General features: G+C 73.4%; 35 protein-coding genes (1 of these 35 only partly in view). 6 read left to right on the forward strand and 29 right to left on the reverse strand.

Annotated features, from left to right (window positions below; genetic code table 11):
• Together P3T41_RS30175 and nrdR are read right to left on the reverse strand one after the other, a co-directional pair.
• Nucleotides 1–1072, reverse strand: the 5' end (the start) of a protein-coding gene (locus P3T41_RS30175) for a vitamin B12-dependent ribonucleotide reductase (protein ID WP_280693737.1). It extends 1799 nt beyond the left edge of the window; the window shows 1072 of its 2871 coding nt (coding positions 1–1072); the start codon lies at nt 1070–1072; its stop codon lies beyond the left edge, outside the window.
• 200 nt (nt 1073–1272) lie between these two features.
• Complete coding sequence (gene nrdR, locus P3T41_RS30180) at nt 1273–1779, reverse strand: transcriptional regulator NrdR (protein ID WP_280693738.1); 507 nt, start codon at nt 1777–1779, stop codon at nt 1273–1275.
• A gap of 709 nt (nt 1780–2488) precedes the next feature.
• Here nrdR and lexA point away from each other — a divergent pair.
• Entirely contained in the window at nt 2489–3211 is a 723-nt protein-coding gene (gene lexA, locus P3T41_RS30185; RefSeq protein WP_280693769.1) for a transcriptional repressor LexA, read from the forward strand.
• A 103-nt stretch (nt 3212–3314) separates the two neighbouring features.
• On the opposite strand, the gene P3T41_RS30190 is transcribed toward lexA, so the two are convergent.
• From P3T41_RS30190 to P3T41_RS30210, 5 genes are read right to left on the reverse strand one after another with little or no spacing between them, the layout of a single operon-like run.
• Nucleotides 3315–5420 (reverse strand): ATP-dependent DNA helicase, encoded by a 2106-nt coding sequence (locus P3T41_RS30190; RefSeq protein WP_280693739.1) that lies wholly within the window; start codon nt 5418–5420, stop codon nt 3315–3317.
• Nucleotides 5421–5432: 12 nt separating this feature from the next.
• The gene (locus P3T41_RS30195; protein WP_280693770.1) at nt 5433–7250 is read right to left on the reverse strand and encodes an IucA/IucC family siderophore biosynthesis protein; all 1818 of its coding nucleotides are present in this window, start codon (nt 7248–7250) and stop codon (nt 5433–5435) included.
• Between the two features lie 4 nt (nt 7251–7254).
• Nucleotides 7255–8637, reverse strand: coding sequence for a SidA/IucD/PvdA family monooxygenase (locus P3T41_RS30200; RefSeq protein ID WP_280693740.1), 1383 nt, complete (start codon nt 8635–8637; stop codon nt 7255–7257).
• Nucleotides 8637–9263: a GNAT family N-acetyltransferase gene (locus P3T41_RS30205; RefSeq protein ID WP_280693741.1), complete on the reverse strand. Its 627-nt coding sequence runs from the start codon at nt 9261–9263 to the stop codon at nt 8637–8639. Before P3T41_RS30205 ends, P3T41_RS30200 begins: the two co-directional genes overlap by 1 nt.
• Nucleotides 9155–11038 carry an IucA/IucC family protein gene (locus tag P3T41_RS30210; protein WP_280693742.1) on the reverse strand — a complete coding sequence of 628 codons (1884 nt, stop codon included), beginning with the start codon at nt 11036–11038 and terminating at the stop codon, nt 9155–9157. The genes P3T41_RS30205 and P3T41_RS30210 overlap by 109 nt, the downstream gene beginning before the upstream one ends.
• 202 nt (nt 11039–11240) lie before the next feature.
• Between P3T41_RS30210 and P3T41_RS30215 the strand changes: the two genes are divergently transcribed.
• Nucleotides 11241–12377 (forward strand): hypothetical protein, encoded by a 1137-nt coding sequence (locus P3T41_RS30215; RefSeq protein WP_280693743.1) that lies wholly within the window; start codon nt 11241–11243, stop codon nt 12375–12377.
• Between the two features lie 85 nt (nt 12378–12462).
• Here the strand turns inward: P3T41_RS30215 and hflX are convergent, their stop codons facing one another.
• The 5 genes from hflX to miaA all read right to left on the reverse strand — a co-directional run bounded on the left by hflX (nt 12463) and on the right by miaA (nt 19466).
• Complete coding sequence (hflX, locus tag P3T41_RS30220; protein WP_280693744.1) at nt 12463–13890, reverse strand: GTPase HflX; 1428 nt, start codon at nt 13888–13890, stop codon at nt 12463–12465.
• Nucleotides 13891–14010: 120 nt separating this feature from the next.
• Nucleotides 14011–16362, reverse strand: a complete 2352-nt coding sequence (locus P3T41_RS30225) for an HD domain-containing protein (RefSeq protein ID WP_280693771.1) — start codon at nt 16360–16362, stop codon at nt 14011–14013.
• Nucleotides 16363–16745: 383 nt separating this feature from the next.
• Complete coding sequence (dapF, locus tag P3T41_RS30230; RefSeq protein ID WP_280693745.1) at nt 16746–17633, reverse strand: diaminopimelate epimerase; 888 nt, start codon at nt 17631–17633, stop codon at nt 16746–16748.
• Between the two features lie 33 nt (nt 17634–17666).
• Nucleotides 17667–18278 carry a hypothetical protein gene (locus P3T41_RS30235; RefSeq protein WP_280693746.1) on the reverse strand — a complete coding sequence of 204 codons (612 nt, stop codon included), beginning with the start codon at nt 18276–18278 and terminating at the stop codon, nt 17667–17669.
• Between the two features lie 252 nt (nt 18279–18530).
• Nucleotides 18531–19466: a tRNA (adenosine(37)-N6)-dimethylallyltransferase MiaA gene (miaA, locus tag P3T41_RS30240; RefSeq protein WP_280693747.1), complete on the reverse strand. Its 936-nt coding sequence runs from the start codon at nt 19464–19466 to the stop codon at nt 18531–18533.
• A 152-nt stretch (nt 19467–19618) separates the two neighbouring features.
• On the opposite strand from miaA, the gene P3T41_RS30245 reads away from it, so the two are divergent.
• Nucleotides 19619–20263, forward strand: a complete 645-nt coding sequence (locus P3T41_RS30245) for an antitoxin (RefSeq protein ID WP_280693748.1) — start codon at nt 19619–19621, stop codon at nt 20261–20263.
• 276 nt (nt 20264–20539) lie between these two features.
• On the opposite strand, the gene P3T41_RS30250 is transcribed toward P3T41_RS30245, so the two are convergent.
• Together P3T41_RS30250 and miaB are read right to left on the reverse strand one after the other, a co-directional pair.
• On the reverse strand, nt 20540–21238 hold the full coding sequence (locus P3T41_RS30250; RefSeq protein ID WP_280693749.1) for a hypothetical protein: 699 nt from the start codon (nt 21236–21238) through the stop codon (nt 20540–20542).
• Between the two features lie 58 nt (nt 21239–21296).
• A complete protein-coding gene (gene miaB / locus P3T41_RS30255; RefSeq protein WP_280693772.1) occupies nt 21297–22787 on the reverse strand; it encodes a tRNA (N6-isopentenyl adenosine(37)-C2)-methylthiotransferase MiaB in 1491 nt (496 codons plus the stop codon).
• 109 nt (nt 22788–22896) lie between these two features.
• On the opposite strand from miaB, the gene P3T41_RS30260 reads away from it, so the two are divergent.
• Nucleotides 22897–23892, forward strand: a complete 996-nt coding sequence (locus P3T41_RS30260; RefSeq protein ID WP_280693750.1) for a TAXI family TRAP transporter solute-binding subunit — start codon at nt 22897–22899, stop codon at nt 23890–23892.
• A gap of 17 nt (nt 23893–23909) precedes the next feature.
• On the opposite strand, the gene P3T41_RS30265 is transcribed toward P3T41_RS30260, so the two are convergent.
• Together P3T41_RS30265 and P3T41_RS30270 are read right to left on the reverse strand one after the other, a co-directional pair.
• Nucleotides 23910–25337 carry a sensor histidine kinase gene (locus tag P3T41_RS30265; RefSeq protein ID WP_280693751.1) on the reverse strand — a complete coding sequence of 476 codons (1428 nt, stop codon included), beginning with the start codon at nt 25335–25337 and terminating at the stop codon, nt 23910–23912.
• A gap of 3 nt (nt 25338–25340) precedes the next feature.
• Nucleotides 25341–26087: a response regulator transcription factor gene (locus tag P3T41_RS30270; protein ID WP_280693752.1), complete on the reverse strand. Its 747-nt coding sequence runs from the start codon at nt 26085–26087 to the stop codon at nt 25341–25343.
• A 532-nt stretch (nt 26088–26619) separates the two neighbouring features.
• Between P3T41_RS30270 and P3T41_RS30275 the strand changes: the two genes are divergently transcribed.
• Complete coding sequence (locus P3T41_RS30275; protein WP_280693753.1) at nt 26620–28317, forward strand: FAD-dependent monooxygenase; 1698 nt, start codon at nt 26620–26622, stop codon at nt 28315–28317.
• Between the two features lie 39 nt (nt 28318–28356).
• Here the strand turns inward: P3T41_RS30275 and recX are convergent, their stop codons facing one another.
• The 4 genes from recX to P3T41_RS30295 form a co-directional block, all read right to left on the reverse strand.
• Nucleotides 28357–29361 carry a recombination regulator RecX gene (gene recX, locus P3T41_RS30280; RefSeq protein WP_280693754.1) on the reverse strand — a complete coding sequence of 335 codons (1005 nt, stop codon included), beginning with the start codon at nt 29359–29361 and terminating at the stop codon, nt 28357–28359.
• A 7-nt stretch (nt 29362–29368) separates the two neighbouring features.
• Nucleotides 29369–30499 carry a recombinase RecA gene (recA, locus tag P3T41_RS30285; RefSeq protein WP_280693755.1) on the reverse strand — a complete coding sequence of 377 codons (1131 nt, stop codon included), beginning with the start codon at nt 30497–30499 and terminating at the stop codon, nt 29369–29371.
• 181 nt (nt 30500–30680) lie between these two features.
• Entirely contained in the window at nt 30681–30875 is a 195-nt protein-coding gene (locus P3T41_RS30290; RefSeq protein ID WP_280693756.1) for a DUF3046 domain-containing protein, read from the reverse strand.
• A gap of 33 nt (nt 30876–30908) precedes the next feature.
• Nucleotides 30909–32477 (reverse strand): S8 family serine peptidase, encoded by a 1569-nt coding sequence (locus P3T41_RS30295; protein WP_280693757.1) that lies wholly within the window; start codon nt 32475–32477, stop codon nt 30909–30911.
• A 160-nt stretch (nt 32478–32637) separates the two neighbouring features.
• Here P3T41_RS30295 and P3T41_RS30300 point away from each other — a divergent pair, with 160 nt between their 5' ends.
• Nucleotides 32638–37302, forward strand: a complete 4665-nt coding sequence (locus P3T41_RS30300; RefSeq protein ID WP_280693758.1) for an ATP-dependent helicase — start codon at nt 32638–32640, stop codon at nt 37300–37302.
• On the opposite strand, the gene P3T41_RS30305 is transcribed toward P3T41_RS30300, so the two are convergent.
• The 9 genes from P3T41_RS30305 to P3T41_RS30345 all read right to left on the reverse strand — a co-directional run.
• Nucleotides 37231–37479 carry a hypothetical protein gene (locus tag P3T41_RS30305; RefSeq protein ID WP_280693759.1) on the reverse strand — a complete coding sequence of 83 codons (249 nt, stop codon included), beginning with the start codon at nt 37477–37479 and terminating at the stop codon, nt 37231–37233. The genes P3T41_RS30300 and P3T41_RS30305 overlap by 72 nt on opposite strands.
• 126 nt (nt 37480–37605) lie before the next feature.
• The gene (locus tag P3T41_RS30310) at nt 37606–37974 is read right to left on the reverse strand and encodes a helix-turn-helix transcriptional regulator (protein WP_280693760.1); all 369 of its coding nucleotides are present in this window, start codon (nt 37972–37974) and stop codon (nt 37606–37608) included.
• A gap of 194 nt (nt 37975–38168) precedes the next feature.
• Nucleotides 38169–38669: a CinA family protein gene (locus P3T41_RS30315; RefSeq protein WP_280693773.1), complete on the reverse strand. Its 501-nt coding sequence runs from the start codon at nt 38667–38669 to the stop codon at nt 38169–38171.
• 8 nt (nt 38670–38677) lie between these two features.
• Nucleotides 38678–39322 (reverse strand): CDP-diacylglycerol--glycerol-3-phosphate 3-phosphatidyltransferase, encoded by a 645-nt coding sequence (gene pgsA / locus P3T41_RS30320; protein WP_280693761.1) that lies wholly within the window; start codon nt 39320–39322, stop codon nt 38678–38680.
• A complete protein-coding gene (rimO, locus tag P3T41_RS30325; RefSeq protein WP_280693762.1) occupies nt 39319–40809 on the reverse strand; it encodes a 30S ribosomal protein S12 methylthiotransferase RimO in 1491 nt (496 codons plus the stop codon). The genes pgsA and rimO overlap by 4 nt, the downstream gene beginning before the upstream one ends.
• 86 nt (nt 40810–40895) lie before the next feature.
• Nucleotides 40896–41762, reverse strand: coding sequence for a helix-turn-helix domain-containing protein (locus P3T41_RS30330; RefSeq protein WP_280693763.1), 867 nt, complete (start codon nt 41760–41762; stop codon nt 40896–40898).
• Between the two features lie 150 nt (nt 41763–41912).
• The gene (locus P3T41_RS30335; protein ID WP_280693764.1) at nt 41913–44672 is read right to left on the reverse strand and encodes a DNA translocase FtsK; all 2760 of its coding nucleotides are present in this window, start codon (nt 44670–44672) and stop codon (nt 41913–41915) included.
• Nucleotides 44673–44790: 118 nt separating this feature from the next.
• Entirely contained in the window at nt 44791–45447 is a 657-nt protein-coding gene (locus P3T41_RS30340) for a response regulator (RefSeq protein WP_280693765.1), read from the reverse strand.
• 263 nt (nt 45448–45710) lie between these two features.
• On the reverse strand, nt 45711–49487 hold a 3777-nt coding region (locus P3T41_RS30345; RefSeq protein WP_280693766.1), incomplete at its 5' end, for a HAMP domain-containing protein.

Genomic DNA, 49487 nt, shown 5'->3' on the forward strand with positions numbered 1-49487 from the left:
GCCAGTGGTTGATGGTCGAGTCGTACTGGATGCCCGGGTCGGCGCAGGCCCAGGCGGCCTCGGCCATCTTGCGGAACAGCTTCTTGGCGTCGACGGTCTCGATGACCTCACCGGTCATCCGGGCCCGCAGGCCGAACTCGCCGCCGTTCTCGACCGCCGTCATGAACTCGTCGGAGACCCGGACCGAGTTGTTGGCGTTCTGGTACTGGACGGAGGTGATGTCGTCCCCGCCGAGGTCCATGTCGAAGCCCGCGTCGCGCAGGGCGCGGATCTTCTCCTCCTCCTTCACCTTGGTCTCGATGAAGGCCTGGACGTCGGGGTGGTCGACGTCCAGCACGACCATCTTGGCCGCACGACGGGTGGCGCCACCGGACTTGATGGTGCCGGCCGAGGCGTCGGCGCCGCGCATGAAGGAGACCGGTCCAGAGGCGTTGCCGCCGGAGGAGAGCAGTTCCTTGGAGGAGCGGATCCGGGAGAGGTTCAGGCCGGCGCCGGAGCCGCCCTTGAAGATCATGCCCTCTTCCTTGTACCAGTCGAGGATCGAGTCCATCGAGTCGTCGACGGCCAGGATGAAGCAGGCGCTGACCTGCTGCGGCTGCTTGGTGCCGACGTTGAACCAGACCGGCGAGTTGAAGCTGAACACCTGGTGGAGGAGGGCGTGGGTCAGCTCGTGCTCGAAGACCTCGGCGTCGGCCGGGGAGGCGAAGTAGCCGTGCTTCTCGCCGGCCGCGCGGTAGGTGAGCACCACGCGGTCGATGATCTGCTTGAGGCTCCACTCGCGCTGCGGGGTGCCGACGGCGCCGCGGAAGTACTTGGAGGTGACGATGTTCACCGCGTTGACCGACCAGAAGTCGGGGAACTCGACACCGCGCTGCTCGAAGTTGATCGAGCCGTCACGCCAGTTGGTCATGACGACGTCGCGCCGCTCCCAGCTGACCTGGTCGTAGGGGTGCACCCCAGGAGTGGTGTAGATGCGCTCGATCCGCAGACCGCCCTTGGGGGCCTTGCCGGACCCCTTCGCCGCCTTCTCGGACTTCGACCCGCGTGCGGAACCGCTCGTCGTGTCTGTCACTGCTTCTCCTCCTCCTGGGCTTGCGCCCCGAATACCCCAATTGTCGCCTCTCGGCGCGATGGGGTATCGCTGCTTCTTCGCTTCTCCTGGCGTGCGGGCAGGCCGGGGACGCCGACCGGTTCGCACTGTGTGTATGGGTTCGCGCACCGTTTCCGGGCGCGCCGGAGCCCTTCCGGGCTGCCGTTCTGCTGCTTTGCCGCCTAGGGCGCCGCGGCGGGGACGGCGACCGTGGCGCCGTCGTCGCCCGGGGCGGGCACCGGCTGCTCGGCGCCACGCAACTCGGCGATGGCGGCCTCGAAATCGGACAGGCCGTCGTAGGCCTGGTAGACCGACGCGAACCGCAGGAACGCGACGACGTCCAGGTCCTTCAGCGGGCCGAGTATGGCCAGCCCCACGTCATGGGTGGAGAGCTCGGCCGAGCCGGAGGCCCGCACGCACTCCTCGACCCGCTGGCCGAGCTGGGCGAGGGCGTCCTCGGTGACCGGTCGGCCCTGGCAGGCCTTGCGGACTCCGGAGATCACCTTCTCCCGGCTGAACGGCTCGGTCACCCCGCTGCGCTTGATCACCATCAGCGCGGCCGTCTCCACCGTGGTGAAGCGGCGACCGCAGTCGGGGCACTGCCGACGGCGACGGATCGAACTGCCGTCGTCGGCGGCGCGGCTGTCGACCACGCGGCTGTCGGAGTGCCGGCAGAAGGGACAGTGCACGGAACCGGCTCCCTTCTGGGGTCTGGCTGGCGGGCGAGCAGCGCTCAGTCTAGGTGACGCCCACCATGATCAAGTACCGGGGGACCACAACCTGTGGGCTGCGAGCACCTATGTAACCACTAGATCTAGGCCACTGTCCCGAGTAACACGCCCGACTCGCGCCCGATTCCGGTATCGCCCGGATCACCCGGCGCAATCGATGCTGGTCAGTCGCCGGTCGGTCGGGGAGGCGTCCGTTTCGACTCCACCCGGACGGCCGAGCGGCGGTTTCCGGTCGACTGTCGACGACTTCACCCCCATGCCGCACCGGCCCCTGGCACGCCCTCTAGAATCGACTGGATCGAACATTTAATCGACATACACCGAATGCCTTGATCAAGTCAGCCGACTCCTCGATAATTCACTCGAACGTGTGTTTGGCGCAACCTTTCGATAGGTGCTGCCGTTGGGCTGGGCAGGCAAGGGAGAACGCCCGACGAGAGGGGCCGCCGTGAGCACCGTACAGAGCAGCACCAGCAGTTCCACCGCCATCCAGAACCTCCCGACAACCGTCGCCGACGGCCGCGGCATCCCGCTGCAGGACCGCGCCCAGCACCACGCGGGCCGGGGCGCCACGGACCAGCAGAGCTTGGACCAGAGCATGGATCGCAGCGACAGCCGCCCTCAGACCCCGTCCGGGGGAGCCCCGGGCTACCTCCCCGACCCGAGCATCGAGCACGCCTCGGTGCAGGACGTGCCGATCGGCCTGCCGAACGGCCAGGTCCGCTCGCTGCCGGGCCGCCCGCCGGGCATCCGCACGGACGAGGCCGGGCTGACCGAGCGCCAGCGCCGGGTGATCGACGTGATCCGGGACTCCGTGCAGCGGCGCGGCTACCCGCCGAGCATGCGGGAGATCGGCCAGGCCGTCGGCCTCTCCTCCACCTCCTCGGTGGCGCACCAGCTGATGGCGCTGGAGCGCAAGGGCTTCCTGCGCCGCGACCCGCACCGCCCGCGGGCCTACGAGGTGCGCGGGGTCGAGGTGACCCGGCCGAACACCGCCGAGGCCGCCGGGCGCCCGTCCACCTCCTACGTCCCACTGGTCGGCCGGATCGCCGCCGGTGGCCCGATCCTGGCCGAGCAGACCGTCGAGGACGTCTTCCCGCTGCCCCGCCAGCTGGTCGGCGAGGGCGAGCTGTTCGCCCTGACCGTGCGCGGCGACTCGATGATCGAGGCCGCGATCTGCGACGGCGACTGGGTCACCGTGCGCCGCCAGCCGGTCGCCGAGAACGGCGACATCGTGGCCGCGATGATCGACGGCGAGGCCACCGTGAAGCGGCTCAAGCGCGAGGACGGCCGGATCTGGCTGATGCCGCACAACCCCGCCTACGAGCCCATCCCGGGCGACAACGCGACCATCCTGGGCAAGGTCGTGGCGGTGCTGCGGCGCCTGTGACCGTGCACCGTGCGCCCGGCGCCGCACGCACGACAACCGAGGGCCCCTACCGACACCCGGCAGGGGCCCTCGCGCTTGACCCGGCCCGGCTGCTCAGCCGGGCTCAGCCACGCTTGTCGACCGGCCTGGGCGGCGGCGCGGACGCCGCGATCGCCGCCAGCGAGCGCCGCACCTGGTTGCGGTCGGTGGTGTACCAGAAGTCCGGCATCGAGGACCGGAAGAAGCCGCCGTACCGGGCGGTGGCCAGTCGCGGATCGAGCACCGCGACCACCCCGCGGTCGTCCGCCGCGCGCACCAGCCGGCCCGCGCCCTGCGCCATCAGCAGCGCGGCATGGGTCGCCGCCACCGCCATGAAGCCGTTGCCGCCCGCCTCCTCGACCGCCTTCTGCCGGGCGCTCATCAGCGGATCGTCCGGGCGCGGGAACGGGATCCGGTCCATCACCACCAGCTGGCAGGCGGAACCCGGCACGTCCACCCCCTGCCAGAGCGACAGCGTGCCGAACAGGCAGGTCTCCGGATCCGCGGCGAAGGCCCTGATCAACTCGCCCAGGGTGTCCTCGCCCTGCAGCAGGATCGGGAAGTCCAGGCGCTCGCGCAGCTGCTCGGCGGCCGTCTGGGCGGCCCGCATCGAGGAGAAGAGGCCCAGCGTGCGCCCGCCGGCCGCGCCGATCAGCTCGGCCAACTCGTCCAGCATCTGCGGCCGGTCCGGCTCCCGCCCGGGCGGCGGCAGGTGCTTGGCGACGTAGAGGATGCCCTGCTTGGGGTAGGAGAAGGGCGAGCCGACGTCGAGTCCGCGCCAGTACGGTGGGGCGTCCTCGCCCTCGGCCCGCTCCGGCTCGTCGGCCGCCCGCTGGTCCGGCAACCGCCCCTCACCCGGCAGGCCGACCGAGGCGGCCACGCCGTTGAAGTCGCCGCCGAGCTTCAGGGTGGCCGAGGTGAGCACCACCGAGCGCTCCTTGTAGAGGTTCTCCCGCAGCAGCCCGGAGACGCTCATCGGCGCCACCCGCAGCGAGGCGGGGACCAGCCCGTAGCGGTCGTTGCGCTCGATCCAGACCACGTCGTAGGGCGATTCGGAGAGCAGCCGCTCGGTGGTGTCGTGCAGCGTCTCGGCGGCGGCCATCGCCTGCTTGCGCACCGCGTCCTCGTCGGAGAGCCCCTTGTCCCTGGTCTCGCCGAGCGAGGTGATCACCAGCCGGCTGGCGTCCCGGATCGCGGCCACCGCGTAGCCGAGGTACTCGGGCAACTCGTCGACCTTGCCGGGCTGAGCCGTCTCCATCAGACCGTGGTAGCTCTCGGCGGCGGCCTGCAGCGCGTCCACCGCCTTCTCGTTGGCGAGCCGGGCGGCCCGCTTGACGGCCCGGTTGACCGCGCCGACGGTCAGCTCCGCGGTGGCCGCGCCGGTCACCCGGTTCACCAGCTCGTGCGCCTCGTCGATGATCAGCAGCTCGTGCTCGGGCAGCACCGGGGCGCCCTCGATCGCGTCGATCGCCAGCAGCGCGTGGTTGGTGACCACCACGTCCGCGAGCTTGGCCCGCTCCCGGGCCTTCTCCGCGAAGCACTCCTGGCCGTAGGCGCAGCGGCTGGCGCCCAGGCACTCCCGGGAACTGACGGAGAGTTGGGCCCAGGCCTTGTCCGAGACGCCGGGACTCATGTCGTCGCGGTCACCGGTCTCGGTCTCGCCCGCCCAGTCGCGCAGCCGCAGCACGTCCTGGCCGAGCTTGCCGCTCGGGCCGCCGAGGGCCTCGACCGGGTCGAAGAGGCCCTCGCCCTCCTCGCTCGGGGTGCCCTCGTTGGCCCGGTGCAGGCAGAGGTAGTTGGAGCGGCCCTTGAGCATCGCGAAGAGCGGGCGGCGGCGCAGGATCGGCTGCAGCGCCTCCACCGTGCGCGGCAAGTCCCGCTCCACCAGCTGGCGTTGCAGCGCCAGGGTGGCGGTGGCCACCACCACCCGGTCGCCGTGGGCGAGCGCGGGGACCAGGTAGGCGAGGGACTTTCCGGTGCCGGTGCCGGCCTGCACCAGCAGGTGTTCGGCGTGGTCGGTGGCCTCGGCCACCGCCTGGGCCATCTGGATCTGGCCGGGGCGCTCGACTCCGCCGACCGCGGTGACCGCGGCGTGCAGGAGCTCGGGGATGCGGCCGGTGGGTACCGGGCCGGGGCCGGGGTCGTTCGAGCCCTCGGCGGGCAGCAGCTGGGGTGCGGAGTCGTTCGTCATGGCCCTTCCACCCTACGGGGCCGGACTGACAACGCCCTCGCGCGGACCGGGCAACCCGGCCCCGGCGGCCGCCAGCGGGTTGGCCACCCGCCCGTACACGGCCGCGTGCGGGCGCTCGGGCCGGTCCCGGTAGCCGTCCAGCAGCAGCCGGTTGCGGTTCAGGCAGAGCCGGTCGATGGTCGGGGTGAACAGGTCGAAGAGCGCGAACCGCTCGGCCAGCTCGGGAAAACGCGCCTGGTGGGCCAGCACCGCGGCCCGCAGCAGACCCCAGAACTCCGCCTCCGGCAGGGCGAGTCGGCGTTCCAGCAGCGGCGCCAGGTAGCGGTACACGCCGATGAACAGGCCCGCGTGCAGGAACTGGCACAGGCCCGCCGGCGCCTCGCGCAGCAGCACCTCGGCCACCTCGGGCGGCAGCTCGCGCAGTTCGGGCAGGTCCTGGTCGCTGAGGTTGACGTCGTCGACGAAGTCCTTGACCGCCAGCCGGACCGGGACGTCGCGCTCGTCGAAGAGCAGGATCGCGTTCTCGCCGTGCGGGGAGAAGACCGTGCCGTAGCGGTAGAGGAAGTGCAGCAGCGGCGGCAGCATCACGCCGAACAGCCGGGCCGTCCAGTCCCGCACGGAGAGCCCCGAGCGGGCGATCAGCTCCTCGACCAGGGCCCGGCCGTCCGTCCCGGTCTGCAGCAGCGCGGCCAGCGTGCGCCCGCGCTCCCCCGGTTCGAGGTACCCGCCCAACGGTTCGCGCCAGATCGCGCCGAGCAGTTCCTTGTACTGGTAGGGCGCCTCCGGCAGCCGCGCGTAGTAGGGGTGCTCGACGGTGACCGAGGCGACCTCGCCGAGCAGCACCACCCGGCACTCCTCGCGCAGGAAGGGGTCACCGTCGCGCAGCCCGTGGATCCACGCGGTGACCGCCGGCGCGGCCAGCGTGCGCTCGGTCGGCAGCCCGCGCCAGACCAGGGTGTTGAGCACCGAGAGCGGCAGCTTGACGGTGTGCCGCCGCGGACTGGTCACGTTGAAGAAGGAACGGATGGACTGCTGCGGCAGCCGCAGGTCGCGGTCGGCGGGCAGCAGCACGATCCGCCGGTCGGCGACCCAGGGCGCGAAGAGCGGCAGCACCGTCTCGTCCCACTGCCAGGGGTGCACCGGCAGCAGCAGGTAGGCGGCCGGGTCCAGGCCCTGGCCGTGCAGCCGCCCCCGGTAGTGCGCCAGCACCTCGGCGTCCAGCTCCAGCCGGTAGAGCGCCTCGGCCTCGGACAGCTCGCCGACGCCCCGGTACCGGGCCAGGTCGCGGTGGACGGCGAGCCAGCTCAGCGGCTGCAGGGTGCGCGCCTCGGGCGTCCAACGCGCCGCGTCGGCGGCGGAGAAGCCGAGCCGGCCCTTGTTGAGCACCAGCCACGGGTGGCCGCTCTGGCGCCCCTCCAGCCCGGCGTGGTCCAGCTCGGCCAGCTCGGCCGCGCTCAGCGCGCCGGCCGCCAGCCTGACGTCGGCGAGCAGGGTGGCGGTCAGCTCCCGGACCAGGTGACCGCTGGTGTCCCCGGAGAGCCCGAGTAAGGCACGGGCCGCCAGCACGAACTCGAACGGGTCGTCGGTCTTCCGCTCGTCGGCCTGGATCGACTCCGGGTCGACCTGCCAGCTGCCGTACGCCCCGCGCCGGGCCGCGAACCGGTACTCGGGCCCGTCGGGCAGCGCGAGCCGGTAGCCGCCCGGGACGGGCTCGGGGCGCAGCAGCTCCTCGTAGCTGAACTCGGCGAGCAGCTTGGCCAGCAGCGCCCGGCAGGCCGCGCGCCAGCGCGGCTCGGTGAGCGGGTCCTGGGCGAGCGGGTCCTGGGTCAACGGGTCAGCGGCGGGCGGACGGGGCACGGTTCCACTCCTCGGTGAAGGCGGCACCCTGGGCGGGCAGGGCGGCCGGGGCGAAGCTGGTCCAGGCGGTCCTGGCGGGCAGCCGGTGCACCGTGCGGCCGGTGAGCGCGTTGAGGATCACCGCCGCGCGATGGGCGCCGAGGCCGAGGTCCGGGGTCCCGACGCCGTGCGTGTGCAGCTCGGCGTTCTGCACGAACAGGCCGCCGGTCAGCTCCGGCGCGGTGGCCACCCGGTGGTCCAGGTCGACCCGGAACCGGCCCTGCTCGTCCCAGTCGATCAGCTCGGCCAGCGGTTCCAGGGCCGCCGGGCGCCCGGCCCGGTAGCCGGTGGCCAGCACCACGGCGTCGGTGCGGACCACCCGCCGCAGCCCGGAGTCCCGGTGCAGGCAGCGCAGCTCCAGGCCGCCGCAGGGTCCGGGCAGCGCCTCGGTCACCTCGGTGCCGGGGATGATCTCGGCACCGACGGCGCCGATCGGGCGGCCGATGGTCCGCTCGTAGAGCAGGTCGTGGATGTCGGCCAGGGTCTCGGCGCTGGCCGCCTTGTGCAGCTGCCACTGCTCGGTCACCAGCCGGTCGCGGACAGGGGCGGGCAGCGCGTGGAAGTAGCGGGTGTAGTCAGGGGTGAAGTGCTCCAGGCCGAGCTTGGAGTACTCCATCGGGGCCAGTGCCCTGGTCCGGGTGAGCCACCGCAGCCGGGTGCCGTCACCCTCCCGGTCGCGCAGCAGGTCCAGGAAGACCTCGGCGCCGGACTGTCCCGAGCCGACCACGGTGATGTCCCGGGCGCCCGCCAGCCCCGCCCGGCGTTCCAGGTACTCGTCGGAGTGGAAGACGGTGGACCGCCCCGACAGCGCGACGAAGGCCGCCGGCCGGACCGGCTCGGTGCCGACCCCGAGCACCAGGTTGCGGGCCCGCACCCGGCGCTCCCCCGCCGGCCCGCGCAGCGTGGCGGCGAAGGCGCCGTCCGCCCAGGTCACCGCCGTGACCTCGGTGCCGAACCGGCAGCCGGCCAGCCCCTGGGCGGCCCAGCGGCAGTAGTGGTCGTACTCGCGGCGCGGCAGCTGGAACCGCTCGGCGAAGTAGAACGGGAAGAGCCGGTCGTGGGCGCGCAGGTAGTTGAGGAACGACCACGGGTTGGTCGGATCGACCAGCGAGACCAGGTCGGCCAGGAACGGCACCTGCATCCTGGCCCCGTCCACCAGCATGCCGGGGTGCCAGCGGAACTCGGGGCTGCGGTCGCAGAACAGCGCCCGCAACTGCGGCTGCCGGTCGGCCAGCGCGGCCAGCGAGAGGTTGAACGGGCCGATGCCGACGCCCAGGACGTCGAGCGGCACTCCGGGCGGCGGGTCGAGCTGATCGTCCATCAGGCATCCCTCTCACGCATCATCAGCGCCGCGCGCTTCTCGGGCAGCTCGATCTCTCCCGCGCTGCTGAAGCCGGCCCGGCGAAAGGCCCGCACCGACGGGGTGTTGCGGACGTCGGGCTCGGCGACCACCCGGGGGCTGGTGCGCAGCAGGTGCTCGGCCATCGCGCTGAGCAGCGCGCCGCCCAGGCCCCGGCCGCGGCTCTCCGGCGGGCCCAGCAGCAGGTGCAGGCCGATGTCGCCGGGGTCGGCCCGGTAGTAGCCGGCCAGCCGGTCCTGCTCGACCCGGTAGACCTCCCAGTAGCTCATCGGCACGCCGTTCAGCAGGCCGAGCTGCGGAACGCTGCGGCCGTCCCCGTCCAGTTGGGCGCGCACGTGCCGCTCGGTGACCTCGGGCGGCCCGGCCAGCTCCCAGAAGGCGTCCACCACCGGGTCGTTCATCCACCCGGTGATCAGCGGCAGGTCCTCGGGCCGGACGATCCGCAGCCGGAAGGGCCCGGCCGAGGTGGTCAGCACGGTCATCCGGCCGCCACCGGATTGGGGATGGTGACGTAGACGGACTGCGTCTCCACCGGGCCGACCAGCTCGTCCAGCCCGTGCAGGCGGGTGAGCATGTTGGCCTTGCACCGCAGTTCGGCCGTCGCCAGCAGCTGGGCGGGCAGCGTGGAGCCGGTCGCCGTGGCGGCGGGGCCGGCCAGGAACCGGCGCAGCCCGGCCAGCAGCACCCGCTCGTCGGCCAGCCGCTGCGAGCCGAACGCGCCGATCAGGCCGAGGATGTGGTTGATGCCCAGGTAGTAGGCGAACCGCTCGTCGGCCACCGCGTCCTCGACGAAGGTGTCGCTGTGCCGGCCGAGGCCGGGCAGCCGGGCTTCGAGCCGCTCGGCCCGCGAGGCGCGGAAGTAGTAGCCCTGGTTGTCGCGGTACCGGCCGCCGCACGGCCAGCCGTCGGCGTCCAGCAGCACCAGGGTGTTCTGCTGGTGGGCCTCCAGCGCGATGCCGGCCCGCCCGTCCAGCCAGAGCACCGGCAGCACCACGGCGTCCAGGTAGCGCAGGAACCACTCGGCGGCCACGGTCGGCCGCGGACGGCCGCTGCGCCGGGCCAACGAGCGCAGCAGGTCGCCGAGTTCGGACGGCACGGCGCGGGCGGGCTCGCCGAGCGGGCGTTCGGCGACCAGCGCGGCCACGCAGATCGCCCGGTCGGTGTCGGCGAAGGGTTGCTGCCGCAGCACGGTGTCCAGGCCACTGGCACCCTGCTCGCCGATCCCCGGCAGGTCCACCCCGATCCAGGCCGGGTCGCGGACGATGTCGAACCCGGGGTGCGCGGCCCGCCACTCGGCACCCAGCCCGGCCGCCAGCAGCCGGTGCACCTCCAGGCCCCGGTGCAGCTCCTTGCGCAGGTTCTCCCGGCGGGAGTTGGTGATCCGCAGGCCGAGCGAGAGCTTGAGCATCCAGGGGGTGCCGGGACGGAAGACGGTGCGCACCGAGGAGGTCGGGTACCAGGGGGCGCCGTGCCGCCCGAGGTCGTGCAGCGCGCCCTCGGCCAGCAGCCGGGCGATCTGCGGGCGGCGCTCCAGCTCCTGGGCCTGCCACGGGTGCAGCGGCAGTGCGGCGGTGTTCGGCGGCAGCAGGCCAGGGGCGCCGAGCAGTTCGGCGGTCAGCTGCTCGGCGGTGACGTCCAGCGCCGAGCCCGCGGCGAGCAGATCGCGGTCGACGGCGTACCAGTGCAGTGCGAAGGAGCCGCGCAACTCGGGCGAGTACGCCGCGCTCTGGGCGGGCCCGAGGCCGTCGCGGCTCTTCGGATCGGGCTGCAGCGGGTGGCCGAGCAGCAGCGACTGCTCGGCCCGCAGGAAGGCGGAGTCCGGCCCCGGGCCCGGGTGTTCGCGCCGGTACCGCAGCACGTCGGTGGTCCGCCGGACCGAATCGGCCACCCGCCCGACCATGTCGGCGAGTTGCTCGGGGGCGGGGTGCGCGCCGGTGGAGCGGGCCAGCAGTGCGGCGGCGGTCACCGCGTCCAGCGCCGTGCCGTCGGGTTCGGCCTGATCGGGTGCCGGCACGGCTGCGGCCGGAGCCAGCGTGACCGGACCGAACCGGTGCCAGCCGCACGGCGACCAGTACCGCACCTGCGCCAGCAGCCGGGCCGCCCCGCCCAGCACCGGGATCCGCAGCAGGCCGTCCTGGTCCGGGCGGGCGCCGGTCTCCCGGCACCAGCAGCGCAGCAGCCCCTCGACGGCCGCCTGTTCGGCCGCGACCGAGGGATCCTGGTGCAGCAGCGGATCCGACTCGGCCCACTGGTCCAGCTGGCGGGGGACGGTGGCCGGGGCTCCGGTCAGGGCGGTGCTCAAGACTGCTCCTCGGTGCGCGTGGGAGGGCACCGCCGACGCGTACACCCCGGCGGAGGACATCCATCTGGTCCAACGAGCGGGGCGCCGGGGAATCACGCCCCAACCTTCCTGCGGTCACGAATCGATGACTCCCCCTCACCGGAAGCAACCGGGGTGCGGATCCTCCCGTCCTAGCCGCATGGCAGACTCCACAGATGCCCGGCGGCCCGCCCTGGAGCACCGCCGCGATATTCCACCTGGGGGAACTGAACAGATGTCACCGATGAACGGCGGAACCCGCCGACGCACCGCGGCCGCCGGCGCCGTGGCCGCCCTCACCCTCGTCGCGACGGCCGCCTGCGGGTCGAGCGCCACTCCGAAGTCGGCGCCGCCCGCCCCGGTCCGGAGCTCGGCCGCACCGTCCCCGTCGAACGCCCTCACGCTGCCCGGCGGCCTGGGTCTGCCCAGCCTCGACGACCTGAAGCACTGGAAGCTCTCGGACTGGGACACCTGGGCCAAGCAGCACGCGATCCCGCAGGCGGTCAAGGGCATCTGGAACCTGCAGAAGATGCTGCAGGCCAAGCCGAACGACCCGGTCGTCCAGCCGCAGCAGCCCACCAACGGCGGCACCGACCCGCTGCCCGCCCCGATCGCGGCCAAGGCGATGACCCACCCGTACACGCCGAACGCGGTGGACGGCAAGGTCTTCTTCGACGTCAGCGCCTCGGAGCACGCGGTCTGCTCGGCCACCGTGATCTCCGACCCGCAGCACCCGGGCAAGAGCAACCTGATCTGGACGGCCGGGCACTGCATCACCAGCGGGAAGAGCGGCCAGCAGTACAGCAACATCGCCTTCGTCCCGGCGTTCAACAGCTCCGGCGCGGTCAGCGGCGGCCAGCAGCCCACCAGCCAGAGCCAGTTCGCGCCGTTCGGCGTCTGGGACGCCACCGCGGCGATCTCCTCGCCGCAGTGGTACGCCGAGGGCTCCGAGACCGGCGGCCCGGCCAGCCAGTACGACTTCGCGATCATCCGCGTGCAGAACGAGAACAGCGACGGGAAGTCGCTGGAGGAGACGGTCGGCGGTTCGGTCCCGGTCTGGTTCAACGCCCCGCGCGACCAGCTGAAGATCACCGCAGTCGGCTACCCGGCCGCCCCGCCCTTCAACGGCATGGAGATGGAGCGCTGCGAGGGGGGCCAGGCCTCCCGGCTCTCCTTCGACCCCGCCCGCCCGGCGATGGACGTGATCGGCTGCGGCATGACCGCCGGCTCCAGTGGCGGCGGCTGGTTCGCCGTCCACAACGGCAAGCCGGCGCTGGTCAGCAACACCTCGATCGGCCCCGAGCAGAGCGGCTGGCTGGCCGGTCCCTACCTCGACGACGTGGCGCAGAGCGCGCTGGACTACATCAGCAAGAAGAACTGACGCCCCACAGCGAGTCTTGACATGCGAAGGGCCCCGGGAGACCCGGGGCCCTTCGCGTATCGCTCAGTGCTCATCGCGGCGTCGCTCAGTGCTGCACGGCCACCGCGTAGCGCTCCAGCTCGGCGGCCAGCTCGGCCGCCACCTTGGCCCGCAGCAGCGTGCCCTCGCCGGTGTGCTCGGTCTCCAGCAGCTCGCCCTCGGCGTGCACCCGGGAGACCAGGTCGCCCCGGGTGTACGGGACCAGCGCCTGGACCTCGACGGCCGGGCGCGGCAGCTCCTGGTCGATCAGCTTGAGCAGCTCGTCGATCCCCTGGCCGGAGCGGGCCGAGACCACGATGGCGTGCGGCTCGCGGCGCAGCAGCCGCTGCAGCACGTGCGGATCGGCGGCGTCGGCCTTGTTGATCACCACGATCTCCGGCACGTGCTGCGCCTCGACCGAGACGATCACCTCACGGACCGCCGCGAGCTGGGTCTCCGGCTCGGGGTGCGAGCCGTCCACCACGTGCAGGATCAGGTCGGCGTCGGCGACCTCCTCCATGGTCGAGCGGAAGGCCTCGACCAGGTGGTGCGGCAGGTGCCGGACGAAACCGACCGTGTCGGCCAGCGTGTAGAGCCGCCCGCCGGGGGTGGTGGCCCGGCGCACCGTCGGGTCCAGGGTGGCGAACAGCGCGTTCTCCACCAGGACGCCGGCGCCGGTGAGCCGGTTGAGCAGCGAGGACTTGCCGGCGTTGGTGTAACCGGCGATCGCGACCGAGGGCACCTGGTGGCGCTTGCGCTCCTGGCGCTTGGTGTCCCGGCCCTTCTTCATGTCGGCGATCTCCCGGCGGAGCTTCGCCATCTTCTCGCGGATCCGCCGCCGGTCGGTCTCGATCTTGGTCTCACCGGGACCACGGGTGGCCATTCCGCCGCCCGAGGAGCCGGCGCCACCGCCACCCATCTGCCGGGAGAGCGACTGACCCCAGCCGCGCAGGCGCGGCAGCATGTACTGCATCTGCGCCAGCGAGACCTGGGCCTTGCCCTCCCGGGACTTGGCGTGCTGGGCGAAGATGTCGAGGATCAGCGCGGTCCGGTCGACCACCTTGACCTTCACCACGTCCTCGAGGTGGATCAGCTGACCAGGCGTCAGCTCACCGTCGCAGACCACGGTGTCGGCGCCGGTGGCGGCGACGATGTCACGCAGCTCCTTGGCCTTGCCGGAGCCGATGTAGGTGGCGGCGTCCGGCTTGTCGCGGCGCTGGATCACCCCGTCGAGCACCTGGGAGCCGGCGGTCTCGGCGAGGGCGGCGAGCTCGGCGAGCGAGTTCTCGGCCTCCTCGGCGGTGCCGTCGGTCCAGACGCCCACCAGCACCACGCGCTCCAGGCGCAGCTGGCGGTACTCGACCTCGGTGACGTCCTCGAGCTCGGTGGACAGGCCCGCCACTCGACGGAGCGCTGCGCGCTCGCTGCGGTCGTACTGGTCACCGTCGTAGTTGTGGCCGAAGTCCTCGTCGATCACCGCGAGGTCTTCGTCCATCAGGGCTTCGGCCCGGAGGTCAGCGGGACGGCGAGCGCTGCGGCCGGCGGTCTCGCTGGAAAATTCGCGGTCTTCGAACGTGGAGGTCATCGTGTCCTTAGGGTATCGACAGGCTACGGATCAAGGTTTTTCGGGCTGCCCGTCCACTGCGCTCAACGCGGCGGACCGGTCCCGCATTCCCTTCGATGGTCGCACGGGCCCGGGGGCCTGGTCATCAGCATTTCCGGCCGCCCGGGAGTTCGGCCGCAACCGGGGCGGGCGCGGGGCCTCCAGCCCGGGGCGGCGGACGTCGTAGACCCCGGAGACCCGCAGCATGGCGCGCATCACCACGGGCAGCGTCGCGGCCCTGGGCAGCTCCACCGTGTAGGTGTGCCGGACCCGCAGCTCCTGGGGCGGTTCGACCACCGCGGAGACGATGTCGAGCCCGGTGGCCGACATCGCGGCGGTCAGGTCGGCGAGCAGCCCGGGCCGGTTCAGCGCCTCGGCCTGCAGCGTGACCCGGAACGGCGCCGGCGCCCCGGTGGCCGCCGCACCGGCCTCCGGCGACCAGTCCAGCTGCACCGGGCCGCGCCCCGAGCCGCGCATCCGCTCACCGGTGGGGCAGTCGGTGCGGTGCACCGCGATCGAGCCGCCGCGGATCTGGAAGCCGGTCACCCGGTCCGGCGGCACCGGGGTGCAGCAGCGGGCCAGCCGCACGGCCGCCCCGGGGTGGCCGGGAGCGACCACCAGCCGGCCGTGGCCGCCGGCCGGTCTCGCGGTCGCCGGGCGCTCGACCGCGCCGTGCGGCGCGGGCGGTGCCGACGGCGCGCCCTGGCCGGCCGGGGGCACCTGGGCGGCATCGACGACATGGGCTGCCTCGACGGAAGCGACGGAATCGACGGCATGGACCGCCTGGCCGGCCGGCTCAGGGCGGGCGTGACCGGCCAGCCAGCGCTCGATCGCGATCCGGGCCCCCGGCGTGTGCGCGAACTCCAGCCACTGCGGGCTCGGCCCGGTCGGCTCCGGGCCGCCGGGGCCACCGCCCGGCTCGGTCAGGATGCCCACCACATCGCCGTCCGCCAGCGCGGTGGCCAAGGCCACCAGCCGCCCGTTCACCCGGGCGCCGATACATCGGTGCCCGATCTCCTCGCCGAGCTGGTAGGCGGCGTCGACGCAGCTGGCCCCGACCGGCAGCACCAGGGTGGCGCCCTCCTCGGTGACGGCGGTGATCTCCCCGTCGTCGGACAGGTCGGCGGTCAGGGTCGACCAGAAGGCGTCCGGATCGGGGGTCTCCTGCTGCCACTCCAGCAGCCGGCTGAGCCAGCCGGGGCGGGCCGGGTCGGTGCCGTCCAGCTCGTCGCGCCCGGTCTGGTCCGCGCCGGCCTGGTGCGGACTGCCGAGCGCGACCACGCCGAACTCGGCGATCCGGTGCATCCGGGGCGTGCGGACCAGCACCTCGACCAGCGCGCCGTCCACCGAGACCGCGGTGTGCAGCGACTGGTACAGGTTGAACTTGGGCGCGGCCACGAAGTCCTTGAACTCGCCGGGCAGCGGGGTCCAGCAGGTGTGCAGCTCACCGAGGACCGCGTAGCAGTCGGCGGTCTCCTCGACCACGACCAGCAGCCGGGCCAGGTCGGCCGGGTGCGGGCGCCCCACCAGGCCGACCGGGCCGCTCGGGCCGCGGCGCAGCAGCGCCCGGTGCACCGAGACGCAGTGCCTGGGCCGCACGGTGACCTCGCCCGACACCCCGGACTCGGCCAGCTGCCGGCGCAGCGCGGCGGCGAACGGGCTGAGCAGCGCGTCCTGGGCGGCCTCCTGGGCAGCGATCAGCGCCCTGGTCCTGGCGTACTCCTCGGGGTGGAGGGTGGCGAAGACGATGTCCTCCAGCTCCGTCTTGACCACCTGGATGCCCAGCCGCTCGGCCAGCGGGATCAGCACGTCCCGGGTGACCTTGGCGATCCTGACCTGGCTGGCCGGCTTCATGTGACGGATCGTCCGCATGTTGTGCAGCCGGTCCGCCAGCTTGATCACCATGACCCGCACGTCGTCGCCGGTGGCGACCAGCATCTTGCGGAACGTTTCCGCCTCCGCCGCCGCACCGAAGTCCACCTTCTCCAGCTTGGTCACGCCGTCCACCAGGTAGGCGACCTCGGGACCGTAGGCGGCGGCGACCTGATCCAGCGTCACCTCGGTGTCCTCGACCGTGTCGTGCAGCAGCGAGGCGACCAGGGTGGTGGTCTCGGCGCCGAGCTGGGCCAGGATCATGGTGACGGCGAGCGGGTGGGTGATGTAGGGCTCGCCGCTCTTGCGCTTCTGGCCCCGGTGGCTCTCCTCGGCCGTCCGGTAGGCGCGGCTGAGCAGCGCGAGGTCGGCCTGCGGATGGTGGCGCCGGTGGGCCTGCACCAGCGGCTCGATCGCGTCCGGCACCGGGGGGCGCCCGGTGGCCAGCAGGGCGGCCCGCCCGGCCCGGCCGAGGGCGGCCCGCCCCAGCAGCCGCCGTCCGGGTGACGGCGACTCAGGTGACGTCGGCTCAGGCGGCGGCGGCACCGGCGAGGGCGCGGAATCGACGGGCGGCGATCCGACCGAGCGCCCCGCGAGGCGACCCGGACCTGTTGACGGAGCCTCAGATGTCACAGGTGACAGGGCCTGGCCGGTTGGCCGGCCGGTCTCGACAGTCATGGCAACCTCCGGCAGCGAGCACCGGAGCGGCGGCTGCCCCGGTGGTCCATGCTACCGAGCACAACACGTTCCGCGAGGCCCTGCTTCCGCTCTGTCAGGGAGATCACTCGAACGGGCGGATTGAGCTCCACCCGGAACGGGGAAAGGGGCCGCCCACCCCCACTACCCCACCCCATGCCCAGCCCCCTGACGGGACCTCAGAGCCAGCCGGGCTCGAGCACCCCGGCGGCCACGATCACCGCCGCCCCGGTCATCTCGACCCGTCCGTCCGGGTGTTCGGCGATCACCAGCCGCCCGCCGGGCAGGTCCACCGTGATGCTGACCGGCTCACCGGTGACCGCCGGGTCGATCCCGGCCCGCCGGGCCGCGGCCACCGCCACCGCGCAGGCGCCCGTCCCGCAGGAGCGGGTCTCGCCCGAGCCGCGCTCGTGCACCCGCATCGCGACGTGCCGCTCGCCCCGGTCCACCACGAACTCGACGTTGACGCCCTCCGGGTAGGCCCCGGCCGGGCTGACCTCGGGCGCGGTGAACAGGTTGCCGGCCTCGGCGAGATCGGCCACGAAGGCCACCGCGTGCGGGTTGCCCATGTTGACGTTGCGGGCCGGCCAGTGCCGCTCCCCCACCGCCACCTCGATGCCCTCGGTGCCCGGCAGCACCGCCCGGCCCATGTCCACGGTGACCTCACCGGGCGTGCCGTCCGGGCCGTCCTCGGCGATCAGCACCTGCCGCACCCCGGCCCGGGTGGCGACCGCGAGCGGTCCGGGCTTGGCCAGCCCGGCGTGCACCAGGTAGCGGGCGAAGACCCGGACCCCGTTGCCGCACATCTCGGCGATGCTGCCGTCAGCGTTGCGGTAGTCCATGAACCACTCGGCCTCCGCGGCCTGGGCCGCCGCGGCCTCGTCGCGGGCCGAACGGACCACCCGCAGCACACCGTCGGCGCCGATCCCGGCCCGGCGGTCGCAGAGTCGGGCCACCTCGGCCGGACCCAGGCGCAGCGCGCCGTCCAGGTCGGGGAGGATGACGAAGTCGTTCTCGGTGCCGTGGCCCTTGAGGAAGGGCAGGCCCTGCGGGGTCGGTGCGCTCATACTGCGATCGTACTGACCGGGCGCCGGCGGCGATCAGCCGCGCAGCTGAACGACCCGCCAGACGGCGAGGGCGAAGGCCACGCACGCGATCAGGGTGTAGGCGGCGATGGCCTGCCAGGCCGCCCGCCGTCCCGAGCCGCGCCGGGGCAGGCCGGGCCAGGCGTAACCGGCCTTGCGGGCCGCCATCGCGCCCCAGCCCATCGAGGCCGCGGTGAGCAGCAGGCCGAGCATGGCCACCATCGAGCCGCCGTCGCCGGACCCGAAGGCGAGCGGGAAGGCGAACATCAGCGAGCCGACCACCCCGATCAGCACGATCGGCAGCAACTGCCACCAGCGCAGCCGGCGGCGCGGGCGGATCTCGCGTTCGAGGACCGCCTGGTCGGCCGGCGGGCCGAGCGGGAGGTCCGGGTCGGCGGCCAGCAACAGGTCCTCGGCGGACGGCAACGCACCGGCCGTCAGCAGGTCCTCGGGCGCCAGCGCGGTGGGCGACAGCAGCTCGGGGCGCGGCATGGCGAACGCCTCCTCAGCCAGGTCGGTGACCGAGCCGTGGGCGGGCTCCGGCTCGTCGAGGCCGTGCGCCGCCCCGGACAGGTCCAGGGCATGGTGCGGGAACTGCTCGGTTTCGGGGCCGGGACCCGTGGACACGCGGCCTCCCCTGACAGTTCGACACGAGCCGGGACTCGCGAACGGATGGGTCCGGCCCGCGCGACCGGCCCCTCTTGCCTCGATAATGGCATGTCCCAACACGCTTACAGCGCGTAACCCGGGCCGCCGGGTGATCCGTGGCCATGACGTGATCCGGCCGTGATCCCGGCTTCCTCCTGCACCTGCACGTGCGAGCGCAGGTGCACCGGCAGATGGCCGGATCAGGCGGGCCGACCGGCCGGAATCCGCCGTTCAGGCCCCCTGCTCGACCAACTTCAGCGCGCGTTGCAGCAGGTCGGCCGGGTCCGCTCCGGCGGGCCGATCGAGCCAGTGGATCCGGTCGTCCCGGCGGAACCAGGACTCCTGACGGCGCGCGAACCGCTTGGTGGCGCGCGCCGTCTCGGCCCGCGCCTCCTCCTCGGTGCACTCGCCCGCGAAGTGCGCCAGCACCTGTTGGTAACCGAGCGCCCGACCCGCCGTCAGCCCCTCGCGCAACCCGCGCGCCTCCAACGCCCGTACCTCGTCCAGCAATCCGGCCTGCCACATCCGGTCCACCCGCAGGGTGATCCGCTCGTCCAGCTCCGGCCGGGGCACCGCGACACCGATCTGCACCGCGTCGTAGACCGCGGTGTTGCTGGGCAGGTTGGCGGTGAACGGACGGCCGGTCAGCTCGATCACCTCCAGCGCCCGCACGATCCGCCGCCCGTTGCCGACCAGGATGGCGGCCGCGGCCGCCGGGTCGAGCACGGCCAGCCGGGCGTGCAGCGCGGCCGGCCCGTGCTCCGCCAGCTCGTCCTCCAGCCGGCCGCGCACCGCCGGGTCGGTTCCCGGGAAGTCCATCTCGTCGATCGCCGCGCGCACGTACAACCCCGAGCCGCCGACCAGCACCGGGGGGCGCCCGGCGGCCAACAGCCGGTCGATCTCGGCCCGGGCCAGCCGCTGGTACTCGGCCACGCTGGCGGTCTCGGTGACCTCCCAGATGTCCAGCAGGTGGTGCGGGACTCCGGCGCGCTCGGCGAGGGTGAGCTTGGCGGTACCGATGTCCATGCCCCGGTAGAGCTGCATGGAGTCGGTGTTGATCACCTCGCCGCCGAGTGCCTGGGCCAGCGCGACGGCCAGGTCGGACTTGCCGGCCGCGGTCGCGCCGACCACCGAGACCACCGGGATACGGGAAAGAGAGCTGCTCACACCGTCAAGTCTCGCAAAGCGCGGGCCCCCACCCGAACGGGGGACGTGACCGGCCACCGGCCCGCTCGTTCCCCGGATGGGCGGCACCCTGCACCGGCTCGCCGCAGAACCGGCCCCGGGTCCGCCGCAGACCGCGTAGGTTGGGAGAAGATATGGGTGTTTTCAGCTGGTTCCGTCGCCGTACCGCCGAGGTTCCGCAGGCCGCGGACGGCGGATCGGTCGCCGTGCTGGCTCCGCCGGAGCAGGAGCCGGCGGAGCCCGGGGCGGCCGACGGCGAGCGGCAGGAGTCGCCGCCCGGCGTCCCGGCCGCCCGGACGGCCCCCGAGGCCGAGTCGGGCGGGCTGCTGACCGGGGCCGGCGCCGTCGATGCGGGCGGGGCGCTGCTCGACGCGGCGGCGCATCTCACGCCGGACGTCGCCGAGTTGCTGGCCGCGGCGCTCGCGGCGGCCGCGCAGAGCGTGGAACCGGCCGAGGACGCCCTTCCGCAGAGCCGACCCGAGCGGCCTGACACAGGAGACGACGCCATGGGCCTGATGGACAACCTCAAGGGCAGGGCTGAGGAGCTCAAGGACAAGGCCAGCCACCTGGCGGGCCAGCACAACGAGAAGATCGACGAGCTGGTCGACAAGGCCGGCGACGCGATCGACAAGGCCACCAAGGGGAAGTACAGCGACAAGATCGCCACCGGGACGGGGAAGGCCAAGGGCGCGGTGGACGGCTTCGCGGAGAAGGGCCCGCAGGACGAAGGCCGCACCGGCGACGAAGGCCCCGCCGACGAGGCGGGCCCGCAGGGCTGATCCAGGAGTTGATCCGCAGCTGATCAACAGTCGGGGGGGGGGGGCGGGGCCGCCCCCCCCCCCCCCCCCCGGGCCGGCCCCCCCCCCCGGGGGCCCCCCCCCCCCCCCCCCCCCGCCCGCGGGGGGGGGCCGGCCCCGCCCCCCCGCGCCCCCCCCGCCCCCGCCCCCCCCGCCGAGGCGGGGGCCCCGCGGGCGTCACCCTGGCGTTGACCCGCCGCTCACCACCCGGCGGGGGGGCCGCCCGCCGCCCCCGCCCCCCCCCCCCGACTGTGCCGATCAGCGCCAGGAGGCCACGAAGTAGCCGACCCCGTACGGGGCGTCCTGGTAGCGCAGCCGCCCGCCGAGCCCGGCCCCCTCACCCGCCCCGGCCAGCACCTGCCACGGGGCCCGGCCCGCGGCCAGCAGCTCGGCGCCGAGCCGTGGGTCCAGCGCGGCCAGCGCGGCGGTGTCCGCCGCACCGAGTGCGCGGGCCACCCCGGCGTCGAAGCCCTCGGCCCGCTCGTCCAGGTAGCCGGGCGCCTTGACGGAGCGTCGTGCGCTCCCGTCGCCGAGCACCAGCAGTCCGACCCGGTCGGCGAGCCCCGCCAGTCCCTGGCCGAGGCCGAGCATCCGGTCCACCGGCGCGTCACCGGGCACCGCGCAGGCGTGCGTGGGCAGCGCCGCGCCGGCCTGGTCCAGCAGCCAGGCGCCGACGGAGAGCGCGGGGCTGAGCTCGGGCCCGTCGACCCCGCCGGAGGGCAGCCGCACCCCGAGCGGGACGCCGAAGCGGTGGAAGGAGCCGGCCCCGCCCTCGGTCCACACCTCGGCCTGCGGACCGTCGCCGACCAGCACCAGCAGCTGCAGGTCGGCGGCCAGCAGCTCGCCGACCGCCTCGGCGCAGACCGACCGCAGGCCGTCCAGCTCCGGGGCGGCACCAGCGGCCACCTCGGGGACCAGCAGCGGGGGGCAGGGGCAGACGGCAGCGGCGACCAGCATGGTGATCACTCTAGGGCCTCACTGACGAGAGGCCGTGGCCGTCTGCCCGGCCGGCGGATCAGTCGCAGCCGCAGCCGTTGCCGGGCACGGCCGCCAGCGGCGCCGGAGCGCCGATGCCGGGCAGCCCCAGCATGACGCCGGCCGGCTTGGCGGCGGGGGCGGCGTTGCGCTTCTCCCAGGCGTCGCCGGCCCGGGTGCGCCGGACGCCCAGCGTCGGGCCCTCGGCCAGCAGGTGGTGCGGGGCCGCGTAGCTGATCTCGACGGTCACCACGTCACCCGGCCGCACCGGCTCGGCCGGCCTGGTGAAGTGGACCAGCCGGTTGTCGGGCGCGCGGCCGGAGAGCCGGTCGGTCTGGTCGTCCTTCTTGCCCTCGCCCTCGGCGACCAGGATCTCCAGACGGCGGCCGACCTGCTTCTTGTTCTCCGCCCAGGAGATCTCCTCCTGCAGCGCGATCAGCCGCTCGTAGCGCTCCTGGACCACGGCCTTGGGCACCTGGTCCGCCATCTCGGCGGCCGGGGTGCCGGGGCGCTTGGAGTACTGGAACGTGAAGGCGTTGGTGAACCGGGCCTCGCGCACCGTGTGCAGGGTCTGCTCGAAGTCCTCGTCGGTCTCCCCGGGGAAGCCGACGATGATGTCGGTGGAGATCGCGGCGTCCGGCATCGCCTCGCGGACCTTCTTGATGATGCCCAGGAACCGCTCCTGGCGGTACGAGCGCTTCATCGCGCGCAGCACGGTGTCCGAGCCGGACTGCAGCGGCATGTGCAGCTGGTGCATCACGTTCGGGGTCTCGGCCATCGCGGCGATCACGTCGTCGGTGAAGTCGCGCGGGTGCGGGGAGGTGAAGCGCACCCGCTCCAGGCCCTCGATCTGGCCGCAGGCCCGCAGCAGCTTGGAGAAGGCCTCGCGGTCGCCCAGGTCCGAGCCGTAGGCGTTGACGTTCTGGCCGAGCAGGGTCACCTCGATGACGCCCTCGCCGACCAGCGCCTCGACCTCGGCGAGCACGTCGCCGGGGCGGCGGTCCTCCTCCTTGCCGCGCAGCGCCGGGACGATGCAGAAGGTGCAGGTGTTGTTGCAGCCGACCGAGATCGCGACCCAGGCCGCGTAGGCGGACTCACGGCGGGTGGGCAGCGTGGAGGGGAAGGTCTCCAACGACTCCAGGATCTCCACCTGGGCCTTGCGCTCCACCCGGGCCCGCTCGAGCAGCGCGGGCAGGTGGCCGATGTTGTGGGTGCCGAAGACCACGTCGACCCAGGGCGCCCTGCGCACGATGGTGTCGCGGTCCTTCTGGGCCAGGCAGCCGCCGACGGCGATCTGCATGTCCCTGCGGCCGGCCTTGGCCGGGGCCAGCTGGCCGAGGTTGCCGTACAGCTTGTTGTCGGCGTTCTCCCGCACGGCACAGGTGTTGAAGACCACCAGGTCGGGCTCACCGCCCTGGTCGGCCTTCACGTATCCGGCGTCCTCGAGCAGCCCGGCCAGCCGCTCGGAGTCGTGGACGTTCATCTGACAGCCGTGCGTGACGACCTTGTAAGTTCGCAAGCTCTCTCCCATACCCACAGCAGCAAGGGTAAGGGCAGCGCGGCGCGCTCCCGGTGGCACGTGGTGGCGAGATGGGCCCTCCCCCTCCCGTCCGCGGGCTTCTCCTGGCAGGATCCCCCGCATGACCTCGACCACCGCCTGGCCGCGCCGGACCCGCCGACGCCGGCTCTGGCCGCTGCTGGCCGCCCTGTTGCTGCTGGTGGTGGGCGCGGTCGGCGGCTGGTGGCTGACCGCCGGCCGACCGGCCGGCTACCCCAAGGGGGTCGACGGCTTCGCGACAGGTGTGCCCGAGGGGGTCTACACCCAGTACGGCGAGCTGTTGCAGGGGTACCTGCACACCACGATGCCCGGCGTCGAGCTGCGGCTGGACGCCAGCCAGGGCTCGGTGGACAACCTGGAGCGGGTCGCCTCGGGGCAGGACTCCTTCGCGATAGCCACCGCCGACGCGGTGGCCGAGTTCCCCGGCCCGGGCAAGGGCAAGCTGCGGGCGATCGCCCGGCTCTACGACGACTACCTGCAGTTGGTGGTCCCGGCCGACTCCCCGGTGCAGTCGGTGGCCGACCTGAAGGGCAAGCGGGTCGGAGTGGGTGAGCCCAAGTCCGGGGTGAACCTGGTCACCCGCGAGCTGCTCATCGCCGCCGGCATCGACCCGGACACCGGCATCACCCCCGCCCCGCTCGGCGTCGGGGACGCGAGCACCCAGCTGGCGGACGGGCGGTTGGACGCCTTCTTCTGGTCCGGCGGGTTGCCGACCAGCGCGCTGACCAGCCTGGCGGCCAAGTTCCCGATCCGGATCGTGCCGCTGGGCGACCTCACCGACAAGCTGCACCAGGCGAGCAGCGACACCGACGCCTGGCGCACCGCCGTCCTGCCCGCCGGGGTCTATCCGAAGACCCAGGCCGTGCTCACCATGGCGGTGCCCAACCTGCTGATCACCCGCGACGACGTGGATCCCGGGCTGGTCGAGGGCCTGACCCGCGCGGTGATCGACAGCCGGGACCCGATCGGCACCCAGGTGCACGCGGCCCAGCTGGTGGACCTGCGCACCGCCGTCTACACCGACCCGCTGCCGCTGCACGACGGCGCCGAGCGCTACTACCGGTCCGTCAAACCCTGAGGGCGACCGACCGGGCGTCAGTGCTCGCGCGGGACGATCAGCGCGACGGCAAGCCCCCTGGGCTCGGCCGGGGCGAACTCCAGCGAGCCGCCGCCGGCCAGCAGCAGGGTGCGCGCGATGGACAGGCCCAGGCCCGAGCCGTCCACGTTCTGGTGCCGGGCGCTGCGCCAGAACCGGTCACCGACCCTGGCCAGCTCCTCCTCGGTGAGCCCGGGCCCGGAGTCCGTCACGGTGATCGCCACGTCGCGCTTGCGCACCTGCAGGGTGACCGCCACCGTGCCGTCGGCCGGGCTGAACTTGAGCGCGTTGTCGAGCACCGCGTCCAGCGCGCTGCCGACACCGATCGGGTCCGCCCAGCCGCTGGCCGGCGGCGGCGTGCCGCAGGCCAGCCGCACCCCGCGCTGGGTCGCCAGCGCCTGCCAGGCGTCCACCCGGGCCAGCACCAGCGCGGTCAGGTCCACCGGCTCCGCTTCGGGGCGGCCGCCCTCGGCGGTGGCCAGGCCCAGCAGGTCGTCCAGCACCCGGGCCAGCCGGACACCCTCCTCGCGCACCTGCGACAGCTCGGCCTCGTGCTGCTCGGGCAACTCCAGGCCGAGCAGCTCGACCCGGAGCAGCAGCGCCGCCAGCGGGTTGCGCAGCTGGTGCGAGGCGTCGGCGACGAAGGCCCGCTGCTGATCGAGGGCCAGCACCACGTGGTCGGCCATGTCGTTGAAGGAGGCGGCCAGTCGCCGCAACTCGGGCGGGCCGCCGGACGACGCGACCCGGGCGTTCATCCGCCCGGTGGCGATGTCGTGGGCCGCCCGGTCCAGGGTGCGCACCGGGCGCAGCATCCACTCGGTCAGCCGCACCGCGAGCAGCACGGCGGCGATCATCGCGATCGCCTCGCCGCCACCCAGCAGCAGCCAGCGGTGCAGGATCCGCGAACGCAGCGCGGCGGTCGGCGACTCGGTGACCACCAGGGCCACCACGTCGCCGTCCCGGACCACCGGGGAGGCGATGGTCAGGGTGCGGTCCGGGGTCCACGGCCAGACCTGCGGGGGGTTGTGGCTGCGCCGGCCGTCCCTGGCCTCCTGGACGGCCTCGGCGCCGCTGCCGCTGGTCGGCAGGTGCCAGTCGGCGGGAGCGATGGCGAGCTGGCGGCCGTCGGCCAGGAACAGGCCGATCCGCACCCCGTAGAGCTCCTGGTAGCGGGAGGCCTCCAGCTGCAGCTCGCGCAGCTGGATGGCGCTCGGGTCGGTCGGGACGGCCGGATCGGAGCCGACCGCGCCGCGCGCCGGCAGGCCCTGGGTGGGCAGTTCCTGGGCGAACCGGGCCACGTCGTCCATCCGGTCGACCACGGTCCGGCTCTGCTCGGCCGCGGCCATGTCGGCGGCCAACGGCACGCCGAGGGCCGCCAGGACGGCGACCATCAGGGCCAGCAGAATGCCGAGCAGGCGGGTGCGCATGGGCTAGCTCGCGCTCTCCGCTCCGGCCGCGCCGTTCTGTTGGGTCGGCGACTGGGGCAGCAGCCGGTAGCCGACCCCGCGCACCGCCTCGACCAGGCCGGGCAGCGCGAGCTTGGTGCGCAGCGAGCCGATGTGCACCTCCAGGGTCCGCCCGTTGCCCTCCCAGCCGCTGCGCCAGACCTCGCTGAAGATCTGCTCGCGCCGGTAGACCACGCCCGGGCTCTGCGCGAGCAGCGCGAGCAGGTCGAACTCCTTGCGGGTGAGCGGGACCTCGCGGCCCTCCACGCTGACCCGGCGGCGCTCGCGGTCGATGCTGATCCCCCAGGACTCCAGCGAGCCGGGGCCGGCCGGCGCCGCCGGGCCGTCGGCCGCGGCCGCCGCGGGCTGGAAGCGCCGGGCCACCGCGTGGATCCGGGCCAGCAGCTCGCCCATGTCGTAGGGCTTGGTGATGTAGTCGTCGGCGCCCAGGTTGAGGCCGTGGATCCGGGAGCGGATGTCGGCCCGGGCGGTCACCATGATCACCGGAACCCCGCTGCCGGCCCGGATCCGGCTGCACACCTCGAAGCCGTCCCGGTCGGGCAGGCCGAGGTCCAGCAGCACCACCCGGTAGGGGTCGCTGCCGTCGGGCACCAGCGCGTCGAGCGCCTCGTGGCCGCTGCGCGCGTGCCGCACCTGGAAGCCGTGCCGACTGAGGACGGCGACCAGCGCCGCCGCCACCCGGTCGTCGTCCTCGACGAGGAGCAGCCGCATCCCACATCCTCCCGATCGGGTCCCGCTCCGGCAGCCCTTGGCTGTCGGCGAAGCGGCCATCCTCCCCCACCGCCCACCGTCGCGGCCAGCCCTCTCGGGGCGAGCGCGGGGCACGTGGCCCTTTCGTAATCCTCAAGTTCCGCTCAGAACACCTTCCGGCGGCCGTTCGGCCGACTTAGGGTCTCAACATCGGGGGCTGCAGGCTCCGCCGGCCCCAGCCCCCGATATCCAGCCCCCGATATCCAGCCCGGTGATCGTCCGCCCGGGCCCGCGCGCCGGCGCTGCCGCGCCCCCGCCACGCCGCGGGCCCATCCGAAAAGATCAGCCGTACAGGCCCTAGCCGCACCGCGCGTGGCCACCGGATCGAGCCGCTCGGACGCTGCGGCACGAACCGGCGCACACCGGTCGCTGCTTGACGGACTCCCAGGCACTCTGTTGCATTGCTCTTCGTGACACCACCCGGGACCTGCGCCGCTCCCCCCGCCACCGGTTCGCCTGCGACCTGCCCCGACCCGCGGTGCGGAGGCCGTCCGTGGACCCGGTGATCGTGGTGGGCGCCGGTCCGGTGGGCCTGGCGATGGCGCTGGCGCTGGCCCGCCACGAGGTCCCGAGCATCGTGCTCGACCAGGGCAGCGGGGTCTGCCCCGAGGGGCCGCGCAGCGCCGTGCTCGGGGCGGAGAGCACCGCCTTCCTGGAGCGGCTGGGCTATCCGCGGGCCGCTTCGGACGCCGCTCGCTGGGAGCGGCTGAGCGTCTGGCGGCGCCGACAGCAGGTGCTGGAACTCGATCTGACGGATCATCCGGTCCTGCACCTGCCCCAGCACCGACTGCAGCGCGGGCTGCGGGACGCGGCCACCGCGACCGGGCTGATCCAGCTGGTGCCGCACTCCCGGGTGGAGGAGATCGACCAGGACCGGGACGGTGTCAGCGTGCGCAGCAGACACCCGCAGGACGGCACCGACACCTGGTGGCGGGCCAGCCACCTGGTCGGCTGCGACGGCGCCCGGTCGGTGGTGCGCAAGCTGCTGGGCATCCGGTTCCCGGGGCGCCCGGCGGTGGACCGGCACGCGATCGCCACCGTCCGGGTCGACCTGCCGTTTCCCGGCGAGGCCCGGCTGCACCGCGAACCGCCCTGGCGCGGCGACCGCGAGGCCTCGGCCCGGCCGCTGCCGGACGGCCTGTGGCGGCTGGACTGGCGCCTGCCGCTCGGCCGGCCGGTGCCCAGCGAGCCGGTCGACCCGCACGCCACCTGGCCCGGCCTGGTCACCGGGGACACCCTGCTCACCCGGGTGAAGGCGACGCTGACCGGCTGGTGCGGCCAACTGCCGCGCTACGAACTGCTGGCCGCCGCCGACCACACCGCCCAGCAGCGGCTCGCCGCCCGGTTCCGCAGCGGCCGCTGCTTCCTGGCCGGCGACGCCGCCCACCTGCACGGCGCGCTCGGCATGCAGAACCTGGCCGACGGGCTGCGCGATGTGGACAACCTCGCCTGGCGACTCGCGGTCGCCTGGCACCTTCCGCCGGCCTTCGGTAGCGAGCAGTCCGGCGGTTCCCTGCTGGACGGGTACGAGGCGGAACGGCGCGGGGCGGTCGGCGCCCGGCTGCGCGCGGTGGACCAGGCGATGCCGCTGCTGCGCCCGCTGCGCGGCTGGCAGCAGACCCGGCGCTCGCTGCTCACCGGCTCGTTCCGCAAGCACGCGCCGCTGCTCACCGACGGACTGCTCGGCACCGGGCGGTTCGGCGGCGCCCCCGCCTACCCGGCCGCACCCTCGGGGGTGCCGGGGCGGGCCGGCGCGGTGCCGGTGCAGCGCGCGACGGGGCGCGGGACGGCGCTCAGCGAGCAACTGCCGGCCACCGCGCCCGGGGTGCTGGTGCCGAACGTCCCGGTGGTCACCACCGAGGGCGCCGCCGACCAGCTGTACGCACGGCTGGGCACGACCTTCCTGCTGCTGCTGGTGGCACCGGGCACCGCCGTCTGGTCGGCCGAGCGCTGGATGGGCGCGGGGCTGATGCCCCGGTTGGCGGAGGTGGCGGCGGCACTGCCGGTGCCGACCGAGGTGCTGGTCACCGAGGAGTACCCGGGAGCCGGGGCGCACACCGTGCTGCTGGTCCGCCCGGACGGGCATCTGGTCGGGATCACCCAGGGCTGCAGGGCCGAGGACCTGCAGGCGCTGGCGGACGGGGCACGGGGTGGGCCGAGCCCGCTGGCCGGCGCCGAGCGGTCGGCCTGAGGCAGCCGAGCTGACGCTGGATCAGCTACCGACGCACCGTCAGTCGCCGCCGAGCGACCAGTCCTCCAGCTCCTCGGCGCTCTCCCCCTCGGCGTCCAGCACCTCGCGCACCACCCGGAAGGCGAGACCCTCCGAGTAGCCGCGGCGGGCCAGCAGGCCGACCAGGCGGCGCATCCTGGCCTGCCGCTCCAAGCCCGCGGTGGTGCGCAGCTTGCGCTCGACCAGGGCTCGCGCGGTGGCCGCCTCCTCGTCCGGGTCGAGCTGCGCCACCGCCTCCTCGACCAGCGCACCGGCCACCCCCCGGGTGCGCAGTTCCTGGGCCAGCGCCCGGCGGGCCAGCCCGCGACCGGCGTGCCGGGACTCGACCCAGGCGGCGGCGAAGGCGGCGTCGTCGATCAGGCCGACCTCCTCGAAGCGGGAGAGCACCTCCTCGGCCACCTCGTCCGGGATCTCCCGCTTGCGCAGCGCGTCGGACAACTGCTTGCGGGTGCGCGGAGTACCGGTGAGCAGGCGCAGGCAGATGTCCCGGGCCCGGGCGGCCGGATCCTGCTCCGCCGCCGCGGTTGCGCGGGAGCGGCCCGGCTCGCGCGCGGCCCGCGGCTGACCGGGCTCCCGACTCGCCCGCGAGCGCCCCCCGCGAGCGCCCCCCGTTCGCTCGCCGAAGCCGCGCTCCCCCGAGTCGCGTCGAGTGCTGCCGGACGAGGCGGCGCCGCGTCGACCGGCCCCACTGCGGGCGCGGCCGGACGACACGGACGGCTCGGCGGACGCCGCTCCCTCCTCGGCGTCCACCACCCAGTCCGGGCGCTCGCCCTCCTGCTCCCCCTTGACCGCGACGGCCTCGATCGGCCAGTCCTCGATCTGCCGACCTGGCCGCTCCGCAGGCGTCGAGCCAGGCTCGGGCGCCGATCGGGCAGCGCGACGCGGACGGTCGGCGCCGGGCTCGAGGGCGAGGTCGAAGCTCTCGCCCCCGACGCCGCTGGCACACCAGTCGCGCGGCCCCCACTCCTCCGACTTCGCCGACTCGCCCCCCGACTCACTCCTCATCAGTCGCTCAGGCCTTCGCGGCCGCCGCCTTCTTGGCCGGGGCCGCCTTCGCCGCAGTGGCGGTGATCGGCTTGACCGCACCGTCCGCCGCCTCGCCGGCTGCGGCGGCCGGAGCGGCAGCACCCTCGACGGGCGCGTCCGGGTCGACCCCGATGCCCAGCTTGACCTTGATCTTCTTCTCGATCTCCTCGGCCAGCGCCGGGTTGTCGCGCAGGAAGTTGCGGGCGTTCTCCTTGCCCTGGCCGAGCTGGTCGCCCTCGTACGTGTACCAGGCGCCGGCCTTGCGGATGAAGCCGTTCTCGACACCCATGTCGATCAGGCCACCCTCCCAGCTGATGCCGTGCCCGTAGAGGATGTCGAACTCGGCCTGCTTGAACGGGGCGGCGACCTTGTTCTTGACCACCTTGACGCGGGTGCGGTTGCCGACCGCCTCGGTGCCGTCCTTGAGGGTCTCGATCCGGCGGATGTCCAGCCGCACCGAGGCGTAGAACTTCAGCGCCCGGCCACCGGTGGTGGTCTCCGGTGAACCGAACATCACGCCGATCTTCTCGCGCAGCTGGTTGATGAAGATCGCGGTGGTGTTCGACTGGTTCAGCGCACCGGCGATCTTGCGCAGCGCCTGGCTCATCAGGCGGGCCTGCAGACCCACGTGCGAGTCGCCCATCTCGCCCTCGATCTCGGCGCGCGGCACCAGGGCGGCCACCGAGTCGATGATGATCAGGTCGATCGCGCCGGAGCGGATCAGCATGTCGGTGATCTCCAGCGCCTGCTCACCGGTGTCCGGCTGGGAGACCAGCAGCGCGTCGGTGTCGACGCCGAGCTTGCGGGCGTACTCCGGGTCCAGGGCGTGCTCGGCGTCGACGAACGCGACGGTGCCGCCGAGCTTCTGCGCGCTGGCCGCGGCGTGCAGGGTCAGCGTGGTCTTACCGGAGGACTCGGGGCCGTAGATCTCGACCACCCGGCCGCGCGGCAGGCCGCCGACGCCGAGCGCGACGTCCAGCGCGGTGGACCCGGTGGGGATCACGTCGATCGGGGCACGGGACTGGTCGCCCAGACGCATCACCGAGCCCTTGCCGAACTGCCGCTCAATTTGGGCGAGTGCGGTCTCAAGAGCCTTCTCGCGGTCCGTGCCTGCCATGGCTTCCACCCTCGGGTTCTGTGCTGTGCGCTTCATCGTCCTCGACGCTAGCGCGTCCCACCGACAATCCGCCCCGATCGGGCTCGGCCTGTGGAAAACTCGCCGGGAAACCAGTATAGGGAACATCAGTTCGATATTGATCGCACGCCCGCTCCCAGCGCACGAACCGGGCCTCAGCGGCTCAACGCAGCCGCGCCGAGACCCCCATCGCCTCGCAGAGCACCCGCCACACGTCCTTGGCCTCCCAGCCCGCGTCCAGCGCCTGGTGCACCGTGCGGCCGCCCAGCTCGCTCATCACGTGGTCCCGGGCGAACGACTCCGCGTACCCCGCGCCGAAGTGCTCGTCCATCCGTCGCCAGAACTCGGTCAGCCTCATGCCGCCCAGTATCGCCCGGGCCGGTGGACCCGCTCAGTGCGGCAGCGCGACGATGCCCGCCCCGTAGCTGCGCCGGTCGCGGCAGAGACCGGCGCCGACCGGGCAGTTCGCCCTGGCCTGGGCGAGCAGCAGCTCGCGCAGCCGGTCCGGGCCCCAGCCCGGATGCAACGCGGCGGCCACCGCGATCGCGCCGGTGACGTGGGCGGCGCTCATCGAGGTGCCGGCCAGCGCCGCGTACCGCCCGCCCGGCCAGTCCGAGACGATCGCGTCATCCGGCCCGCCGTCCGGGTCGCCGCCGGGGGCGGCCAGCGCGATCCGCCCGTCACCGTAGTTCGAGTAGCCGGCGATGGCGCCGGTCCTGGTGACCGCGCTGACCGACAGCACTCCGGGCAGTTCGCCGGGCAGCCGGACACACTCGGTGCCCAGCCGGCGGTCCTGCGCCGGACCGGAGAGCCGGTCGTTGGGGCTGCGCTGGTCGACCCTGGTCCCCGCCAGGTCCTGCCCGTCGTTCCCGGCCGAGGCGACCACCAGGGCGCGGCGCTGGGCGTAGGCCACCGCGCGGCCCACCGCCAGGATCATCGCGCGCTGGTCCGGGTCCTCGGGACAGTTGTACTTCCACGGGTCGGCGAAGTAGCTGTCGTTGACCGCCACCGCGCCGCGGTCGGCGGCCCAGAGCAGCCCGCAGACGATGTTCTCCGGGTAGTACTGCCCGAGCGGGCCGAGCAGCCGCACGGCCGCGATCCGCACCCCGGGGGCCACCCCGACCACCCCGTGGCCGTCCCGGGCCGCTCCGATCAGCCCGGCCACGTGCGTGCCGTGGCCGCTCTCGGTGACCCCGCTGTCGGGGCGCCAGGAGCCGAACCGGGCGTCGGGCCGACCGTCGGCGCAGGAGGCCGAGTCACCGGGGCTGACCGCGTCCCGCAGGTCCGGGTGGGTGTCGTCGACCCCCGAGTCCAGGACGGCCACCAGCACCTGCCGGAGCGCCGTCTGGCGCGCGGCCTCCCGGGTGGCGGTCGACACCGGCGCGGCGAGCAGCGCGGCCGGGGCCTGGACGGTCGGCAGGCCGCCCATCATGGCGAGGTTCCAGCCGGCCTGCTCCCCGGGGTCGGGCACGGTCGGCGTGCTGTCGCCCTCCATGCCGTCCGCCGCGTTGCCACTCGTCACGAACGCTTCGCCCGCGCGGCCGCCCCCGGTGAAGCGGTCGGCGCCCGGCAGGCGGAAGTCCCCCGAGCCGGCCAGCGCGCCGGGCGGCCCGGGCACCGTGGCGGTCCGGGTGGCCCCGACGGCGGCGATCCCGGGGCGGGCGCGCAGTCGGGCCGCGAACCGACCGTCGTTCGCGTAGGCGAGGACCGCCCCGATCTGCGGATAGTCCTGCACCACCTGGCCGCCCACCGCGCGCACGGCGCTCTGCGCGGCGGCGGCGCCCTGCGCGTCCAGCCGGTCGGCCAGCACCAGGTAGCTGAGGTAGCCGCGCCCGGCCCCGGAGAAATAGGGGACCGCGCCACCGAGCAGCAGGGCCGCCGCGAGCACGGTCGGCGCGCTGCGCAGCAGCAGCGCCCGGCGACGCAGCGGACGGCGGGAGACCAGTCGCACCTCGGCCATCGGGTGTCCTCCGCTCCTCGGGCGGGCCTGCACGCGCCCCGCACGAAGCCTCACCCTATGAGCGGAATAAGTGATTTGCGCCTTTTATGACCTTGCCGCGCAGCCATCCGGCGGTACCCGCGCGGCCGTCGCTGTCAGTGGCAGGCGGCACCATGGGGGCATGGTGGAACAGCACCCCCACTCCGACCCGCTGGCCGGCTTCGCCCCGGCCACCCGGGCCTGGTTCGAAGCCGCCTTCGACGGCCCGACCAGCGCCCAGGCCGGTGCCTGGGCGGCCATCCGCGAGCGGGCCGACGTGCTGGTGGTGGCCCCCACCGGCTCCGGCAAGACGCTGGCCGCCTTCCTCTCCGCCCTGGACCACCTCAGCAGCACCCCACCGCCCGCCGAGCCCCGCAAGCGGCTGCGGGTCCTCTACGTCTCCCCGCTGAAGGCCCTCGCCGTCGACGTCGAGCGGAACCTGCGCGCGCCGCTGGCCGGCCTGCGCCAGGCATCGATCCGGCTCGGCCTGCCCGAGCCCGAGGTGCAGGTCGGCATCCGCTCGGGCGACACCCCGGCAGCCGACCGGCGCAAGTTCCAGAGCCACCCGCCCGACATCCTGATCACCACCCCCGAGTCCCTCTTCCTGCTGCTCACCTCCGCCTCCCGGGAGGCGCTGCGCGGGATCGACACGGTGATCCTGGACGAGGTGCACGCCGTGGCCGGCACCAAGCGCGGCGCCCACCTGGCGCTCAGCCTGGAGCGGCTGGACCAGCTGCTGGAGCGCCCGGCCCGCCGGATCGGCCTGTCCGCCACCGTCCGCCCGGTCGAGGAGGTGGCCCGCTTCCTGAGCCCGCAGCGCGGCGCGACCATCGTGCAGCCGCCCTCCGCCAAGGAGTTCGACCTCTCCGTGGTGGTCCCGGTCGCCGACCTGGCCGAGCTCTCGCCGAACCCGTCGACCGACGATCCGGCGGCAAAGGCCTCGATCTGGCCGCACGTCGAGGAGCGGATCGTCGACCTGGTCCAGGCCCACCGCTCGACCATCGTCTTCGCCAACTCCCGCCGGCTGGCCGAGCGCCTGTGCAACCGGCTGAACGAGATCGCCCACGAGCGGGCCACCGGCACCCCGCTGCCCGAGGCGCACGCCCCCGCCCAGCTGATGGCCGAGGCCGGCGCCGCCAAGGGCGCCCCGCCGGTGCTCGCCCGGGCCCACCACGGCTCGGTCTCCAAGGAGCAGCGCGCCCTGGTGGAGGAGGAGCTGAAGGCCGGCCGGCTGCCCGCCGTGGTGGCCACCTCCAGCCTCGAGCTGGGCATCGACATGGGTGCGGTCGACCTGGTGGTCCAGGTCGAGTCGCCGCCCTCGGTCGCCTCCGGCCTGCAGCGGGTCGGCCGGGCCGGCCACCAGGTCGGCGCGGTCTCCACCGGAGTGGTCTTCCCCAAGTACCGCGGTGACCTGGTGCAGTCCGCCGTCGTCGTCGAGCGGATGCGGGCCGGGCGGATCGAGGCCCTGCGGGTGCCGCGCAACCCGCTGGACGTGCTGGCCCAGCAGTTGGTGGCGATCACCGCGCTGGACACCTGGGACGTGGACGAGCTGCTCACCCTGGTCCGCCAGGCCGCCCCGTTCGCCACCCTGCCGCAGTCCGCCTTCGACTCGGTACTCGACATGCTGGCCGGCCGCTACCCCTCGGACGCCTTCGCCGAGCTGCGCCCCCGGCTGGTCTGGGACCGGGTCGCCGGCACCGTCACCGGCCGCCCCGGCGCTCAGCGGCTGGCCGTCACCTCCGGCGGCACCATCCCCGACCGGGGCCTGTTCGGCGTCTTCATCGCCGGCTCCAACGCATCCGATGCCAAATCCGCGAAGAAGGGCGGCGGCCGGGTCGGCGAGCTGGACGAGGAGATGGTCTACGAGTCCAGGGTCGGCGACGTCTTCACCCTGGGCACCAGTTCCTGGCGGATCCAGGAGATCACCCACGACAAGGTGCTGGTCACCCCCGCTCCGGGCGTGCCGGGGCGGCTGCCGTTCTGGAAGGGCGACTCGCTCGGCCGCCCGCTGGAGCTGGGTCGGGCGCTGGGCGCCTTCGTCCGCGAGCTGGGCGGCCTGCCCGAGCCCGAGGCCAAGGCGCGCCTGCTGGGCGCCGGCCTGGACGACTGGGCGGCCGGCAACCTGCTCGGCTACCTGGCCGAGCAGCGCCAGGCAGCCGGCCACCTGCCGGACGACCGCACCATCGTGGTCGAGCGGTTCCGCGACGAGCTGGGCGACTGGCGGATCGTCATCCACTCCCCGTTCGGCGCCCAGGTGCACGCCCCCTGGGCGCTGGCGCTCGGCGCCCGGCTGCGCGAGCGCCACGGCCTGGACCCGCAGGTGATGCACGGCGACGACGGCATCGTGCTCCGGCTGCCCGATGCCGACCTGCTCGCCCCTGACTTCGATTTCGGGGGCCCGTCAGCCGCGGCTCCCTCACCTGACGAGGCGCCGGTCGGTGCCGACGCCGCGCTCTTCGACCCCACCGAGATCGAGCAGCTGGTCACCGACCAGGTCGGCGGCTCGGCGCTGTTCGCCTCCCGGTTCCGCGAGTGCGCGGGGCGCGCCCTGCTGCTGCCCCGGCGCAGCCCCGGCAAGCGCACCCCGCTCTGGCAGCAGCGCCAGCGGGCCGCCCAGCTGCTGGAGGTGGCCGGCGAGTTCGGCTCCTTCCCGATCGTGCTGGAGGCGGTCCGCGAGTGCCTCCAGGACGTCTTCGACCTGCCCGGCCTGGTCGAGTTGATGCGCGACCTGGAGTCGCGCGCCGTGCGCCTGGTCGAAGTCACCACCCCCGAGCCCTCCCCCTTCGCCCGCTCGCTGCTCTTCGGCTACGTCGCCCAGTACCTCTACGAGGGCGACTCCCCGCTCGCCGAGCGCCGGGCCGCCGCGCTCGCGCTGGACTCCCGGCTGCTCGCCGAGCTGCTCGGCCAGGCCGAGCTGCGGGAGCTGATCGACCCCGCGGTGCTCGCCGAGCTGGAGGCGGAGCTGCAGCGGCTCACCCCGGAGCGCCGGATCAAGGACGTCGAAGGGGTCGCCGACGCGCTGCGCCTGCTCGGCCCGCTCAGCACCGCGGAGCTGGCCGCGCGCGGCGCCGAGCCCCAGTGGCCCACCGAGCTGCAGGCCGCCCGTCGGGCCATCCAGGTCAAGATCGCCGGCGAGCAGCGCTGGGCCGCCATCGAGGACGCCGGGCGGCTCAGCGACGCGCTCGGCACCCCCCTGCCGGTCGGCATCCCCGAGGCCTTCACCGAGCCGGTCAAGGACCCGCTCGGCGATCTGCTGGCCCGCCACGCCCGCACCAACGGCCCGTTCACCGCCCAGCGGGCCGCCACCCGGTTCGGGCTGGGCACCGCCGTGGTGACGGGCGCGCTGCAGCGGCTGACGGCCGCCGGGCGCCTGGTGGCCGGCGAGTTCCGCCCGGTGGAGGCCGGCGGCACCGGCGAGCCCGAGTGGTGCGACGCGCAGACCCTGCGCCGGCTGCGCCGCCGTTCGCTGGCCGCGCTGCGCCAGGAGGTCGAGGCGGTGCCACCGCGCGCGCTGGCCGCCTTCCTGCCCCAGTGGCAGCATCTGAGCGGTCATCAGCTGCGTGGCGAGGACGGCCTGTTCCGGGTGGTCGAGCAGCTCCAGGGCGCCGCCGTGCCCGCCTCCGCCCTGGAGCGGTTGATCCTCCCCGGCCGGCTGAGCGACTACCAGCCCGCCCTGCTGGACAAGCTGATGGCCGACGGCGAGATCGGCTGGTCGGGCGCCGGGGCGCTGCCCGGCAAGGACGGCTGGATCAGCCTGCACCTGGCCGAGAACGCCGACCTGCTGCGCCCCGAGCCACTCCCGCTGACCCTCACCCCGCAGCACGAGGCGCTGCTCCAGGCGCTCTCCAGCGGCTATGGAGTCCTCTTCGAGCAGCTGCGCGGGCAACTGCCGGACGAGCCGCCGGCCGAGCTGGTGACGGCGCTCTGGGACCTGGTCTGGGCCGGGCGGATCACCAACGACACGCTCGGCCCGGTGCGCGCGCTGCTCGGCTCGGCCCGTACGGCGGGCGCCACCGCGCACCGGGCGCCGCGCGGTGTCCCGCGCGGACGCTACGGCGCGCTGGGCCGCACCCCGGCCAGGCCCGCCGACCCGACGGTGGGCGGCCGCTGGTCGCTGCTGCCCGAACCGGCCGAGCCGACCGCCCGGGCCGCCGCCCAGGCCCAGGTGCTGCTGGACCGGCACGGGGTGCTCACCCGGGGCACCGCGCAAGCCGAGCGGGTCCAGGGCGGCTTCGCGGCGGTCTACCGGGTGCTCTCGGCTTTCGAGGAGCGCGGCCGGGCCCGCCGCGGCTATCTGGTCGAGGGGCTCGGCGGCGCCCAGTTCGCGCTGGACGGCGCGGTGGACCGGCTGCGCTCGGTCAGCGGCCGGTTGGAGCGGGCCGCCACCGACTGGCCCGGTGCCGCCGGCCCGGCGGCGGCCGAGCCTGCCCAGCCGCAGACCCAGCTGCTGGCCGCGGCGGACCCGGCCAACGCCTACGGGGCCGCGCTGCCCTGGCCCGAACCACCGGGCGAGCAGGCCACCGCGCACCGCCCGGGCCGCAAGGCCGGGGCGCTGGTGGTGCTGGTCGACGGTGATCTCACGCTCTACCTGGAGCGCGGCGGCAAATCGCTGCTCTGCTGGACCGAGGACGAGACGGTCCTGACGGCAGCGGTGCGGGCCCTGGCCGAGGCGGTGCGGCGCGGCCGGCTCAGCGGGCTCACGGTGGAGCGGGCCAACGGCGAGGCGGCGCTGGGTTCAGCGCTGGGCGCCGTCCTGGAGGCCGGCGGCTTCCATGCCACCCCGCGCGGGCTGCGGCTGCGCGGTTAGTCGGCGCCGGGGGCGCACCGGCTGCCGGTCGCTGTGCACCGGCAGCACGCCCAGGCCCCAACCGCCCAGCGTGAGCAGGGCGAACAGTGCACCGGACCCGCCAGGGACGGCTCCTTCGGGCAGCAACCACCAGCACAGGGCGCCGGTGATCACGGTGCCCAGCAGCAGGAACGACACCAGTCGACGCGGATCGCGCGCAGGCGATAACCGTCGAGCGCCACGGCCTATTCGGCCGGCAGGTCCACCTTCGGTCGACCGGTGCACGCGTGACTCCTTCTCTCGGCCCCCCTGTGCAGGGCGAGGTCAGGCAGCGACGACGTCCACAGCCGCGGCCTTGGGAGTGATCGAGCTCATCCGGTCGCCCGGCGCCGGCAACGGCACGGGCTCCAACACCGGACGCAGCATGCCGTCCTCGGAGAGCGCGGCCATCGCGGCGAGTTCGGCCAGCGACAGTTCGTCGCTCACCTCGCGCATGACCTCGGACATCCGGACGTCGAGCGCGTCGCAGATCGCTGAGAGCAGTTCGGAGGAGGCCTCCTTCTGCCCACGCTCGACCTCGGAAAGGTAGCCGAGCGAGACTCGTGCGGCGGCCGACACCTCTCGCAGAGTGCGGCCCTGGCGCTGGCGCTGCCGACGCAGGACGTCACCCAAGAGGCGACGGAGCAGGATCATCGGTGGCTCCCTCCTCGGACTGCGGATCGAGATGTCACGTCCCCACCGTACCGCCTTGCCCGCTTCGTGTGCGGGGACCGTGGTCGTGTTCACTCTGGGCTGCAAGCCTCTCCCCTCCCCTGTTGTTCCCGCCCCGGGCGCGGGCAAGCCCCTTCGCTGAGAGGTTGCCCGGATTCTGCCTGTTCAGGCGTTGTTCAGCTGACGCCTGTGGTGCCGGTAGCGCTCTGCTCGGTCGCGATCCGGTCCAGGAACAGCTCCAGAGCCCCGGCCACGGCCTTTCGTCGGATTGTGGCACGGTCCCCCGACAGCCGGGGCGATGTCGCGACAGTTCCCCCCGGACCAGCGAAACCGAGATGTACTGTGCCGACTTCGTGGCCGTCCTGTTCGGTCGGCCCGGCCACGCCCGTGGTCGCCAGCCCGTAGGTGGCGCCGAGCAGTCGGCGCACGCCTTCGGCCATCTGTCGGGCCACCACCGGGTGCACCGGCCCCTCGATCGCGAGCAGCCCCTCGTCCACGCCCAGCACCGAGGCCTTCAGCTCGGTGGCGTACGCGGTGACCGAGCCGCGGAAGGTCTCCGAGGCGCCGGGCACCTCCACCAGCCGCGCGGCCAGCAGACCGCCGGTCAGCGACTCGGCGACCGCCAGGGTGGCACCCAGCGCGCGCAGCTCGGCGTGGACCCGCTCGGCCGGCGGCATGAACTCGGTCATCGCGCCACCGCCGCCCGCTCCCGGGCCTGGCCCTCGCGGCGCAGCCGGACGGCCTGGCGGACGTAGTCGGCCCCGGTGGCCACGGTCAGCAGCACCGCCAGCACCATCAGCACCGCGCGCCCGGTCGCCAGCCAGCCGGTCAGCGGCAGCACGTACATGCCCACCGCGATGCCCTGGACCAGGGTCTTGAGCTTGCCGCCCCGGCTGGCCGGAATCACGCTGTACCGGATCACCCAGAACCGCAGCAGCGTGATGCCCAGCTCCCGGGCCAGGATCACCGCCGTGATCCACCACGGCAGGTCACCCAGCGACGAGAGGCCGATCAGCGCGGCGCCCATGATCGCCTTGTCCGCGATCGGGTCGGCGATCTTGCCGAAGTCGGTGACCAGACCCTTGCGGCGGGCGATCTCCCCGTCGAACAGGTCGGTGATCATGGCGATCGCGAAGGCCGCCCAGGCCACCGCGCGCCACTTCGGGTTGTGCCCGCCGTCCGCCAGCAGCAGCGCCACGAAGACCGGCACCAGGGCGAGACGGAGCATGGTCAGCAGGTTCGCGAGGTTCCACAGCGACGGCCCCACCGCCGGCACCGCCCCCGGACGGGCCGGGCGGGCCGCTGCCGGGCTGCCCGGCCCGCCGGTCATACCGCGGCCGCCTTACGGACCAGCTCGATCGCCTCGGCGACCAGGTCGACACCCTCGCTGGCCACCACGCGGGCCCGGTAGTACTGGCCGACCTCGGCCTCGGGCGCACCGGTGAGCACGGTCAGACCGTCGGTCTCCGGCGCCTGGTGGGCGGCTCTGCCCTCGATCAGCAGGTCCTCGTCGTCCTCGTCACCGCCCTCGACCGGGGTGACGGCCTCCACCAGCACCAGCACCTCGCTGCCGATCCGCTGCTCGGCGCGCTGCGCGGTCAGCTCCTCGGCGAGCCGGGTCAGCTTGGCCAGCCGCTCGGCCACCACGTCCTCGGGGAGCTTGCCCTCGAAGGTGGCGGCCTCGGTGCCGTCCTCGTCGGAGTAGCCGAAGACGCCGATCGCGTCCAGCCCGGCCTCGGTGATGAACCGTTCCAGCTCGGCGAAGTCCGCCTCGCTCTCGCCGGGGAAGCCGACGATGAAGTTGGACCGGGCGCCGGCCTGCGGCGCCTTCTCGCGGATGGTCCTCAGCAGGTCCAGGAACTGCTCGGTGTTGCCGAACCGGCGCATCCGGCGCAGCACGGCGGGGGCCGAGTGCTGGAAGGAGAGGTCGAAGTACGGGACCACGCCGGCGGTCGAGGTCATCGCCTCGATCAGGCCGGGGCGCATCTCGGCGGGCTGCAGGTAGCTGACCCGGACCCGCTCGATGCCGGGCACCGCGGCGATCTCGCTCAGCAGCGTCTCCAGCAGGCGGATGTCGCCCAGGTCCTTGCCGTAGGAGGTGTTGTTCTCGCTGACCAGGACCACCTCGCTGACGCCCTGCTCGGCCAGCCAGACGGCCTCGTTCAGCACGTCCGAGGGCCGGCGGGAGATGAACGAGCCGCGGAAGGCGGGGATGGCGCAGAACGAGCACCGCCGGTCGCAGCCGGAGGCGAGCTTGATCGAGGCCACCGGGCTGTCGTCCAGCCGCTTGCGCAGGGTGCGCGGGCCCGAGGCGGGCGCCACGCCCTGCGGCAGGTCCTGCGGGGCGCCGTGGCCCGGCAGCGCGACCTCGGCCGCCGCGGCCTGGCGCTCGACCGGGGTCAGCGGGAGCAGCTTGCGGCGGTCGCGCGGCAGGTGGGTGGCGTGGTGACCGCCGGAGAGGATGGTCTGCAGGCGGTCGCTGATGTCGGCGTAGTCGTCGAAGCCGAGCACGCCGTCGGCCTCGGGCAGCGCGTCGGCCAGCTCCTTGCCGTAGCGCTCGGCCATGCAGCCGACCGCGACCACGGCCTGGGTGCGGCCGTGGCCCTTGAGGTCGTTGGCCTCCAGCAGGGCGTCCACCGAGTCCTTCTTGGCGGCCTCGACGAAGCCACAGGTGTTGACGACGGCGACGTCCGCTTCGCTCGCGTCGTCGACCAGTTGCCAGCCATCGGCCTCCAGTCGCCCGGCGAGTTCCTCGGAGTCGACCTCGTTGCGGGCGCATCCGAGCGTGACCAGGGCGACAGTACGGCGTTCAGGCATAGGGCCAAGATTAACGCGCGGCCCCCGGTGCCGTTTCCTCCGGAGGCCGCGCGTTGAAGATCAGGCGCTGTGGGGCGCCGTCCGGGCTAGCCGGCCTGGGGGTCACCGGGGGTGTAGGTGAGGTGCACCACTTGGCCGTCCTTGCCGGCCGGACCCAGGTCCTTGCCGTTGACGTACAGGTGCACGGCGGCCGCGTTGCCGATCACCAGCTTGATCTGCTTGGGGTCGGTGAAGGTCTGGTCCTGCCCCTGGTCCAGGTTGTTCTGGAAGAGCGACTTGCCGTCCCCGTCCAGTGCCGAGACCCAGCTGGCGCCGCTGTCGGCGACCAGCTTGACGGTCACCTTGTCGGCCGGGGCGGCGGCGATCGGGGCGACGCTGGGGGCGGGCGCGGGCGGCTGGGCGGGCGTGTCGCTGGGCGAGGTCGACGCCGAGGCGGAGGCGCTGGGCAGCGGGGAGCTGGCCGCGCCGACGGGCGCCTTGCCGGCCTTGCCACTGACCAGGTTGAAGCCGATCAACACGACCACCGCGACGATCGCCACCAGCATCGCGGTGGTCCAGGTCGGTCGGCCCCGGTCGGCCCTGATCCGTTTGGCGTCCAGCGTGGCCACCGGGGCGAGCCGTACCGGCTCGGTGCCGTGGATCTCGTCGTAGCGGGCCAGCAGCGCCTCGCCGTCGGCGCCGACGGCGCGGGCCAGCGAGCGGATGTGGCCGCGGGCGTAAAAGTCGCCGCCGCAGCGGCTGAAGTCATCCTCCTCGATCGCGTGCACGATCGGGACCCGGACCCGGGTATCGGTGCTGACCTCATCCACCGTCAGCCCCGCGGCGAGTCGGGCCTCGGCCAGGATCCGGCCGATGGTCGGCGTGTGGTCCTGGCCGGCCGGACGCGGCTCGGCGGGGCTGGAGGCGTCGGAGGATCGGCGGTTGTCGCGGTGCGAAGACTTGCCGATGGTCACTGGGCGCGCCTTTCGAGCGGAGGCCACCTGCTGAGAGAACAGTCTAGGGGTGCGGGTGAATCGTTTCTCAACCTGAGTACGACCGAACGCGTAGCGCCGGTTCCAGGGGTCCCGACGGCCCGGGCGGGCCGCTGACACCCCCTCAGGCGGCTACCCGCGGATGGTCACCAGCACGCCGTCCAACTCGTCCGGTTTGACCAGGACGTCCCGCGCCTTGGACCCCTCGCTGGGGCCCACGATGCCGCGCGACTCCATCAGGTCCATCAGCCGCCCGGCCTTGGCGAAGCCCACCCGCAGCTTGCGCTGGAGCATCGAGGTCGATCCGAACTGGGTGGAGACCACCAGCTCGGCCGCCTGGATCAACAGGTCCAGGTCGTCGCCGATCTCCTCGTCGATCTCCTTCTTGGGCCCGGCGCCGACCGTGACGTCGTCGCGGTAGCTGGCGGTCAGCTGGTCCTTGCAGTGCTGCACCACGGCCGCGATCTCGGCCTCGGTGACGAAGGCGCCCTGCATCCGGACCGGCTTGCTCGCGCCCATCGGCAGGAAGAGCGCGTCACCCTTGCCGATCAGCTTCTCGGCGCCCGGCTGGTCCAGGATGACCCGGGAGTCGGCCATCGCCGAGGTGGCGAAGGCCAGCCGGGACGGCACGTTGGCCTTGATCAGGCCGGTCACCACGTCCACCGAGGGCCGCTGGGTGGCGAGCACCAGGTGGATGCCGGCCGCGCGGGCCAGCTGGGTGATCCGGACCACCGAGTCCTCGACGTCGCGCGGTGCGACCATCATCAGGTCGGCCAGCTCGTCGACGATCACCAGCAGGTACGGGTACGGCGTCAGCTCCCGCTCGCTGCCCAGCGGCGGGGTCACCTTGCCGGCCTTGACCGCGGCGTTGAAGTCGTCCACGTGCCGGAAGCCGTAGGCGGCCAGGTCGTCGTAGCGCAGGTCCATCTCGCGGACCACCCACTGCAGCGCCTCGGCCGCCTTCTTCGGGTTGGTGATGATCGGCGTGATCAGGTGCGGGATGCCCTCGTAGGCGGTCAGCTCGACCCGCTTGGGGTCGACCAGGACCATCCGGACCTCGTCCGGGGTGGCCCGGGCCAGGATCGAGGTGATCAGGCAGTTGATGCAGGAGGACTTGCCCGCGCCGGTGGCGCCCGCGACCAGGATGTGCGGCATCTTGGCGAGGTTGGCGAGCACCGTGTGGCCCTCGACGTCCTTGCCCATGCCGACCACCATCGGATGGGTGTCCTCGGCGGCGCTGCGCGAGCGCAGCAGGTCGCCGAGGTTGACCATCTCGCGGTCGCCGTTGGGGATCTCGATGCCGACGGCGGACTTGCCGGGGATCGGGCTGATGATCCGCACGTCCGCGCTGGCCACCGCATAGGCGATGTTCTTGGCCAGCGCGGTGATCCGCTCGACCTTGACGGCCGGGCCGAGCTCGACCTCGTACCGGGTGACCGTCGGGCCGCGGGTGAAGCCGGTGACCTTCGCGTCCACCTTGAACTCCGCGAAGGTGGAGGTGAGCTGGGCGACCACCTGGTCGTTGAGCGCGCTGCGGGTCTTGCCCGGGCCGCCGCGCTCCAGCAGGTCCAGCGGGGGCAGCGCGTACTCGGCGCCGCCGAGCAGTTGGAGCTGTTCCATCCGGGCCGGCGCGGGGGTGTGCTCGGGGGGCGCGGCGGATCCGCCGGCCCCCGCGGTACGGGCCGGCGGGACGACCGACTCCTCCGGCTGGGCGGTGCGGTCCTGCACCTGGTGCATGATGCTGGCCACCGCGGGCGAGGCGGGCACGCCGTGCAGCAGCGCGCCGTCCAGGTCGGCGGCCACGCCGGCGGCGATGTCGCGGGTCTGGAACGGGTCCTTGACGAACATGTCGGGGACGGCGGGCGCCAGCTCCGGCTCGTCCACCTGCTTGCGCCGCCCGCGCCGACGGCGGCGGGCGGCGATCTCGTCGCCGGGGTCCTCCTCGACGGTGTAGGGCAGCGCGTCCGGGTCGGCGTCCTCCGGCGGCTCGGTGGACAGCTCGCGGTCGCCGGTGGCGTACGGCTCGCCGTACTCGTCCAGGCCGTCCAGTTCGTCCGCCATCGAGGGCTCCAGCACGCCCAGGCGCTCGCCGAGCAGCCGCAGCCGCTCGGGGATCTTGTTGACCGGGGTGGCGGTGACCACCAGCAGGCCGAAGAAGGCCAGCAACAGCAGGAGTGGCACGGCCAGCGGCGGCCCGGCGGCGGCCAGCATCGGCGTGGAGGCGGCCCAGCCGAGGATGCCGCCCGCCTGCCGGATCCGGGTCGCCCCGCTCTGCATCCCGGGGGCGCCGCAGCCGATGTGGACCAGGCCGAGCACGCCGAGCACCAGGGTGCTCAGGCCGATCGCGATCCGTCCGTCGGCTTCCGGCAGGCCCGGGTGACGCATCAGCCGGATCGCCAGCCCCGCCAGCAGCAGCGGGACCAGCACCGCGAGGCGGCCGAACAGGCCGCTGACCACGTTGGTGGCGGCGTCGCCCAGCCAGCCCTGCGGGCTGAACCAGGTGCCGGCGGCGGTGACCAGGGCGAGCGCCAGCAGCAGCAGCGCCACGCCGTCCTTGCGGTGCGCCGGGTGCAGACCCTTGGCGCCGTCGCCGAAACCGCGGAAGAGCGCGCCGACGCTGTGGGCCAGGCCCAACCAGCAGGCACGCACCGCGCGGAACAGGATCGGCTGCCGGGACCTGGGCCTGGGGGCCGGAGCCACCGGTGCGGCGGCGGCCGCCTTCTTCGCCGGAGCCTTGCGCGCGGCGGCCTTGGACGGTGGCTTGGCGGGCCCGCTCCTGGCGGGCGGCTTGGCCGCCGCCTTGCGCGCCGTGGCCTTCTTCGCCGGGGCGGCCTTCTTCGCCGGTCCCGGACTCGAGTTGCGTGCCGTGCTGCCGGGCGTCCGTGAGGCCATGGCACCAGAGCCTACCGGCGGCCCTGAGCCGTGGACACATGACCGACCGTCATGCCCCTGGCGTGTCGCCGAGGCGGGTCGACACGCCGTCAGCCGGCCGCCGGTTCACCCGGGTGGCTCAGGCGTGGTCGGCGCCCGGCCGCAGCGCCTCCAGCGCGGCCCGCAGGCCGACCAGCTTGCGCTCCAGGTGAGCGGCGGCGGCCGCCGCCCCGGTCTCGGGCGAGTCGCCCAGCTGCTTGGTCAGCGCCTCGGCCTGCTCCTCCACCGAGGCGAGCCGCGCGGAGAGCTCGGCCAGCAGCGGCTCCGCCGAATCCCCGCCCTGGCGGTCGCCGTCCTGGCGACCGTCGTCCAACTGCAGCCGCAACAGCGCCGCCTGCTCCTTGAGCTGGCAGTTCTTCGCGTAGAGGTCGACGAAGACGGAGACCTTGGCGCGCAGCACCCAGGGGTCGAACGGCTTGGAGATGTAGTCCACCGCGCCGGCCGCGTACCCGCGGAAGGTGTGGTGCGGACCGTGGTTGATCGCGGTCAGGAAGATGATCGGGATGTCTCTGGTCCGCTCGCGGCGCTTGATGTGCGCCGCCGTCTCGAAGCCGTCCATGCCCGGCATCTGGACGTCCAGCAGGATCACCGCGAAGTCGTCGGTGAGCAGCGCCTTGAGCGCCTCCTCGCCCGAGGCAGCACGGACCAGCGTCTGGTCCAGCGCCGAGAGGATGGCCTCCAGCGCCAGCAGGTTCTCCGGTCGATCGTCGACCAGGAGGATCTTCGCCTTCTGCACTACGACCCGCCCTCCTGCCGGATAGCCCAGTGGTTTCCCGCGTGCCGGCACCCGTGTACCGCCTGCCACCGACCCGGTCATGCTAGCCGCACCCCCAAGCCCTGCCCTATCGGATGGTCACAACAGGCTGATCACACACCTGTCGCCCTGATGTCCCCGGCACGCGGGCCTGCGTACCGTCGCCATCCGGTTACTGTTCGCAACGATGAGTGACCCTAGCGGGTTCCCGGTCCGGCTCGCCAGTAAACGCCGATGTCCGCGTGCTACGTCAGTTCGCCGCGCGCACCCAGCCACTGCCGCATCACGCCGAGCAGGTGGTCGGTGTCCACCGGCTTGGTCACATGGTCGGAGGCGCCCGCCGCCAGGCTCTTCTCCCGGTCGCCCTTCATCGCCTTGGCGGTCAGCGCGATGATCGGCAGGCCGGCGAAGTTGGGCATCCGGCGGATCGCCTCGGTGGTCGCATAGCCGTCCATCTCCGGCATCATGATGTCCATCAGCACCAGCGCCACGTTCTCGTGGTGCTCCAGCACCTCGATGCCCTCGCGCCCGTTCTCCGCGTACAGCACGGTCAGTCCGTACTGTTCCAGAACGCTGGTGAGGGCGAAGACGTTGCGCACGTCGTCGTCGACGATCAGCACCTCCTCGCCGCCGAACCGGCCCTCGAACTGCGGTCCCGCGCCGGCCCGCGGCGCCGGCAGCTCCTCGCCGCGGCCACCCGGCACCGACTCGGCCTCCTGCGCCGAGCGGCGCCGCTCGGCCGCCTCCCGGCGGCGATCCTCGGCCAACTCGCGGACCTCCTGGGCCCAGTGGTCGGCCGGGTTCTCGCCGACCGGCACCGGCAGGCCGGTCGGGGTGACGCCGACCGAGGCCCGCGGTGCGCCCTGAGCCACCGTGCCCGCCGCGCCGCCCGCCGCCCGCTCACGGTCCGCCTGCTGCTCCGGCGTCTCGCTGCGCAGCGGCAGGTAGAGCGTGAAGGTGCTGCCCACGCCCAACTCGCTGTCGGCGTGGATCTCGCCACCCAGCAGGCGGGCGATCTCCCGGCTGATCGACAGGCCCAGGCCGGTGCCGGCGTACTTGCGACTGGTGCCGCCGTCGGCCTGCTTGAACGCCTCGAAGATCTCGCGCAGCTTGTTGCCGGGGATCCCGATGCCGGTGTCGGTCACCGAGAAGGCCACCAACTGGGCGTCCGGGTCGTCGATCTGGCCGGATTCCAGCAGCTGCTCGCGCACGTGCTGCGGCACCACCGAGCCGGCCGGTCCGATGGTCAGCCGCACCGCGCCGGAGTCGGTGAACTTCACCGCGTTGGAGAGCAGGTTGCGCAGCACCTGCTGGAGCCGCTGCTCGTCGGTGTGCAGGATGGGCGGCAGTTCGGGCGAGACGGTGACCTCGAACTCCAGGCCCTTGTCGGCGGTCAGCGGCCTGAACGCGGCCTCGACGTAGTCGGTCAGCTGGACCAGGGCGATCTTGGCCGGCCGGACGTCCATCTTGCCCGCCTCGACCTTGGACAGGTCGAGGATGTCGTTGATCAGCTGCAGCAGGTCGGAGCCGGCGCCGTGGATGGTGTCGGCGAACTCGACCTGCTTGGGCGAGAGGTTGCCCTCGTTGTTGTCGGAGAGCAGCTTGGCCAGGATCAGCAGCGAGTTGAGCGGGGTGCGCAACTCGTGCGACATGTTGGCGAGGAACTCGCTCTTGTAGCGCGAGGCGAGGGCGAGTTGTTCGGCGCGCTCCTCCAGGACCTTGCGGGCCTCCTCGATCTCGCTGTTCTTGATCTCGATGTCGCGGTTCTGCTGGGCGAGTTGCTCGGCCTTCTCCTGGAGCTCCTCGTTGGTGCGCTCCAGTTCCTCCTGACGCGCCTCCAGCTCGGCCGAGCGCATGGAGAGTTCGGCGGTCAGCCGCTGGGACTCCAGCAGCAGCCCCTCGGTCTTGGTGTTGACGCTGATGGTGTTGACCGTGACGCCGATCAGGTCGGCGATCTGGTTCAGGAAGTCCATCACCACCGTGGTGAAGGAGGCGAAGGTGGCCAGCTCGATCACCCCGAGCAGCCGGCCCTCGAAGAGCACCGGCAGGACCACCACGTGCGCCGGCGAGGCCTCACCGAGGCCGGAGGAGATCCGCAGGTACCCGGGGGGCGCCTCGGTCAGGCTGATCGGGCGCTTCTCCACCGCGGCCTGGCCGACCAGCGACTCGCCGGGACGGAAGGTGGTGGGCATCGAGCGGCGCTGGTAGCCGTAGGAGCCGATCAGGCGCAGCACCGTGTCGGACTCGTCGTCGTCCTCGGTGATCATCTCGGCGGTCCGGCCGGCCGGCTGGGCCAGGAAGAAGGCGCCGTGCTGGGCGGAGACCACCGGGGTCAGCTCGGACATGATCAGCGAGGCGACCGCCTCCAGGTCCCGCCGGCCCTGCAACAGCCCGGAGAACCGGGCCATGTTGGTCTTCAGCCAGTCCTGCTCCTGGTTGGTGCGAGTGGTCTCGCGCAGGTTGGCGATCATCTGGTTGATGTTGTCCTTGAGCTCGTCGATCTCGCCGGAGGCGTCGACGTCGATCCGCAAGGACAGATCGCCCCGGGTCACCGCGGTGGCGACCTGGGCGATCGCGCGCACCTGCCGGGTCAGGTTGTTGGCGAGCTCGTTCACGCCCTCGGTGAGGTCCTGCCAGGTGCCGTCCACCCCGGGCACCCGGGCCTGGCCGCCGAGCCGGCCGTCGGTGCCCACCTCGCGGGCCACCCGGGTGACCTCGTCGGCGAACGAACTCAGCTGGTCCACCATGGTGTTGATGCTGGTCTTCAGATCGAGGATCTCGCCCCGGGCGTCCACGTCGATCTTCTGCGACAGGTCACCACGGGCCACCGCCGTGATCACCAGGGCGATGTTGCGGACCTGGCCGGTCAGGTTGTTGGCCATCTGGTTGACGTTGTCGGTCAGGTCCTTCCAGATGCCGGCCACACCCGGGACATCGGCCTGGCCGCCGAGGATGCCGTCGGTGCCCACCTCGCGGGCCACCCTGGTGACCTGGACGGCGAAGGCGTTCAGCTGGTCGACCATCGTGTTGAGGGTGCCGGCCAGCGCGGCCACCTCGCCCTGCGCCTCGATGGTGATCTTCTTGGAGAGGTCACCGCGGGCCACCGCGGTGGCCACCTCGGCGATGTTGCGGACCTGGCTGGTCAGGTTGGACGCCATGAAGTTGACGTTGTCGGTCAGGTCCTTCCAGATGCCCGAGACCCCGCGCACCCGGGCCTGGCCGCCCAGGATGCCCTCGGTACCGACCTCGCGGGCGACGCGCGTGACCTCGTCCGCGAAGGCGCTCAGCTGGTCGACCATGGTGTTGACGGTGGTGACCAGTTCGAGGATCTCGCCGCGCGCGTCGACGGTGATCTTCTTGGAGACGTCGCCGAGCGCCACCGCCGTGGTGACCTCGGCGATGTTGCGGACCTGGCTGGTCAGGTTGGACGCCATGAAGTTGACGCTGTTGGTCAGGTCCTTCCAGGTCCCGGAGACCCCGGGCACCGTGGCCTGACCGCCCAGGATGCCCTCGGTACCGACGTCCCGGGCGACCCTGGTCACCTCGTCCGCGAACGAGCTGAGCTGGTCGACCATGGTGTTCATGGTGCTCTTCAGCTCCAGGATCTCGCCCCGGGCGTCCACCTGGATCCGCTGCGACAGGTCACCGCGCGCCACCGCCGTGGTCACCTGCGCGATGTTGCGCACCTGATCGGTGAGGTTGTTCGCCATGAAGTTCACCGAATCGGTCAGATCGCGCCACACCCCCGCGACCCCCGGCACCTGCGCCTGCCCACCCAGGCGCCCCTCGGTCCCCACATCCCGCGCCACCCGCGTTACCTGCGCGGCGAAGGCGGAGAGCTGGTCGACCATGGTGTTGATGGTGTTCTTCAGCTCCAGGATCTCGCCCCGGGCGTCCACCTCGATCTTCTGCGACAGGTCACCGCGGGCCACCGCCGTGGTCACCTGCGCGATGTTGCGCACCTGATCGGTGAGGTTGTTCGCCATGAAGTTCACCGAATCGGTCAGATCGCGCCACACCCC

The sequence above is a fragment of the Kitasatospora sp. GAS204B genome (assembly GCF_029892155.1).
Lineage (GTDB): Bacteria > Actinomycetota > Actinomycetes > Streptomycetales > Streptomycetaceae > Kitasatospora.

Coding starts and splice junctions, on each gene's coding strand:
- P3T41_RS30190 (WP_280693739.1), bottom strand. CDS start 5,420: ATGACGAACGACTCCGCACCCCAGCTGCTGCCCGCCGAGGGCTCGAAC.
- P3T41_RS30200 (WP_280693740.1), bottom strand. CDS start 8,637: ATGGACGATCAGCTCGACCCGCCGCCCGGAGTGCCGCTCGACGTCCTG.
- P3T41_RS30210 (WP_280693742.1), bottom strand. CDS start 11,038: ATGTCCTCCGCCGGGGTGTACGCGTCGGCGGTGCCCTCCCACGCGCAC.
- P3T41_RS30215 (WP_280693743.1), top strand. CDS start 11,241: ATGAACGGCGGAACCCGCCGACGCACCGCGGCCGCCGGCGCCGTGGCC.
- hflX (WP_280693744.1), bottom strand. CDS start 13,890: ATGGACGAAGACCTCGCGGTGATCGACGAGGACTTCGGCCACAACTAC.
- dapF (WP_280693745.1), bottom strand. CDS start 17,633: ATGAGCGCACCGACCCCGCAGGGCCTGCCCTTCCTCAAGGGCCACGGC.
- P3T41_RS30245 (WP_280693748.1), top strand. CDS start 19,619: ATGGGTGTTTTCAGCTGGTTCCGTCGCCGTACCGCCGAGGTTCCGCAG.
- P3T41_RS30250 (WP_280693749.1), bottom strand. CDS start 21,238: ATGCTGGTCGCCGCTGCCGTCTGCCCCTGCCCCCCGCTGCTGGTCCCC.
- miaB (WP_280693772.1), bottom strand. CDS start 22,787: ATGGGAGAGAGCTTGCGAACTTACAAGGTCGTCACGCACGGCTGTCAG.
- P3T41_RS30260 (WP_280693750.1), top strand. CDS start 22,897: ATGACCTCGACCACCGCCTGGCCGCGCCGGACCCGCCGACGCCGGCTC.
- P3T41_RS30265 (WP_280693751.1), bottom strand. CDS start 25,337: ATGCGCACCCGCCTGCTCGGCATTCTGCTGGCCCTGATGGTCGCCGTC.
- P3T41_RS30270 (WP_280693752.1), bottom strand. CDS start 26,087: ATGCGGCTGCTCCTCGTCGAGGACGACGACCGGGTGGCGGCGGCGCTG.
- recX (WP_280693754.1), bottom strand. CDS start 29,361: ATGAGGAGTGAGTCGGGGGGCGAGTCGGCGAAGTCGGAGGAGTGGGGG.
- recA (WP_280693755.1), bottom strand. CDS start 30,499: ATGGCAGGCACGGACCGCGAGAAGGCTCTTGAGACCGCACTCGCCCAA.
- P3T41_RS30290 (WP_280693756.1), bottom strand. CDS start 30,875: ATGAGGCTGACCGAGTTCTGGCGACGGATGGACGAGCACTTCGGCGCG.
- P3T41_RS30295 (WP_280693757.1), bottom strand. CDS start 32,477: ATGGCCGAGGTGCGACTGGTCTCCCGCCGTCCGCTGCGTCGCCGGGCG.
- P3T41_RS30300 (WP_280693758.1), top strand. CDS start 32,638: ATGGTGGAACAGCACCCCCACTCCGACCCGCTGGCCGGCTTCGCCCCG.
- P3T41_RS30310 (WP_280693760.1), bottom strand. CDS start 37,974: ATGATCCTGCTCCGTCGCCTCTTGGGTGACGTCCTGCGTCGGCAGCGC.
- P3T41_RS30315 (WP_280693773.1), bottom strand. CDS start 38,669: ATGCCGCCGGCCGAGCGGGTCCACGCCGAGCTGCGCGCGCTGGGTGCC.
- pgsA (WP_280693761.1), bottom strand. CDS start 39,322: ATGACCGGCGGGCCGGGCAGCCCGGCAGCGGCCCGCCCGGCCCGTCCG.
- rimO (WP_280693762.1), bottom strand. CDS start 40,809: ATGCCTGAACGCCGTACTGTCGCCCTGGTCACGCTCGGATGCGCCCGC.
- P3T41_RS30335 (WP_280693764.1), bottom strand. CDS start 44,672: ATGGCCTCACGGACGCCCGGCAGCACGGCACGCAACTCGAGTCCGGGA.